The organism is Actinomycetota bacterium (assembly GCA_019347675.1).
In the GTDB taxonomy this organism is placed as follows: Bacteria; Actinomycetota; Nitriliruptoria; order Nitriliruptorales; family JAHWKO01; genus JAHWKW01.
The window spans coordinates 115,344-171,552 of the sequence record JAHWKW010000001.1 but is presented as its reverse complement, the minus strand read 5'-3'; the positions used below and the strand labels follow the sequence as shown (position 1 = coordinate 171,552).

Annotated in this window: 62 protein-coding genes and 2 pseudogenes (2 of these 64 only partly in view); 36 read left to right on the top strand and 28 right to left on the bottom strand. The window is 70.6% G+C overall.

Annotated features, from left to right (window positions below):
* Together KY462_00840 and KY462_00835 are read right to left on the bottom strand one after the other, a co-directional pair.
* Window positions 1-370: the 5' portion of a hydrogenase assembly protein HupF gene (locus tag KY462_00840; GenBank protein MBW3576291.1), read on the bottom strand. The gene continues 362 nt to the left of window position 1, outside the view; only the first 370 of its 732 coding nucleotides appear in the window; the start codon lies at window positions 368-370; the stop codon falls past the left edge of the window.
* A complete protein-coding gene (locus KY462_00835) occupies window positions 367-738 on the bottom strand; it encodes a HypC/HybG/HupF family hydrogenase formation chaperone (protein ID MBW3576290.1) in 372 nt (123 codons plus the stop codon). Before KY462_00835 ends, KY462_00840 begins: the two co-directional genes overlap by 4 nt.
* A 538-nt stretch (window positions 739-1,276) precedes the next feature.
* On the opposite strand from KY462_00835, the gene KY462_00830 reads away from it, so the two are divergent.
* From KY462_00830 to KY462_00805, 6 genes are all read left to right on the top strand, one after another.
* On the top strand, window positions 1,277-1,705 hold the full coding sequence (locus KY462_00830; protein ID MBW3576289.1) for a heavy metal-responsive transcriptional regulator: 429 nt from the start codon (window positions 1,277-1,279) through the stop codon (window positions 1,703-1,705).
* Entirely contained in the window at window positions 1,702-1,893 is a 192-nt protein-coding gene (locus KY462_00825) for a hypothetical protein (GenBank protein MBW3576288.1), read from the top strand. The genes KY462_00830 and KY462_00825 overlap by 4 nt, the downstream gene beginning before the upstream one ends.
* A gap of 189 nt (window positions 1,894-2,082) precedes the next feature.
* Window positions 2,083-3,738: an ABC transporter substrate-binding protein gene (locus tag KY462_00820; GenBank protein MBW3576287.1), complete on the top strand. Its 1,656-nt coding sequence runs from the start codon at window positions 2,083-2,085 to the stop codon at window positions 3,736-3,738.
* A 6-nt stretch (window positions 3,739-3,744) separates the two neighbouring features.
* The gene (locus KY462_00815; GenBank protein ID MBW3576286.1) at window positions 3,745-4,707 is read left to right on the top strand and encodes an ABC transporter permease; all 963 of its coding nucleotides are present in this window, start codon (window positions 3,745-3,747) and stop codon (window positions 4,705-4,707) included.
* A 28-nt stretch (window positions 4,708-4,735) separates the two neighbouring features.
* Window positions 4,736-5,572 carry an ABC transporter permease gene (locus KY462_00810; protein MBW3576285.1) on the top strand — a complete coding sequence of 279 codons (837 nt, stop codon included), beginning with the start codon at window positions 4,736-4,738 and terminating at the stop codon, window positions 5,570-5,572.
* Window positions 5,573-5,874: 302 nt separating this feature from the next.
* The gene (locus KY462_00805) at window positions 5,875-6,297 is read left to right on the top strand and encodes a hypothetical protein (GenBank protein ID MBW3576284.1); all 423 of its coding nucleotides are present in this window, start codon (window positions 5,875-5,877) and stop codon (window positions 6,295-6,297) included.
* 29 nt (window positions 6,298-6,326) lie between these two features.
* Here the strand turns inward: KY462_00805 and KY462_00800 are convergent, their stop codons facing one another.
* Complete coding sequence (locus tag KY462_00800; protein MBW3576283.1) at window positions 6,327-6,902, bottom strand: hypothetical protein; 576 nt, start codon at window positions 6,900-6,902, stop codon at window positions 6,327-6,329.
* The gene (locus KY462_00795; protein MBW3576282.1) at window positions 6,902-8,824 is read right to left on the bottom strand and encodes an ABC transporter ATP-binding protein/permease; all 1,923 of its coding nucleotides are present in this window, start codon (window positions 8,822-8,824) and stop codon (window positions 6,902-6,904) included. The genes KY462_00800 and KY462_00795 overlap by 1 nt, the downstream gene beginning before the upstream one ends.
* 74 nt (window positions 8,825-8,898) lie before the next feature.
* Between KY462_00795 and KY462_00790 the strand changes: the two genes are divergently transcribed.
* From KY462_00790 to KY462_00780, 3 genes are read left to right on the top strand one after another with little or no spacing between them, the layout of a single operon-like run.
* Complete coding sequence (locus KY462_00790) at window positions 8,899-9,663, top strand: hypothetical protein (GenBank protein ID MBW3576281.1); 765 nt, start codon at window positions 8,899-8,901, stop codon at window positions 9,661-9,663.
* Window positions 9,660-9,977 (top strand): AAA family ATPase, encoded by a 318-nt coding sequence (locus tag KY462_00785; GenBank protein ID MBW3576280.1) that lies wholly within the window; start codon window positions 9,660-9,662, stop codon window positions 9,975-9,977. The genes KY462_00790 and KY462_00785 overlap by 4 nt, the downstream gene beginning before the upstream one ends.
* Before the next feature lie 21 nt (window positions 9,978-9,998).
* Window positions 9,999-10,415: a hypothetical protein gene (locus KY462_00780; protein MBW3576279.1), complete on the top strand. Its 417-nt coding sequence runs from the start codon at window positions 9,999-10,001 to the stop codon at window positions 10,413-10,415.
* 28 nt (window positions 10,416-10,443) lie between these two features.
* Here KY462_00780 and KY462_00775 read toward each other — a convergent pair whose 3' ends face one another.
* From KY462_00775 to KY462_00760, 4 genes are read right to left on the bottom strand one after another with little or no spacing between them, the layout of a single operon-like run.
* A complete protein-coding gene (locus KY462_00775; protein MBW3576278.1) occupies window positions 10,444-11,523 on the bottom strand; it encodes an ABC transporter ATP-binding protein in 1,080 nt (359 codons plus the stop codon).
* Complete coding sequence (locus tag KY462_00770) at window positions 11,520-13,139, bottom strand: iron ABC transporter permease (protein MBW3576277.1); 1,620 nt, start codon at window positions 13,137-13,139, stop codon at window positions 11,520-11,522. Before KY462_00770 ends, KY462_00775 begins: the two co-directional genes overlap by 4 nt.
* Window positions 13,132-14,169 (bottom strand): extracellular solute-binding protein, encoded by a 1,038-nt coding sequence (locus KY462_00765; protein ID MBW3576276.1) that lies wholly within the window; start codon window positions 14,167-14,169, stop codon window positions 13,132-13,134. Before KY462_00765 ends, KY462_00770 begins: the two co-directional genes overlap by 8 nt.
* Window positions 14,159-14,956, bottom strand: coding sequence for a hypothetical protein (locus KY462_00760; protein MBW3576275.1), 798 nt, complete (start codon window positions 14,954-14,956; stop codon window positions 14,159-14,161). The genes KY462_00765 and KY462_00760 overlap by 11 nt, the downstream gene beginning before the upstream one ends.
* 110 nt (window positions 14,957-15,066) lie before the next feature.
* On the opposite strand from KY462_00760, the gene KY462_00755 reads away from it, so the two are divergent.
* On the top strand, window positions 15,067-15,354 hold the full coding sequence (locus tag KY462_00755; protein ID MBW3576274.1) for a muconolactone Delta-isomerase family protein: 288 nt from the start codon (window positions 15,067-15,069) through the stop codon (window positions 15,352-15,354).
* Window positions 15,355-15,366: 12 nt separating this feature from the next.
* Complete coding sequence (locus tag KY462_00750; protein ID MBW3576273.1) at window positions 15,367-16,533, top strand: MarP family serine protease; 1,167 nt, start codon at window positions 15,367-15,369, stop codon at window positions 16,531-16,533.
* Here the strand turns inward: KY462_00750 and KY462_00745 are convergent.
* The 8 genes from KY462_00745 to KY462_00710 form a co-directional block, all read right to left on the bottom strand.
* Window positions 16,503-17,432: a class I SAM-dependent methyltransferase gene (locus KY462_00745; protein MBW3576272.1), complete on the bottom strand. Its 930-nt coding sequence runs from the start codon at window positions 17,430-17,432 to the stop codon at window positions 16,503-16,505. The genes KY462_00750 and KY462_00745 overlap by 31 nt on opposite strands.
* Window positions 17,433-17,434: 2 nt before the next feature.
* The gene (locus KY462_00740) at window positions 17,435-18,340 is read right to left on the bottom strand and encodes an ABC transporter permease subunit (protein ID MBW3576271.1); all 906 of its coding nucleotides are present in this window, start codon (window positions 18,338-18,340) and stop codon (window positions 17,435-17,437) included.
* Complete coding sequence (locus KY462_00735) at window positions 18,327-19,283, bottom strand: ABC transporter permease (protein ID MBW3576270.1); 957 nt, start codon at window positions 19,281-19,283, stop codon at window positions 18,327-18,329. Before KY462_00735 ends, KY462_00740 begins: the two co-directional genes overlap by 14 nt.
* Window positions 19,284-19,302: 19 nt before the next feature.
* Window positions 19,303-20,904 (bottom strand): hypothetical protein, encoded by a 1,602-nt coding sequence (locus KY462_00730; GenBank protein ID MBW3576269.1) that lies wholly within the window; start codon window positions 20,902-20,904, stop codon window positions 19,303-19,305.
* A gap of 145 nt (window positions 20,905-21,049) precedes the next feature.
* Window positions 21,050-21,580 (bottom strand): hydrogenase maturation protease, encoded by a 531-nt coding sequence (locus KY462_00725; protein ID MBW3576268.1) that lies wholly within the window; start codon window positions 21,578-21,580, stop codon window positions 21,050-21,052.
* 9 nt (window positions 21,581-21,589) lie between these two features.
* Entirely contained in the window at window positions 21,590-21,865 is a 276-nt protein-coding gene (locus tag KY462_00720; protein ID MBW3576267.1) for a HypC/HybG/HupF family hydrogenase formation chaperone, read from the bottom strand.
* Window positions 21,866-21,945: 80 nt separating this feature from the next.
* A complete protein-coding gene (locus KY462_00715; GenBank protein ID MBW3576266.1) occupies window positions 21,946-22,818 on the bottom strand; it encodes a hypothetical protein in 873 nt (290 codons plus the stop codon).
* 69 nt (window positions 22,819-22,887) lie between these two features.
* The gene (locus tag KY462_00710; GenBank protein ID MBW3576265.1) at window positions 22,888-23,652 is read right to left on the bottom strand and encodes an AAA family ATPase; all 765 of its coding nucleotides are present in this window, start codon (window positions 23,650-23,652) and stop codon (window positions 22,888-22,890) included.
* 138 nt (window positions 23,653-23,790) lie between these two features.
* Between KY462_00710 and KY462_00705 the strand changes: the two genes are divergently transcribed.
* Entirely contained in the window at window positions 23,791-25,386 is a 1,596-nt protein-coding gene (locus KY462_00705; GenBank protein MBW3576264.1) for an AAA family ATPase, read from the top strand.
* 126 nt (window positions 25,387-25,512) lie between these two features.
* A complete protein-coding gene (locus tag KY462_00700; protein MBW3576263.1) occupies window positions 25,513-26,208 on the top strand; it encodes a hypothetical protein in 696 nt (231 codons plus the stop codon).
* Window positions 26,209-26,229: 21 nt separating this feature from the next.
* Here KY462_00700 and KY462_00695 read toward each other — a convergent pair whose 3' ends face one another.
* Both KY462_00695 and KY462_00690 read right to left on the bottom strand, forming a co-directional pair.
* The gene (locus KY462_00695) at window positions 26,230-26,658 is read right to left on the bottom strand and encodes a ribulose bisphosphate carboxylase small subunit (GenBank protein MBW3576262.1); all 429 of its coding nucleotides are present in this window, start codon (window positions 26,656-26,658) and stop codon (window positions 26,230-26,232) included.
* 100 nt (window positions 26,659-26,758) lie between these two features.
* The gene (locus tag KY462_00690) at window positions 26,759-28,198 is read right to left on the bottom strand and encodes a ribulose-bisphosphate carboxylase large subunit (GenBank protein MBW3576261.1); all 1,440 of its coding nucleotides are present in this window, start codon (window positions 28,196-28,198) and stop codon (window positions 26,759-26,761) included.
* A gap of 194 nt (window positions 28,199-28,392) precedes the next feature.
* Between KY462_00690 and KY462_00685 the strand changes: the two genes are divergently transcribed.
* Window positions 28,393-29,301 (top strand): LysR family transcriptional regulator, encoded by a 909-nt coding sequence (locus KY462_00685; protein ID MBW3576260.1) that lies wholly within the window; start codon window positions 28,393-28,395, stop codon window positions 29,299-29,301.
* A gap of 13 nt (window positions 29,302-29,314) precedes the next feature.
* Here KY462_00685 and KY462_00680 read toward each other — a convergent pair.
* Window positions 29,315-29,962, bottom strand: a pseudogene (locus KY462_00680) (CBS domain-containing protein).
* Window positions 29,963-30,047: 85 nt separating this feature from the next.
* Window positions 30,048-31,391: an SLBB domain-containing protein gene (locus tag KY462_00675; GenBank protein ID MBW3576259.1), complete on the bottom strand. Its 1,344-nt coding sequence runs from the start codon at window positions 31,389-31,391 to the stop codon at window positions 30,048-30,050.
* A gap of 282 nt (window positions 31,392-31,673) precedes the next feature.
* On the opposite strand from KY462_00675, the gene KY462_00670 reads away from it, so the two are divergent.
* Window positions 31,674-32,774 carry a fructose-bisphosphate aldolase class I gene (locus tag KY462_00670; GenBank protein MBW3576258.1) on the top strand — a complete coding sequence of 367 codons (1,101 nt, stop codon included), beginning with the start codon at window positions 31,674-31,676 and terminating at the stop codon, window positions 32,772-32,774.
* Here the strand turns inward: KY462_00670 and KY462_00665 are convergent.
* Window positions 32,771-33,991 (bottom strand): GAF domain-containing sensor histidine kinase, encoded by a 1,221-nt coding sequence (locus KY462_00665; protein ID MBW3576257.1) that lies wholly within the window; start codon window positions 33,989-33,991, stop codon window positions 32,771-32,773. The two genes, KY462_00670 and KY462_00665, sit on opposite strands and share 4 nt — an antisense overlap.
* A 2-nt stretch (window positions 33,992-33,993) precedes the next feature.
* Window positions 33,994-34,650: a response regulator transcription factor gene (locus KY462_00660; protein ID MBW3576256.1), complete on the bottom strand. Its 657-nt coding sequence runs from the start codon at window positions 34,648-34,650 to the stop codon at window positions 33,994-33,996.
* A 152-nt stretch (window positions 34,651-34,802) separates the two neighbouring features.
* On the opposite strand from KY462_00660, the gene rpe reads away from it, so the two are divergent.
* The 10 genes from rpe to KY462_00610 all read left to right on the top strand — a co-directional run bounded on the left by rpe (window position 34,803) and on the right by KY462_00610 (window position 44,726).
* Entirely contained in the window at window positions 34,803-35,678 is an 876-nt protein-coding gene (gene rpe / locus KY462_00655; protein MBW3576255.1) for a ribulose-phosphate 3-epimerase, read from the top strand.
* Window positions 35,675-37,744, top strand: a complete 2,070-nt coding sequence (tkt, locus tag KY462_00650) for a transketolase (protein MBW3576254.1) — start codon at window positions 35,675-35,677, stop codon at window positions 37,742-37,744. Before rpe ends, tkt begins: the two co-directional genes overlap by 4 nt.
* On the top strand, window positions 37,741-38,718 hold the full coding sequence (glpX, locus tag KY462_00645) for a class II fructose-bisphosphatase (GenBank protein ID MBW3576253.1): 978 nt from the start codon (window positions 37,741-37,743) through the stop codon (window positions 38,716-38,718). Before tkt ends, glpX begins: the two co-directional genes overlap by 4 nt.
* A 34-nt stretch (window positions 38,719-38,752) precedes the next feature.
* Entirely contained in the window at window positions 38,753-39,697 is a 945-nt protein-coding gene (locus KY462_00640; GenBank protein MBW3576252.1) for a phosphoribulokinase, read from the top strand.
* A gap of 103 nt (window positions 39,698-39,800) precedes the next feature.
* A complete protein-coding gene (locus KY462_00635; protein ID MBW3576251.1) occupies window positions 39,801-40,334 on the top strand; it encodes a NifU family protein in 534 nt (177 codons plus the stop codon).
* A 3-nt stretch (window positions 40,335-40,337) separates the two neighbouring features.
* A complete protein-coding gene (locus KY462_00630; GenBank protein MBW3576250.1) occupies window positions 40,338-41,576 on the top strand; it encodes a tetratricopeptide repeat protein in 1,239 nt (412 codons plus the stop codon).
* A gap of 3 nt (window positions 41,577-41,579) precedes the next feature.
* Complete coding sequence (locus KY462_00625) at window positions 41,580-42,296, top strand: hypothetical protein (GenBank protein ID MBW3576249.1); 717 nt, start codon at window positions 41,580-41,582, stop codon at window positions 42,294-42,296.
* Between the two features lie 356 nt (window positions 42,297-42,652).
* On the top strand, window positions 42,653-43,321 hold the full coding sequence (locus KY462_00620) for a hypothetical protein (protein MBW3576248.1): 669 nt from the start codon (window positions 42,653-42,655) through the stop codon (window positions 43,319-43,321).
* Window positions 43,322-43,332: 11 nt separating this feature from the next.
* A complete protein-coding gene (locus KY462_00615; GenBank protein ID MBW3576247.1) occupies window positions 43,333-44,001 on the top strand; it encodes a hypothetical protein in 669 nt (222 codons plus the stop codon).
* A 14-nt stretch (window positions 44,002-44,015) separates the two neighbouring features.
* Window positions 44,016-44,726 carry a hypothetical protein gene (locus KY462_00610; protein MBW3576246.1) on the top strand — a complete coding sequence of 237 codons (711 nt, stop codon included), beginning with the start codon at window positions 44,016-44,018 and terminating at the stop codon, window positions 44,724-44,726.
* A gap of 148 nt (window positions 44,727-44,874) precedes the next feature.
* Here the strand turns inward: KY462_00610 and KY462_00605 are convergent, their stop codons facing one another.
* Window positions 44,875-45,468, bottom strand: coding sequence for a hypothetical protein (locus KY462_00605; GenBank protein ID MBW3576245.1), 594 nt, complete (start codon window positions 45,466-45,468; stop codon window positions 44,875-44,877).
* 81 nt (window positions 45,469-45,549) lie between these two features.
* Complete coding sequence (locus KY462_00600) at window positions 45,550-46,098, bottom strand: DUF2510 domain-containing protein (protein ID MBW3576244.1); 549 nt, start codon at window positions 46,096-46,098, stop codon at window positions 45,550-45,552.
* Between the two features lie 225 nt (window positions 46,099-46,323).
* Between KY462_00600 and KY462_00595 the strand changes: the two genes are divergently transcribed.
* From KY462_00595 to KY462_00565, 7 genes and pseudogenes are all read left to right on the top strand, one after another.
* Window positions 46,324-46,647 carry a hypothetical protein gene (locus tag KY462_00595; protein MBW3576243.1) on the top strand — a complete coding sequence of 108 codons (324 nt, stop codon included), beginning with the start codon at window positions 46,324-46,326 and terminating at the stop codon, window positions 46,645-46,647.
* Between the two features lie 3 nt (window positions 46,648-46,650).
* A complete protein-coding gene (locus KY462_00590) occupies window positions 46,651-46,932 on the top strand; it encodes a hypothetical protein (GenBank protein ID MBW3576242.1) in 282 nt (93 codons plus the stop codon).
* Between the two features lie 34 nt (window positions 46,933-46,966).
* Window positions 46,967-47,227: a hypothetical protein gene (locus KY462_00585; protein ID MBW3576241.1), complete on the top strand. Its 261-nt coding sequence runs from the start codon at window positions 46,967-46,969 to the stop codon at window positions 47,225-47,227.
* A 34-nt stretch (window positions 47,228-47,261) separates the two neighbouring features.
* Window positions 47,262-47,510, top strand: coding sequence for a hypothetical protein (locus KY462_00580; protein MBW3576240.1), 249 nt, complete (start codon window positions 47,262-47,264; stop codon window positions 47,508-47,510).
* Window positions 47,511-47,525: 15 nt separating this feature from the next.
* The gene (locus tag KY462_00575; protein MBW3576239.1) at window positions 47,526-47,840 is read left to right on the top strand and encodes a hypothetical protein; all 315 of its coding nucleotides are present in this window, start codon (window positions 47,526-47,528) and stop codon (window positions 47,838-47,840) included.
* 125 nt (window positions 47,841-47,965) lie between these two features.
* Window positions 47,966-48,118: pseudogene (locus KY462_00570) on the top strand (DUF1059 domain-containing protein).
* A gap of 254 nt (window positions 48,119-48,372) precedes the next feature.
* Complete coding sequence (locus tag KY462_00565) at window positions 48,373-48,918, top strand: serine protease (GenBank protein ID MBW3576238.1); 546 nt, start codon at window positions 48,373-48,375, stop codon at window positions 48,916-48,918.
* Window positions 48,919-48,983: 65 nt separating this feature from the next.
* Here KY462_00565 and KY462_00560 read toward each other — a convergent pair whose 3' ends face one another.
* The 4 genes from KY462_00560 to KY462_00545 all read right to left on the bottom strand — a co-directional run bounded on the left by KY462_00560 (window position 48,984) and on the right by KY462_00545 (window position 53,826).
* Window positions 48,984-49,748: a hypothetical protein gene (locus tag KY462_00560; protein ID MBW3576237.1), complete on the bottom strand. Its 765-nt coding sequence runs from the start codon at window positions 49,746-49,748 to the stop codon at window positions 48,984-48,986.
* 37 nt (window positions 49,749-49,785) lie between these two features.
* Entirely contained in the window at window positions 49,786-50,424 is a 639-nt protein-coding gene (locus tag KY462_00555; protein ID MBW3576236.1) for a hypothetical protein, read from the bottom strand.
* A gap of 192 nt (window positions 50,425-50,616) precedes the next feature.
* Window positions 50,617-52,521, bottom strand: coding sequence for a nickel-dependent hydrogenase large subunit (locus tag KY462_00550; GenBank protein ID MBW3576235.1), 1,905 nt, complete (start codon window positions 52,519-52,521; stop codon window positions 50,617-50,619).
* A 42-nt stretch (window positions 52,522-52,563) separates the two neighbouring features.
* Window positions 52,564-53,826 (bottom strand): hydrogenase expression protein HypE, encoded by a 1,263-nt coding sequence (locus tag KY462_00545; GenBank protein ID MBW3576234.1) that lies wholly within the window; start codon window positions 53,824-53,826, stop codon window positions 52,564-52,566.
* Between the two features lie 382 nt (window positions 53,827-54,208).
* Here KY462_00545 and KY462_00540 point away from each other — a divergent pair, with 382 nt between their 5' ends.
* From KY462_00540 to KY462_00525, 4 genes are all read left to right on the top strand, one after another.
* Entirely contained in the window at window positions 54,209-54,637 is a 429-nt protein-coding gene (locus tag KY462_00540; protein MBW3576233.1) for a hypothetical protein, read from the top strand.
* Window positions 54,637-55,005 carry a PadR family transcriptional regulator gene (locus KY462_00535; GenBank protein ID MBW3576232.1) on the top strand — a complete coding sequence of 123 codons (369 nt, stop codon included), beginning with the start codon at window positions 54,637-54,639 and terminating at the stop codon, window positions 55,003-55,005. The genes KY462_00540 and KY462_00535 overlap by 1 nt, the downstream gene beginning before the upstream one ends.
* A complete protein-coding gene (locus KY462_00530) occupies window positions 55,002-55,772 on the top strand; it encodes a P-loop NTPase (protein ID MBW3576231.1) in 771 nt (256 codons plus the stop codon). The genes KY462_00535 and KY462_00530 overlap by 4 nt, the downstream gene beginning before the upstream one ends.
* A gap of 85 nt (window positions 55,773-55,857) precedes the next feature.
* Window positions 55,858-56,209, top strand: the 5' portion of a protein-coding gene (locus tag KY462_00525) for an aldehyde dehydrogenase family protein (GenBank protein MBW3576230.1). Its footprint extends 1,175 nt past the window's final position; only the first 352 of its 1,527 coding nucleotides appear in the window; it begins with the start codon at window positions 55,858-55,860; the stop codon falls past the right edge of the window.

The window sequence follows — 56,209 nt, the reverse complement described above, 5'->3', positions numbered from 1 at the left end:
GAGGTCGTTTCCCGGTCCCGATCCACACCGTGGTGGCGCCCCACGCGTCCGCGCGCCGCATCGCTTCGCGGACCGCCGGGTCGTGTGCGCTGCTGACGGCCAGGACGAGGTCGCCCGGGCGCGTCGAGACCCGCAGCGCACCGACCAGGTCGTCGTGGGCGGGGACCATCAGGGCCGGTAGCGCGCGCTTGCCCACGATGACGGGGTGAACGAACTCCACCGCGACGTGCCGGGCGTGGTGCGGCCAGGTCGGTGAGCAGCACCACATCGTCGCGCCCGCCGCGAAGGCACGCGCCATGGCGAGCGAGGCGGCAGCGAGGTCGGCCGCGAGCTCACCGAACTCGCTGCGGACCGGCTGCTGGACGGTCATACCGGATCGGTCTCCAACGGTCCGGGGAGATCCACAGCGAAGGGATCGATCTCGCCGTCAGCGCTGAAGTCAGAGATCTCCTGCTCGTAGGCGTCACCGAGCGCCTTCAGCGCCCGCAACGTCTCGTTGGCCTCCGCCTCGTCGATCCTGGACATGGCGAAGCCGACGTGGATCAGGACCCAGTCGCCGACGAAGACGGCGTCCTCCCCGGTGATGTCACCGATCACGATCGCGTCTTCGCCGTTGTCACCGCCGACGCCGAGCAGTGCGACGGAGATCTCCCGCCGTACCCCGTCGACGTCCACGATGGCGCGCTGCTGCTCGGCGTCGGCGATCTCGACGATCTGCCCGGGGATCCCGAGGCACATGCACGTCCCCCTCGGCTGCGACGGCCGTGCGCTCCCGCACGGCCCGACTCTGATGATAGTGCCGCCCGGGTATCTGTCGAACGCAGCTAGCGGATGTTGCACCCGGGTCGCACGGGCGCGGGTCGTCGTCACCGCGACGCAACATCGACGCGCCGGCGGGTGCAGTCGATCCGCACATAGGTGCACAACACACCTATTGCACGTGTCGGGCAGAACGTGCATGGTATGGAGTCAGTCGGGCGTTGACGGGTGCGCTCGGGGCGGCCATCGCGCTGACCATCGGGGATCAGCGCGGCTGGTCGGCATCCGATCGCCCGACGACCGCCGGCCGGTCCTCCAAGCCGCGGCGCGAGCCCTCGCCGAGCGGGAGCCATCCCGTCCGGCGGCGTCGCGCGGCGGAGGACCGGCCGGCTTCTCACATCCCGGCTTCTCACATCCCGGCTTCTCACATCCCGGCTTCCCACATCGACGTCGATCGACGAAGGGGAAGTCGCGCGCGCTAGCATTGGAGTCAACTTCAAGGTTTACACTCGTTCCCGTGACCGACCACATGACGATCTCGGACTTCGCGGCCCGCGCTGGAACGACGGCCGACACGGTGCGCTACTACGAACGCATCGGGTTGCTGCCGGAGTCACGCCGCAGCGACAGCGGCTACCGGCTGTTCGGCGAGCACGACGTCGAGCGGCTGCGCTTCGTCAAGCGCGCTCAGAGCTTCGGACTGCACCTCGAGGAGATCGCGGCGCTGGTGCGGGCCCGTGACCGGGGGCTGTGCCCGTGCGGTCATGCCCGCGAGCTGCTCACCGACCGGTTGGCCGAGATCGAGGAGCAGCTGGAGTCGCTGAGCCGCCTCCGCGACGAGATCCACACCATGCTCGACGAGGGGGCCGTGGCCGGTGACGGCTGCTGGCCGTGCGGATCGTCCCTGCTCCAGATCCAGAAACTTCCGAGGGAGGTGAATCCATGACGACCCAGACCGAAGCGACCTGCACCTGCGGGTGCGGGGTCACCACCAACGTGACCGACGCGGCTGAGGGCTGCGCGTGCGGCTGCGCGTGCTGTTCCCCACCGGAGTCGAAGGACGAGGAGGTCGCCGAGCTGCACCGGCTGCGCGAGGCGATCGAGACCCGGCTCGACGAGCTCGGTGCCAGCTGATCGAACGGCTGGAGATCCTTGGAGGGCCGCTGCCGCACGGGTAGCGGCCCTCGTCACGTCCCGACACCGGCGACGTGGTCGGGGGGTGCGCGCGTCGCGGCCCGCGTCGCCGCACTATATGCGTTGCGCACTTACCGGCTGGTCGCGCTGGTTCTAACGTCCCGCCCCGATCCAGCCGGGAGGGCGCCGGTGCGCAAGCTCGTCACGATCGCTGTCTGCGCCGCGTTGGGCCTCGTGGCCTGTGACCAGGGTCAACAGCGGCGCCCGCCCCCGGGCGCGGGACCCACCGGCCCGGGGACGACCGCGACCGCCGAACCGGTCCGGGGCGGGACGCTGGTGGTGGGGATCTCGTCCGACCCCGGCCACCTCAACCCGGCGATCACGACCAGCGGGGCGACCCACACCGCCTCCGAGCTGCTCTACAACGGCCTCCTGGCCCTGGACGAGGAGGGCGAACCGCGCCCGGAGCTGGCGACCGACTGGGACGTCGAGGACAACGGGGCGCTGTACCGCTTCCACCTCCGCGACGACGTCACCTGGCACGACGGCGAACCGTTCACCTCTGCGGACGTCAAGTTCTCGTTCGAGGAGGTTCTGCTGAACTTCCACGCCCGGACGAGAGCGTCGCTGTCGGGGGTGCTGGACACCATCGAGACGCCCGACGACCACACCGTGGAGTTCCGGTTCACCCAGCCCTACGCCCCGCTGCTCCTCCAGCTCGACGTGACCGAGGCTCCGATCGTCGCCGAGCACATCTACGCCGGGACCGACCCCCAGGAGAACCCGGCCAACACCGACCCGGTGGGCACCGGACCGTTCCGCTTCGGGTCCTACACAGAAGGGTCGGAGATCCGCCTGGAGCGCAACGACGACTACTTCGAGCGCGACCTGCCGTTCCTCGACGCGGTCGTGATGCGGGTCATCCCCGAGCGGGCCACCGAACTGCTGGCGCTGGAGCGCGGAGAGGTCGACTGGATCTGGAACGTGCCCGGCCCCGACCTCGAAAGGGTCCGTAACAGCCCCGACATCGACACGGCGCAGACCGCGTCGAACCCGGGCGGATCGAACTGCATCATGACGATGAGCTTCAACCTCGACCGCCCCGTCCTCGGCGACGTGCGCGTCCGACGGGCCATCGCTCACGCGCTGGACCGCCAACGCTTCCTCGACCAGATCGAGTTCGGACAGGGCCACGTCGCCGAGGCCCCGATCTCGCGCGGCATCCCGTGGGCGCACGCGGACGGGGTCGACATCCCCGAGTTCGACCGCGACGAGGCCGCCCGACTCCTCGACGAGGTCGGGTGGCGCCAGCAGGACGGCGGTCCCCGCGTGGCTCAAGGGATCAACGGCATCGAGGACGGCACGCCGTTGCGCATCGACTTCCTGGCCTTCCCGACCTTCGCCAGGTACGGCGAGCTGGTTCGAGAGCAGCTGGGGGCGGTCGGGATCGACGTGCAGTTGCGGCCGCTGGAGCCGCCGGTGTTCGCCGACACCGTGTTCGCGCAGGACGACTTCGACACGAACGTGATCTCCTACTGCAACGGCCCCGACCCCGAGATCGGCGTGCGGCGGATGTACGACTCGTCACAGATCGGCGACGTCCCGTTCACCAACGCCGCCCAGTACCGCAACGCCGAGGTCGACCGCCTCTTCGAGGAGGCGGTGCGTGCGATCGACCGTGACGAACGGTCGGACCTGTACCGCCAGATCCAGGAGATCGTGGTCCAGGACGTGCCGTACATGTGGTTGGTGGACAGCAGATCCACCCGCGCGTGGCGCGCCGACTGTGGTGGTTTCCGGCCGTGGACGGGACACTTCGCCAAGGCGGCGTTCTGTCGGGAGTAGACCAGGATGGACCCGCGGTACCTGCTGCGGCGACTGGGGCAGGTACCGGTGACCGTGGCGGCGATCGTCGTCATGACGTTCGTCCTGATCCACCTGGCGCCCGGCGATCCGATCCTGGCGCTGGCCGGGCAGTACGGCGACACGGCGTACTACGCCGAGATGCGGGCCAAGTTCGGTCTCGATCGACCTTTGCCGGTGCAGCTGGTGACGTACCTGGGCAACGTGGCCCGCGGGGACCTGGGCACCTCCTTCACGACGGGGCGGCCGGCAGCATCGATCGTGGCCGAGCGGCTCCCGGCAACCATACTGCTGTCCGCGACCGCGCTGATTGTGTCCAGCATGGTCGGGGTGGCGATGGGGACGGTGGCTGGGCGACGGCCGGGCCGTCCGGCCGACGTCACGCTGCGGGTCGGCGCGATCTGCGGGTACGCGACCCCGTCGTTCTGGCTCGCTCAACTGGCACTGATCTCGCTTGCGTTCGGCGCCGACCTGTTCCCCATCCAGGGGATGACCGACGCCCGCCGGTCGCTGACGGGCATCGGGAGCCTCCTCGACGTCGTGCATCACTTGGCGTTGCCCGCCCTGGTGCTGGCCGCATCCGAGGTCGCGCTCACCACCCGGTTGGCCCGGACAGGCCTGATCGAGGCGGGCCGTGGCGAGTACATCCGCGCCGCCCGCGCCAGGGGACTGTCCGAGCGCCGCGTGACGCGCCACGCCCTGCGGACGGCGCTGCTGCCGCTGATCACCGTGCTGGGAGGACGGGTCGGGATGTTCTTCGCGGGGGCCGTCCTGGTCGAGATCGTGTTCGCGTGGCCGGGTCTGGGCCGCCTGCTGTTGGGCTCCGCCCAGACCCGTGATTACCCGGTGCTGCTGGGGATCTTCCTGGTCGTGTCGCTCGGGGTGGTGGTGGTCAACCTCGTGACCGACCTGCTCTACGGCTGGCTGGACCCGAGGATCCGCTACCAGTGACGCGACCGTGACCGACGGACCCGCGACGGTGGTCGCGCTCGGTCCTGTGCGCCTGCGACGGCTGGTTCGCAGCCCTGGCGGGGCGGTCGGTGCGGGCCTGACCGCCACGGTCGTCGTCGTGGCCGCCGCCGCCGGCTGGCTCGCCCCGGGGGATCCGTTCGCGTCGGTCGCCCCGGCCCTGCAACCGCCTTCCGCCGCGCACCTGCTGGGCACCGACGACCTCGGTCGGGACCTGTTCACGGCCGTGGTGCACGGCCTGCGCACCTCACTCCTCGTCGCGATCGCGGTCGCGCTGGTCGCCGGCGTGGTCGGGGTGACGGTGGGCGGGGTGACCGGGTACGTCGGCGGGCTCGTCGACGATGCGCTGATGCGCGTCACCGAGTTGGTGCAGGTGGTGCCCCGCTTCTTCCTCGCCGTGGTGGTGATCGCGCTGTGGGGCCCGGGGATGGACCACCTGATCCTGCTGCTGGGTCTGACGTCGTGGACGTGGACCGCACGGATCGTCCGCGCGGAGACCTACACGCTGCGCGAACGCGAGTTCGTCGACGCCGCCCGGTCGCTGGGGGGTTCACACCGACGGATCGTGCTCCGCCACGTGCTCCCCAACGCGCTGCCGCCCACCGTCGTGATGCTGTCGGTGGTGGCGTCCAGCGCCATCCTGATCGAAGCGGGCCTCGGTTTTGTTGGGCTCGGTGATCCGCAGGTCGTCAGCCTCGGTTCGCTGGCAAGTGACGCACAGCGGTTTCTGCGCACTGCCTGGTGGATGGCGCTCTTCCCGGGTGTGGCGATCGTGATCACGATCGTCGGGATCAACCTGCTCGGTGACGAACTCAACGATCTTCTGGACCCGCGCCTTGGCCGGTGAAAAGCGGTGGGGCCTCACACCGACCGAGCGCTACCCTCCTCGTAGGAGGTGTGCGTATGTTCGACTTCTTCAAGCGAATTCTCGGTGGCGGCCAGTCGCGTGAGGACCTTGAACGCGAGGCCCAGAACGAGATCCGGCGCGCCACTGAACAGGCCCACGCAGAACGGGGGTACCGGCCGTCCACAGGGTGGCAGGGCCCGCCGGGGATGGGCGGCCGGACGCCGAGCCAGCAGTCCCAGCGCGAGTCGGGCGAGACCTGGTCCGCCCCTGGCCGACAGGGTCGGAGCGGGCGGGGACCGGACGTGAGCTCCCGGGTCGGCGACGACCTGCAGCGAGCCAGCGACCAACTCCGCGCCGACGAGGCGCGGAACAGGCCGTCGACCGGGTGGCAGGGAACGCCGTCGTCGGGTGACCGGCGGAGCCCTGCTCGCGAGGCCCCCTCGACGGCCGGCGGTGGGACCGAGCCAGCAGCCGAGGAAGCGCCCAGCCGCCAGCAGCCCCGTGGGCGTCAACGCGCCGACACGGCAGGGGTCCGTGGCGGCAACGGCGGGCCGCTGGACGAGAAGCTGCGGCAGGTCAGCGGCGTCGGCCACGCCAAGCAGAAGGCGCTGATCGAGCACTTCGGGTCGGTGGAGGCTATCCGCGACGCCAGCGTCGACGAGCTGACCGAGGTACCGGGCGTCGGTCGCCGCGTCGCCGAGCTGATCCACGAGACCCTGCGCTAAGCGTCGGATCGCCCGGGTCGCTGGCGCGGTTACGGCGACGCGCCCGGGCCGGGTTCGACGCCCAGCAGCCGCGCCATGCGCCAACGCTCGTCCGGACCACGCTGTAGCCGCACGACCCGGACGAACGGCGGTCCGGCGGGGCGCTCGTCGATCACCGCGTCGTTCTCGACGAGCTGGCGGGCCCCCAGGCGGAGCGTCACCGCGAGCACGACCTGGTCGGGAGCGGGCTGGTCGCGGACCTCGACGTCGATCACCTCGTCGCCGTCCCAGACGTACCGGCGATCACGCGCGCGCATCTCCTCCAGCCGGTCGCGGAGTACCGCGTTGCAGAAGCAGTCCTCGGTGTAGATCTCGTCGACCAGTTCGGGGCTGGGCTGGGAGTACAGGAACGCTTCGAAGGAGCTGATCTCGCGCCAGATCGCCGCGAAGTCCTCGCCGGTGGTCTGAGGGGTGGGCGTGGCGGTCGGGGCGGCAAGAGGCGCTTGACGGGGGCCGGCCACCGTCCGGCCGGTCGTGGTCAGTCCCGCAGCCCACGCGCCCACGGCCAGGGCCAGCACCACGGCCGCAGCGATGCCAACACGCAACGGCGTCAGGATCTCGGGCATCATCTGTCCTCCACGGTCGAGTGGCTGGTCACCAGCGGGGCGTGGTTGGCCCCGCCCGTGGCCGGGCGCCCAAGCGAACCTGCTCGGAACTGGCTCCTGTACAGCTCCGCGTACACACCGCCGGCAGCCATGAGCTCCTGGTGGGTGCCGCGCTCGGCGATGTGACCGGCTTGCAGGACCAGGAGGACGTCCGCAGCGACCACCGTCGACAACCGGTGGGCGATCACCAGGCTGGAACGGCCAGCCAGCGCCTCCGCGAGCGCGCGCTGCACCAGCCGTTCCGACTCGGAATCGAGGTGAGCCGTCGCTTCGTCGAGGATGACCACCGCCGGGTCCTGCAGCAACAGGCGGGCGATCGCCAGGCGCTGTTTCTCGCCTCCGGAGAAGCGGTACCCCCGCTGACCGACCACGGTGTCGTACCCGTCGGGCAGCGCGGCCACCTGATCGTGGATCTGCGCTGCGCGCGCCGCATCGATCAGCTCCTGCTCCGTGGCGTCGGGCTTGGCGTACAGCAGGTTGCTGCGGACGGTGTCGTGGAACAGGTGCGGATCCTGGGCCACCACACCCACGGCCGCGGCGAGGCTGTCGCGGGTCACTTCGCGGACGTCGTGGCCGTCGATGCGCACCACCCCGTCGGTGACGTCGTAGAGGCGGGCCAGGAGCATCGCGGTGGTGGTCTTTCCCACACCCGACGGTCCGACCAGCGCGACCGTGTGGCCGGGATCGATCGTGAACGACACGTCACACAAGACCCACCGGCGGTCGCCGTCGCTCTCGATGTGGGCCCCCGCCAGGGACGGCAGCGTCACCTCCGCAGCGGCCGGATAGCGGAACCACACCCGGTCGAACTCGACGTGGCCACGCGGTTGGGGCAGCGCGACAGCGCCGGGCCGCTCGACGATCGCCGCCGGGAAGTCGAGCACCTCGAACACCCGCTGGAACGACACCAACGCCGTGGCCAGGTCCACGCGGGCGTTGGCCAGCATCGTCAGCGGGGTGTACAGCTGCGTGAGGTAGGCGCTGAACGCCACGATCGTGCCCAGCGACAGGGACCCTGCGATCACCGCTCGACCACCGACCCAGTAGACCAGGCCGGTGCCCACGGCGGCGACCAGCGCAAACCCGACGTGGAACATGCGGCTGTACACCGCCGTCTCGACGCCGAGATCACGGACCCGGCGGGCGCGACCGGCGAACCCGGCGACCTCGCGGTGGGGTCGCCCGAGAAGCTTGACCAGGAGCGCCCCGCCCACCTGGAAGCGCTCGGTCATGTCGGTCGCCATGGCGGCCTCCGCCTCGAGCTTCTCGCCGAGGAGCCGGTGCAGCTGGCCGCGCATCCGGCGGGTCACGACCACGAACAGCGGGGCGATCGCCAACGCCATCAGCGTCAACCGGACGTCGAGCAGCAGCATGGCGACCACGGTGACCGCCACGCCGAGGACCGTCTGGCCAACCGAGCTGATCGTCTCGGTGAACGCCCGGTGGCCGCCGACCAGGTCGCTGGTCAGGCGGCTGATCAGCGCGCCGGTCTGCGTGCGCGTGAAGAACGCGAACGGCATGCGCTGGACGTGCTCGAACAGCGTCACGCGCAGGTCGAAGATCACCCGCTCGCCCAGGTGCGAGGAGAACCAGCGGGTCGCGATCTGGCTCGTGGCCGCCGCCGCCGCGACCATCAGCACCGCCACCGCCAGGACGGTGAGCAACCCCAGCCGCTGGTCGCCGATGGCGTCATCGATGATGGCGCGGTACAGCAGCGGTGGCACCGCGCCGAGGACCGCGGTGAGCGCGATCGTCGCCAGCAGGCCCGCCAGGTGGCCGCCGTAGGGCCGGGCCAGCCGCCACACGCGCCCGGCAAGTTCGCGCGAGACGCGGGCGGAGGGATCGCTGCCTCTGGGGCCAAGTGCACGCCAGGTCGTGTACATCACCGCGCATCATGGCAGTTACCGACCGGGTGCGCGCGCCGGCGAACGGTGTGGCAGTCGCCACGACAGGTACCGTGCCCGCCATGCGGATCGCGTTCGTCGGGAAGGGCGGGTCGGGCAAGTCGGCCATCGCCGGGACGTTCGCGCGTTTGCTGGCCCGCCGGGGCGATCCGGTGCTGGTCCTGGATTCGGATCCCATGCCGGGCCTGGCACTGTCGCTGGGGATGGACGTCGCGGAGGCGGGCATCCCCGATGAGGCGGTGGTGGAAGGTCCGGAAGGCGGGCCCCGCTACGTCCTGCGCGGCGACCTGTCCCCCGCCGAGGCGGTGGAGCGGTACGCCGCGACCGGCCCCGACGGCGTGCGGCTGTTGCAGCTGGGCAAGCTCCGCGGCCACTCCAGCACCCTGGTCCGCTCGCAGTTCGCGTTCCGCGAGATCGCTGAGCGCCTCAGCGACGGTGACTGGCACCTGATCGGGGACCTGCCCGGCGGCACCCGCCAGCCGTTCTTCGGGTGGGGTGGGTTCGCCCGCACGGTGCTGGTCGTGGTGGAGCCCACCGCCAAGTCGTTGCTGTCAGCGCGGCGCCTGGCGCGCCTGGGGCGCGGCGAGGACGCCCCGCGGGTCGTGGCGGTCGCCAACAAGGTCCGCGGCGACGCCGACGCTGAGCGGATCACCCAGCGCACCGAGCTGGAGGTCATCGCCGCGGTGCCGTGGGACGAAGCCCTCCTCGGCGCCGAGCAGCACGGCCGCGCCCCGGTCGAGGACGTCCCGGACTGCCCCGCGGTGGCGGCGGTAAGGTCGTTGGTGGAGCGGCTGCGGACCCAGGAGGGACCCACGTGAAGATCGCCGTCGTCGGCAAGGGCGGCTCGGGCAAGACGACCACGTCCGCGATCGTGGCGCGCACTCTGGCCCGTGGCGGCCGACCGGTCGTGGCACTGGACTGCGACGCCAACGCCAACCTCGGACTGTCCCTGGGTGTCGGCGAGGACGAGACCGAGCGGCTGGTGTCGCTGCGTCAGGCCGTGGATCAGGGCACCGAGGCGCACGCCACCGAACCCGACGAGATGCTGGCCCGGTTCGGCTCCGACGCCCCGGATGGCGTCCGGCTCACGGTGGTGCACCGCATCGACAACCCGGTCTCCGGCTGCCCCTGATGCGGCCTGAACGCCGAGCAGTTGCTCGGCCAGGTCGAGGCCAACGGCCGCACGGTCGTCGCTGACTTCGAGGCCGGCATCGGAACGCTCAGCCGGATGAGCGCCGGGTACGTCGACACGGTCCTGGTCGTCGTCGAGCCCAACCCCAAATCGATCGAGGTGGGCACCCGCGCCGCGGACCTGGCAGGCGACAAGCAGCTGGGGACCGTGGTGGTGGTCGCGAACCGGGTCCGAGACGACGAGGACCTCGCCCGGATCCGCGATGCCTTCGGTGGCCGCCACCAGCTGGTCGTGGTCCCCGACGACCCGGTGATCATCACCGCCGACCGTGAGGGTGTGGCACCGATCGACCTCGACCCGCACGCCCCGGCCGTGCGGGCCCTGGCCGGCCTCGCCGAGACGCTGGCCGGTGGCAACCACGCGGTCAGCGGCGCGTGAGGCCAGCCGCCGACAGGCGCCGACCGGGCTACCGCACGCTCGAGCGCAGGACCCACACACGGTCGAGGCGCCAGCCCACCCGCTCGCCGGCGCGTGCCACCGGCGGGCCAGGCAGCCTCACCGTGACGTCCCCGGCGGCGGTCTCCACGCGGTAGTCGGTGTAGGCGCCGCGGTACCACGCCCGGCGGACCACCCCGGGCAGTGGCCCGCCCAGCGTGGTCCACTCGGGTCGGACCAACGCGCGGAGCGCCCCGTCGGTGACCCCGTCGGTGGCCCCGTCGACGGCGACGTCGACCTCGACGTCACCGAGGCGGACGCGCGCTGCATCGTCGCGGCCGACCGTGTCGACCTGCAGGACCGCCGCCGGGCCGGTGAGCTCCGCGGCCCACAGGTCGACCGGCTGCTCGTACACCTGCTGCGGCGTGCCGATCTGCACCAGCCGCCCGTCGCGCAACAGCGCCACCCGGTCGGCGACCGCCAGCGCCTCCGCCGCGTCGTGGGTGGCGTACAGCGCCGCCGCTTCGGCCTCCTGGCGGCGTTCGGCCACCTCCTCCTGCAAGGCTGCCCGCAGCGGCGTGTCGAGGTGTGCCGTCGGCTCGTCGAACAGGTACAGCCCCGCATCGCAGGCCAGCGCCCGTGCCAGCCCGACGCGCTGCTGCTGTCCACCGGACAGCTCGGCGGGGTGGCGGTCGGCCAGCGCCGCGATCGCCAGGCGGTCGAGGAGTGCGCGGGCCTGCCGCTCGGCGTCGGCGGGGGCGACCCCGCGGCGCCGCAGCGGGTAGGCGACGGTCTCCAGAGCGGTCAGGTGCGGCCACAAGGCGTAGTGCTGGAACACCACCCCGACGCGGCGGCGTTCGGGCGGTCGGTGCCGACCGGGTCCGGCGACCTCTTCACCAGCGATACGCAGGCTCCCCGCGGTCGGGGCGACGAACCCTGCGACCGCGTACAGCAGGGTGGTCTTGCCCGAGCCGGACGGTCCGAGCAGCGCGATCGCCTCGCCTCGGCCGACCGTGAGGTCGAGTTCGTCCAGGACCCGGGTGTCGCCGTAGGACACCACCACACCGCGGCACTCGAGTGCCGCGGCTTGATCCGGTGCCGCCCCGCTCACGTCCGGGGCCGCAGCAGCACGAACAGTGGCGCGGACCCGACCAGCACCAGCGCGGTCAGGAGCACCGCCAGCGCCGAGGTCACCGTCACGTCACCGAGCTGCAGGGTGTTCAACACCACCACCGCCAGCGTCTCGCTCCCGGGTCCGTACAGCAACGCCGACATGGTCAGCTCGTGCACGGCAGTGACGAAGACCAGCAGCCACGCCCCGGCAAGCGCCGGTCGCAACAGCGGTGCGGTGACCGTGCGCAGGCTGGTCAGCGGTCCCGCCCCGCTGGCGCGGGCGGCGCGGGGCAGGTCAGGGGGAAGGCCCTCCACCGCGCCGGCGATCGTGCGGTGACCCAGCGCCCACAGCTTGGCCACGTAGGCCACGAGGATCAGCAGGAGGGTGTCGCGCAGCCAGCGGCCGTAGGCCAACAGCACCGCGACGGCGAGCGCGGAGCCGGGCACGGCGAACGTCAGGATCGCCGCGGTCCCCAACGCCCGGCCAGCACGGCGACGGTGCAGTGACGCGAGCAGCCCACCCAGCAGCACCGCCGCGGTGGCGGTCGCCACCGCCAGCACCATGCTGTTGCGCAGCGCTCTCACCGCCGTGACCGACAGGGCCTGGGAGAAGTTCGCCAGCGTCCAGTTCCCCGGAACCGGCGCGAGCCCGGCACCCCGCGTGACCGCCGTGAGGACCAGGGCGCCCAGCGGCACAACGGCGGTGACCGCCAGGAACGCGCCGAGCGCGACCGCCGCTCCCCGGGGGCGGCGCGTGGTGGGGCCCGCACCGCCCGCCGGGGCGCCGGTGCGGGTCACCGGGCCGCGGACGCCGGTCGCCGCGTCGGCTGTGCCGACCGTCGCCAACGCGAGCACCGCCAGGGTCGTGGACAGCACCACGACCCGGGTGAACGCTGCCGGGTCGGCGGCGAACGCCAGGTCGCGGTAGATGCGGGTGGTGAGCGTGACGAACCCGGCCGGCAGGCCCAGGACGGCGGGGATCCCGAAGGCGTTGACCGCCGTGACGAAGACCAGTGCCGCGGCCGCGACCAGGGCGGGGCGCAGCAGCGGGAGCGTGACCGTGCGGAACGTCACCAACCGCGACGCTCCGGCGACGCGGGCGGCGCGCTCCAGGTCCGGTTCGGCGCGTGAGGTCAGCGCCCCGGCCACCACCAGGTACGCCAGCGGTAACGCGTGCACGGCGATCACGGCGACCACCCCGACGGGGCCGATCAGCCCCGGTAGGGCGACACCGAGCAGGTCGTCGATGAGACCCGACGGGCCGTAGGCCCGCGCCCAGCTCTCGGCCGAGACGAAGGGCGGCACCAGGAACGTCAGCAGGACCCCCACCCTGAGCGCCCGTCGGCCCGGAGCGGCGGTGCGCTCGGTGACCAGCGCTGCCGCCATCCCACCGGCGACCGCCAGGGGCGTGACCGCCACGGCCGTCCACACGGTGTTGAACGCGGCCCGCCCCGACCCGGGACGGGCGAAGGTCGCGCGGAGCGCGGAGGAACCCTGCCCCACGGCGGTCGCGACCAACTCGACGACCGGCACGACGCTGATCAGCGCGAGCAGAACCGCCGCCACGATCACCCCGGCCGGGCCCCACCCCAGCCGGCGTGCGACGTCACCCACCGAAGATGGTCCGGTACTGCTCCAGCAGTTGATCCTGACGGTCGAACGCCTCCTGCCAGTCGGGGGTGACCGTCGGGCCGCCACGGTCCCAGGCGACGTCGTCGCGGACCGGCTGCCAGCCGGTGCCGGCGATCGCCTGCTGGGCGTCGCGGGTGAGCGTGAAGTTCGCGAACGATTCCGCAGCGGCGGCGTTGGTGGTGGCGGCCACCACCGCGATCGGGCTGTACATCGCGATGGCTCCGGGCTCGGGGAAGACCACCTCGACCGGCGAGCCCTTCTCGACCGCGGTGAAGGCGGTCTTGTCCAGGCTCATCCCCGCGGAGTACCGGCCCTCGGCCACGCCGGTGACGACGTCGCCGGGAGCCTGGACCTGCACCGCACCGCGCTCCTTCAACGCCCGGTAGAAGTCGAAGCCGAAGTCCTCGGCGAGTGCGAAGTACCCGAGCGCCCCGAACGCCGACCCCGCGAAGCCCGGATCGGGGATCGCGACCGGCTGTGGGAGGTCACGCTCGGCCAGGTCCCGCCACGCCGCCGGGGCCAGGTCCAGATCGGGCTGGTGCACCAGGACCATGTTGAGGATCCGGGTCCCGAAGAAGGTCTCCTGTCTGAACCGCTCGGGGACCGCACCGAGCTCGCCCGGTGTCCACGACCGCAGCAGCCCCTGAGAGGCGTACTGCTGCATCGACAGCGGATCGGTCAGCCACAGAACGTCCGCGCGGATCCCTCCCTGACGTTGTTCCGCCGCGATCCGCCCGGCGAGCTCGCCGGTCGGGGCGCGGAGAACCTCGATCTCCGCGTCGCCGTGGGTCGAGCGCCAGGCGTCGACGACGGCCGCCACGGTGTCCTCGGTCACCGACGTGTACAGCCGGATGGTGCCGGACGGCTCGGCAGGGCCGGTCGCCGGTCCCGGTGTGGCCGGGCTGCCGGCCGGCTCGGTGGCGCAGGCCACCGCGAACACCGCGATGACGGCGACGACCCAGCGCAGGACGCGTGTCCCACTGCCCGACACCGTGCGTGGCTCAGCGTCCACCGGCCATCACCATGCCCGGTCCGCTGTGCGCGACCCGCCGGTTGGTGATCTCCAGCTGCCGCGTGGTGTAGCGGCGCAGGTTGGTGAGCTGACGCTGGTCGAGCCGGTCGCAGACCCAGTCCCAGTGCATCGATACCCAGTCGCCCGGCTGCAGATCCTCGACGAATCCCAGCCCGTCGACCGCGCGTGCGACGGTCTCCGGTTCCGGTTCGCCCAGCGACAGCTCGGACCCGTCCCACTGGAGCAGCCGGGCCCGGACGAGGACCTGGTCACCGAGGCTGGTCACGACCCGTCCCCAACGGATGCGGCAGCGGTCCAGCTGGTGCAGCGGATGGTCGGAGCGGCCGGACTCCAACAACCCGACCCACGGGTAGACGCCGAAGACGTGGAACGAGTGGTGAGCGACCGCCCCGGCCGGGATCGCCTCGGCGAGGTGATCCCAGCGTCGGCCCGCGACCCGCCGGAAACGCTCCCACACCGCCTTCCCGAAGTCCGTGGCGGCGACGCGGTCGAGGAGGCCGTTGCCGATCCAGTACGCCTCCACGACCCGCCGGTCGAACGGATCGTCGATGCCCGCCGCCCCGGCGATCAGCCGCAGGTACGGCCACGGACCCGTGAACGCCCGTGCCAGCTGCACCAGCCCCGGGTCGCTGACCTGCGCGGCGCCGTAGTCGAGGAGTGCGCCATGGTCCTCCGGACCGCAGTAGCCGAGCTGGTTGGGCGGGTAGGCGTACCGCGCGAACAGGACCGGACCGGCCGGTGGGGACACGTGACGTGATGGCTGCATGGCTCCTCCTTGGCGACACGGTACGGGCCACTGGGCCGACATCCCACACCGCACTGGTCCCGCGGCCCACCAACGGGTTAGGTTCGTGCGGTCGACGTCGAAGGGTGGGGATGAAGTTCCTGGTGATGTGGCGCATCGAGATCGCCCGGCTCTCGACGGAGGTGATCAGGGCGGTGTTGCGCATGCCCGACTACGCCGAACCGCTGCAGCAGCAGGGCAAGGTGGTGGCCCGCTACCACATCGTCGGCTCACACGGCGGGGCATGGATCTACGACGTGGACTCCAACGAGGAGCTCGAGCGGCTGCTGGCCCAGTCCCCCGTCTACAACTTCGCCCGCTACGAGGTGCACCCGCTGGCCGACATGGCGGCCCCCCCGGTGGCCGAGCCGCAAGCCTGATCCGCCCCGTCGGTGAACCTGCTCGACGTCATCATCATCATCGCGCTGGCCTCGGCAGCGTTCCAAGGCGCGCTGGCGGGCGCGGCCGTGCAAGTCGGGTTCTTCACCGGGTTCCTGAGCGGCATGGGAGCCGGGGCGATCATCGCACCGGCCGTCACCCCCTTGTTCCGCGGGTACGTGGGCCAGCTCCTGGTGACCCTGTTGCTGGTGTTCGGCGTCGCGACGGCCCTGGCGGTGGTCGGCGTCCACGTTGCCCTGCACCTGCGCGGCCAGCTGCGAGAGGCGGGGGCGGGTCCCGCCGACCGTGCCGTCGGCGGCGGCGTCGCCGCGCTCGCCCTCCTGGTGATCATGTGGGTGTTCACGTCGGCGTTGGCGGCGGCGCCCGCGGCGGTGATCACCGGCCAGATCCACGGCTCGGCCGTGCTGAACGTGGTCGACGGCGTGTTGCCGCCGGCCCCGGCGGTGTTCGCCCAGCTGGGGCGGACCTTCGACGTGCCCGGCGCTCCGTCGCTGTTCACCGGGCTGGAGCCCGAACCAGCAGAGCCGGTCGATCTCCCGTCGGACGCGGAGGTCGCCGCCGCCACCGACGCGGGACGGCGAGCCACGGTGAAGGTGTTCGGCCGGGGCTGTCCGGTCGAGCAGCAGGGGTCGGGCTTCGTGGCCGGCCCGGAGCTGGTGGTCACCAACGCCCACGTCGTCACGGGCGCCAGCGAGGTCGTCATCGAGGGCATCGACGGTCGCGACGCGGCGGTGACGGTGGCGTTCGACGCCGACCTCGACATCGCCGTGCTGCACGTCGACGGGCTGGCCACCGTTCCGCTGGAGCTGGAGGCGGAGCCGGCCGAGCGGGGCGCGACCGGGGCGGTCCTGGGCTTCCCGCTCGGGACGTTCCGCTCCGAGCCGGCTGCGGTGCTCAGGCGCTTCACCGCCGTGGGCCGCGACCTGTACGGCAGCGGCCGGGTGCGGCGTGACGTGTACCAGCTGCTGGCGCACATGCCCGAGGGCGGGTCGGGCGGGCCGCTGCTCACATCCGATGGCCGGGTGATCGGGGTGGCGTTCTCCCGGTCGCTGCGTGATCCTCAGGTGGGGTACGCGCTGACCTCCGTGCCGGTACGCGAGATGGTCCTCGAGGCGTCCGGATCGACCCCTCAGACGTCGACGGGGCGTTGCTTGGCCTGACCCGATTCCCAGCTGATGACCGCTCCCGGCAGGGTCTTCAGCGGCGGGCGCAGCCGGTCACCGTCGCGGACCAGCCACGCCGACAGCACCCGCTGCAGTTCCCGGCGCAACGTGGGCGTGTCGTTCAGCAGCAGCTGCTCGTGGTGGTCGTCGACCGCCTCCGCGACGCTGGTGTACCGCCGCCCGACCGGGACCTCGACCACCTCGACGTGCGGGTCGATCCCGAGCTCGCGGAGGATCGCGACCGCGTCGAGCCAGGTCGGGGCGGGGGCGCGGGGCCGGCCGTGGAAATGACGCCACAGGTGGTCGTGCACCAGGTCGGGGCTGGCGGCGCTGAGGTAGACGAAGACGCGCCGGCGGGCCGCCGCGTCCAGCTTGTCGATGAACGCTGCCACGTCGGCGACGACCGGCAGCACGTAGGAGCACACCACCACATCGCCGACGATCCCCGCGACCTCCTCCCAGCGGCCGTGGCAGGTCTCGACGTTCGACAGCCCGCGGCGGTCGGCCTCGCCGCGCAGCAGCTGGAGCATGCGGGGGCTCTGGTCGACCGCGACCACGCGCGCCACCACCGGCGCCAGCTCCAACGCGAACCGCCCCGTTCCGGCGCCCACGTCGACCACGGTGGTGCGACGCCCGCAGCGGCGACGCACCCGCCGCAGGAACGGATCACGCTCGGCGCTGCCCGCCACACGGTCGGCGTACCGAGCGGCGCGGCGGTCCCAGAACGCGGGCCCGACGTCGCCTCCGGCGGGCCGCAGGCGACCCATCTCCTCCAGTCGCGCCTCGACGAGCCGCCGCCAGCGGTCAGCCGCCGACCCGGCGGTCCGTCGCTCGTCACCGCCGGGTGCGGACACCACCGGGTGTCCCGCTTGCTCGTCGCCACCCGCCGGATGCACGCTCAGGTCTCCAGCCGGGTGTCCAGGACATCGCGTAGGCCGTCACCGAGCAGGTTGAAGCCGAGCACGACCAGGGAGATCGCCAGCCCGGGGTAGACCATCAACAGGGGGGCGCTCTGCAGGAACGGGCGCCCCTCGTTGAGCATGGCGCCCCATTCCGGCGTGGGTGGCTGCACCCCGAGGCCGAGGAAACTCAACCCCGAGATCGCCAGGATGAGCGTGCCCATCTCGAGGCTGGCCAGGACCGCAACCGGCGGGACCACGTTGGGCAGGAGGTGGCGGACCACCAGGTGACGGTCGGTGGCGCCCAGCGCTCGGGCTGCGACGACGAACTCCCGCTCACGCAGCGCCAGGACCATGCCCCGCACGATGCGGGCGTAGTCGACCCACCAGATCACCACCAGGCCGATGATGACGTTCCGGATCCCCGGGCCGAGGGTCCCCACAACGGCCAGAGCGAGGATCAAGCTGGGGAAGGCCAGCAGCACGTCGACCACACGCATGACGATGCTGCCGACGGCGCCGCCGTAGTACCCCGCCAGCGTCCCGATCCCCACCCCGATCGTCATCACCATGCACGTCGCCAGCGCAGCGGTTCCCAGCGACCAGCGCGACCCGAACAACATCCGACTGAGTAAGTCACGGCCGAGGTGATCGGTGCCCAGCGGATGGGCACCGCTGGGGCCGGACAGCCGGCTGGCAGCGTCGACCACGTTGGGGTCGTGGGAGGCCAGCAGCGGGGCCGCGACCGCCCCGACAGCGAACACCCCGATGATGACGAGCCCGGTGAGCGCGAGCCGGTCGCGCGCCAGCCGCGGCAGCACGCGTGGCTGCGCGGCGTGACGCTCGGACGGCAGGTCGCCGCCCAGGCGCTGCTCGCCGGCGGTCTGGACCTCAAGCGGCGACACCGGGCCCCCGGTCGGCCAGCCGGACGCGCGGGTCCAAGCGCACGTAGAGCGCGTCCACCGCCAGGTTGACGAAGACGAACACCGTCCCGATGAACAGCACGAAACCCTGAACCGTGGGGTAGTCGCGGTCGTGGATCGCGTCGACGACGTGCTTGCCGAGGCCCGGCCACGCGAAGACGGTCTCGACGATGACCGCACCCCCCAGCAGGTAGCCGAAGCGCAGGCCGGCCAGCGTCACGACCGGGATCAGCGCGTTCTTCAGCGCGTGACGGAACAGGACGACACGGCGTGGCACGCCCATCGCCCGGGCTGTGCGGACGTACTCCTCGCTCAAGACCTCCAGGACGCTGGCCCGTGTCAACCGGGCTATCCCGGCGGCTGCGCCCAGGGCCAGGGTCACCGACGGCAGCATCAGGTGACGCCAGCTCCCGCGACCGGCGACGGGCAACAACCCCAGGCCCACTGACAGCCACAGGATCAGCAGGTACGCCAGCCAGAAGCTGGGCACCGACGCGCCGACCAGCGCCCCCAACCGCGATACGTGATCGACCGGCGTGTTGCGCCGGGAGGCGGCCACCACCCCGAGCGGGATCGACAGCGCCAGGGCCAGCACCAGCGCGGGCACCGCGACCTGCAGCGTCACCACGAACCTTCGCGCCAGCTCGCTGAGAACGGGCTGCCCGGTGCGGTACGAGGTCCCCAGGTCGCCGGTCGCGGCGTGGCCGACGTAGCGGGCGAAGCGCACCGGCAGGGGGTCGGTCAGTCCCAGCTCCTCGCGTAGCGCCTCGACCTCCGCCTGCGACGGGGCTTCGGCGCTGCGCTGTTCGAGGATGATGCGCGCAGGGTCGCCCGGGGTGATCGCGTTCAGGGCGAACGCGATCAGCGTGATGCCGAGCCACACAGGGACCAGGGACGCGACGCGGCGGGCCGTGTACCCGATCATCGGCGCCCCGCTGCGCTCCTCACTCCGACAGCCAGACCGTGGCCCAGCTCTGGTTGATGCCCGACGGATGCGGCTCGAAGCCCTGCACCTTCTCGCTGACCGCGTAGATGCGGAAGGTACCTGCCAGCGGGACCGTCCCGACCTCCTCGTCGACCAGAAGCTGCATCGCTTCGGCCGCGATCCGCTTGACCTCCTCGCGGTCGGGTTCGCTCAGCGCCTGGTCGATCAACGCGTCGTAGGCCGGGCCGATCGAGACGTACTGGGCGTTGCGGACCTTCGACTTGGAGTACCACCGCAGCGCCAGCAGGAACGCCGGGTTGGAGTCGTTCTGGTTGGGCGCTTCGATGTCGAGGTCGTACTGCCCGGTGTCGATCCGCTCCTGGTAGGCAGCCTTGTCCAGCTGCTCGATGTCGGCCTGGATGCCGACCTCCGCCAGCTGCGCCTGGACGTACTGCGCGACGTCAGCCGACACCCGTGACGAGTCGTAGATCATCGTCAGCGCCAGCGGCTGGCCGGCCTTGGAACGCACCTGGCCACCGCCTGGCTGCGTCCACCCGGCCTCGTCCAGCACGCGCCTGGCGCGCTCAGGGTCGTGCGCGACCCCCTCGATGCGGTCGGCGCGCTCACCGAGGACGGACGGCGGGTTCACGGTCGACACGACCTCGGCATTGCCGTCCAACACGCCGTTGACCAGACCCTCGCGGTCGATGGCGTGCGCGATCGCGCGTCGCACCGCCGGGTCGGCGGTGATCTTCTCGCTCCCGTCTGAGCCGCGCTGAGCGATGTACAGCACGATGACCTGCCCCGGCGGGGCGGTGACGACCTTCACCCCGGACTGCTGGCGGAGAGACGAGACCTGGGCACGGTCGACGTCAGCGATCGCGTCCACCTCCTGCGACTGCAGCGCCAACACCCGGGTCGCCGCGTCAGGGATGAACCGGAACGTGATGCGCTCCAGCTGCGCCGGCTCACCCCAGTAGTCGTCGTTGCGCTCGACTGTCAGATGGTCGTTCTCGACGTACTCCACGAAGCGGAACGGGCCGGTGCACACCGGCTCGACGGTCGGGTCGGTGCCCGACGGCATGACCGAGTACGTCGGGTGCGTCATCTGGTCGATCAGCCGGACGTTCTGCTGGGTCGGGGTGATCTCGAGCTGCATGTCGCCTGTCGCGGTGGCTGATCCCGCATCGAGGAAGCTGTAGTTGGTCTCCGGCTCCTCGGTCGTCAGGTCGATGGAGTACTCGGCATCCTCTGCGGTCAGCTCGCTGCCGTCGTGGAACGTGACGCCCTCGCGGAGGGTGAACCGGTAGGTGTTCTCGCCGACGTACTCCCAGTCGGTGGCCAACAGCGGAGCCACCTGGAAGTCCTCGGTGAGTTGGACCGGCGGCTCGCAGATGTTGGCGTTCAGCGGGTACATCCCCAGCCGCTTCTTGTTCAGCTCGAGCTGGAACTGGTCAGCGCCGTAGGCGACCACCAGCTCCTGCCGGGCAGCCGGGGTGGGTTGCTCGCCGTTACCGCCTGGGGTGGCGCCGGGCGTGGCGCCCCCGCCGCCGTCCTGACCGCCGCACGCCACCGCGATCAGGGCCGCCACCACCAGACCGGACAGCCCGGGACGGCGCATGGAAAGACCTCCATGTCCTGACACGCGGCGGGTCGCCGAGCCCGGCAGGCCACGGACCGAGACGTGTCGATGAGCGGCGGACCCTAGAGGCGGCCTCGACGGCCAGGTAAGTGCGCCCAACACCTACCCCGTGAGCCGTCGCTGGTTACCAGGGGATGCCGAATTCGCCGACGACCCGGCGGATCTCGGCGATGGCAGGTTCGACCGCGGCGTCGAGGATCGGGGTCAGTCCCTCACCGAGCATCTCGGGGTCGGCGACCTGGCATCCCACGAGAACGACCTCGGCGGGGAGGATTTCCAGTGCCCGGGCCAGCATCAGGGCCCGGTCGGGAGTCGCGTAGTGCATGTCCGCGAGGTTGTCGCGCCGCTCGTCGGGGGACATCGCGCCGACGTCGACGATGTCGGGTTGCATGACCAGGACGGTGCCCGGCGGGCGCCCGAGGTCGACGGCGTCGACCACGACGAGCGCGTCGAGGGCGTCCATCAGCGCCTGCACCAGATGGATGCCGCCGATCCCGACCTCCATCACGGTGACGCCGTCGGGGAGCGGCTCAGCGCTCAGACGATCGGCGACGACGTTGCCGAACCCGTCGTCACCGCGCAGCACGTTCCCGAAGCAGGCCACCACCACACGCTTGGGAGACGCGTCGAGGGTGGGGTCCACGGCCGTGGCCACGACGGCCGCCTAGGCCGGCGGGGACAGCGTGGCGGGATCGGGCACATCCTCCTGGTCGAACTGCTCGAGGAAGGCGAGGACGTCGCGCGCCTGCTCCTCGCTGATGCGTGCCAGTGCGAACCCGAGGTGGACGTCCACCCAGTCACCGACCTCGACCGGACGGGGATCGTTGTCCACGAGCACGGCGGTCGACACCCGCTTGCGGGAGCCCGCGATGTCCACCTCGACGATGGAGTTGTCTGCATCGACGATCGCAACGACCTGGCCGGGCATGCCGAGGCACATGGTTTCTCCGCCGTGGCTCGTCGGCGCCTGATGCGCCGGGGCCATTAGGGTACGCGCTGGCGTTGACGCGGCGAAGCTGCTCAGCGTGCGACCCGCTCGGGGGCGGTCGAGGCGCGGCTGCGGGCGCCCCGGTGGCGGCGCAGCTCCCTGCGGAGCCGGCGGCCGTCCCAGTGGCCGAACTCGTTCTCCGGGAGCCACTCGCACGCCCAGTACCCGTCGCCCCAACGCCGGCGCAGGTCGCGCGCCCAGCCACCTTCGATCAGCCGCGCTCCGGCAGACCGGTCGCTCCACACCGCCAGCAGGTACGCCTCACCAGCCCGGCCCACGCCGGCCGCGGCGCCGAGCAACGACGGGCTGCTGCGGAGACGGTCGCGGTGGCGGCGCAGCTCGGCGAGCGCGACCGGCGTGCGCAGTGGCGAGGTCTCGATCCGCACGATCGCTCCGCCCGCGCCTTCGACCTGCTTGCGGTGCTGCTGCACGTGCGGAGCGTCGCGGTACGACGCGACCCCGTCGTCGCCCATCGCGACCCGCAGGTAGGGCATCTTGGCGAACATCTCGTCGACCAGCTCGCGCTCGGCCCGTGTGCCATGCTCGCTGGCCGCATCGCCACCGGTGTGACGGCGCGACATCGTCAGGTCCGACCAGGCGCCGTGTTCGCGCTGGCCGGGGCGCCACCGCATCAACCAGAACGAGCCCAGCCACTTGGAGAACAGCCACATGATGTCGCCGTGCTCCTCGGAACGCATGAACTCCTGCATCAGGTGGCGGCTCCGCCACACGGTGATCGTCCAGAACTCGGTGGGACTGGCCACCACGCTGGCCCAGCGCACCACGCCCTCGGTCCGGCCGAGCTGGCGGCGGATCCGCGTCGAGGCCAGCATCATCTGCGGGAAGAACCGGGCGCTGCGCAGCTTGGAGCGCGTCGTGACCACCAGGACGTCGTCGGCGCCCATCTCTACCCTCCGGTCGCTTGCCACGTCCCCTTCGCGGCCCTCACCGTCTCACCGTCGCCGGCCGGACGTCTAGGCCGTGGCCACCAGTTGCTTCTCCAGGAAGTCGATCACCCGATCGATCTCCACCCGCACCGCTGCCGGGGGACCGGTTGCCACACCGGCGCCCGCTCGGTCGGCTCGAGCCACCTCGTCGGCGAAGGGGATCACCCCGGCCAGCGGCACGCCGAACTCGCCGGCGGTCGCGCGGAAGAACTCCGCGTCGTCGGCGGCCCGGGCCTTGTTGCCCAAGCCGTAGACGCGGGGGATGCCCAGCTCCTCCGCCAGCGTCATGGTGCGGGCGGCGGTGATCACCGACTTGCGGCTGGGCTCCATCACCACCAGCAGGACGTCCGCGTACGCCAGCGTCCCACCGGAGCGGCTGAGGTGCTCCAGGCCGGCCTCCATGTCGATGATCGTGACGTCGGCCTGCTCGTCGATCGCCTCGCTCAGCAGGCTGCGGACGGTGGCGTGACTCCCGCACGTGCACCCGGCGCCGGCCTGATCGACGCGCATGGCCGTGAGCAGCGTCACCCCGCTGGGAGTCGCGCGCCCGTACTCGCCGATCAGCGACTCCGCTGTCGCGTCAGCCGAGCCTTGACCGACCACGACCGACCGGGGCAAGGCGGGGATGGATTCGGTGTCCTGAAGCGACAGCCCGAGCGAGATCCCCAGGTTCGGGTTGGAGTCCGTGTCGATCGCCACGACGCGCGACCCGCGTTCCCGGTAGGCCTGCGCGAACAGCGCGGACACCGTGGTCTTGCCGACTCCTCCCTTACCGACGATGCCCACCTTCATGCGCACTCTCCCGGTCGTGGACGTCGCTCGTCGTCGGACGTCGCTCGCCGTCCAGTATGGACCGGTTCCACCGCGGACGCGAGCGCGGGCGGGGCGCCCATTGAACGCAGGGTCGTGCGCCGCTAGCGTGCTTTGATCGTGGATCTGCTCCTGCGCCCCGAGTTCCTGCTCACCGCCGCGGTGCTCGTCGTCGGGGCGCTGTTAGCCCTGTTCCTCAACGGGGCGATGCCCGGAACGCGCCGGGCACGCCGTCGTGCGGCGGGCTCCAGCGCGGGAGGATCCGGCGGACCCGGCGACGATGACGGGGAGTGGTCGCGCGTCCCGGCCCGCGCCGGTCAGCCAGCCGGCGAGTTGGCGGAGGTGGTCGCGGACCGCCCCGGGGTCACGTTCGCGGACGTGGCCGGCCTGGACGACGCGATCGCGGAGTTGGCCGAGGTGCGTGAGTTCCTGGCCGACCCGGCACGGTTCCGGGCGGTCGGCGCCGAGCTCCCCAAGGGCATTCTGCTGTGCGGCCCGTCGGGCAACGGCAAGACGCTGCTGGCGCGCGCCCTGGCCGGCGAGACAGGGGTGCCTTTCCATTACGTGTCGGCGGCCAGCTTCGTGGAGCAGTACGTGGGCATCGGCGCCGCCCGTATCCGCAAGCTGTTCCGCCAGGCGCAGCGCGACGCGCCCGCGATCGTGTTCATCGACGAGCTCGACGCGGTCGGTCGGCGGCGCAGCGGGGGGATGTCGGGCGACCGCGAGTTCGACCACACCCTGAACCAACTGCTGGTGGAGCTTGACGGCTTCGAGGCGGCCGCCGGGGTGCTGATCGTCGGAGCCACCAACCGCCCGGAGCTGCTCGACCCCGCCCTGGTGCGACCGGGACGGTTCGACCGGCGCATCCTGATCGACCGTCCCGACGTGGCGGGGCGCGAGTCGATCCTGCGGTTGCACGCGTCACGGCGGCCGGTGTCACGGCAGGTCGACTGGCGGGACGTGGCACGCCAGACCGCTGGGCTCAGCGGCGCCGAACTGACGCGGATCGTCAACGAGGCGGCGCTGCTGGCCGCTCGCCGTCACCGCACCCGCATCGCCGCCGACGACGTGCACGAGGCGATCAACCGGCTGGTGACGGGACTGCGCAACAACCGGGTGATGGGACCAGACGAGAAGCGCCTGGTGGCGTACCACGAGGCGGGTCACGCACTGCTCGCCCTGTTGCTGCGCGGGGTGCGACCGCCCCCGCGGGTGTCGATCGTGACCCGTTCGGGGGCGACGACACGGTCGCCGTGGTCGCTCGGCAACGACCGTGAGGTCCTCACCAAACGCGAGTTGATGAGCCAGCTGATCGTGCTGCTCGGCGGGCGGGCGGCCGAGGTCAACACGTTCGGGGAGCCGAGCTCGCGGGCTGAGGACGATCTCGACGACGCGGCGCAGCTGGCCCGTCGGATGGTGGAACGATGGGCGATGACCGGCAAGTTCGAGCTGGCCGCGGACGCAGGAGACCACGACACCGACGCCACCGGCACCAGCCGCCCGGACCCCGGCGTGCGCAAGCTGTTGGCGCGCGCCGAGCAGGCGGCGCGGACCATCCTCGGCGACCACGCCGCGCTCTTGGCGACCGTCGCCGAGACGCTGGTCGAACGCGAGACCATGGCGATCACCGCCGTCGCCGAGCTGACCGGGCTGTGGTCGTGGAAGGACGATCAACCGGTCGAGGCTGAGCCGCCGCGGCGAGGTCGCGTCTCTTAACGCACCGGCTGCCACCCTCGGGGTGCGCGCGGGCGATCAGGGCCGCGGTTCCGCCGCCGTCCACGCCGCCACGCGAGCATGGCGGTACGTTGCCGTCGCTGGCCGACGAACACGGGGTGTGGTGAGATGATCGTCGAGGCGCTGATCGGGACCGCCACCCTGTTCGTGGCCGCCGTCGGAGTGTCTTTCCGGGCCGGTCGGCTGCGTTGGCTGGGCACGTGGTACTTCGCGCAGGACGCCCCGCTGGTCGTCCGTCACCTCGGCTTCGTGCCGGTCCCTGTCGCGCTGTACGGGCTGCTGACGGCGGCTCTGATCGCGGCCATGACCGTCCCGGGTCCGTGGCCGCTCCTGATCGTTCTGATCGCGGTGTTCGGCGCGGTGGCGCTGCTGTTCGCCGGTGTGTGGGTCGCTGCCAACCCGCCCGAGTGGCTCAAACCCCACTGGCTGCGTGAGGCGGAGCGTTCGCGGCGGATGCGCTCCCTGGGCGATCAGCTCGCGGCGGAGCTCGTCTCCGCCCGCGGGAAGCGCCCCGGTCGGGGGCCGACGCCGCGCCGCTTCACGGCGGCGGTCGCCGGGTGGGGACGCCGCGTGGTCGGTCACGGCCACAACGGCCACGGACGCCGCCGTGCCCTGCGCAGGTCACCGGGGCCGCGGCCGGCCCCGCGTCAGGACGCTGGCATCGCCGAACCGGCCCCGCGTCAGGACGCTGACATCGCCCAACCGGTCACGGGCGACGTCGCCGGGTCGTCGCTCAGCGGGAACGGCGAACGCCGCCCGGCCGAGGATGCCGACCGGGCGGCGCGGGATGCCGGCTGGGGTTAGCCGACCCTGTTTGTCAGTCGGTCACTTGCTGCCGTCGTAGCGCTGGCCAGCGGGCTTCTCGGTCGCGTACGGGTTGACCTTGTAGCTCAGGACCCGGGCGTTCTTGGACTGGCGCTCGAGCCGGAAGCCGGGCTCGTCGGCGGGGCGCTGCACGATGAAGTGCAGCATGGGGCCCTGGCGGTTCCGGTCCGACCGGTACGCGGTCAGCCCGACGTAGATGTTGGGGTGCTCCTCACGGCACTTGCGCAGCTCTTCGAGGACCTCTGACTCGTCCTCGATGCCGAACATCGGGACGTCCCAGAACTCCCAGTAGTCGTTGCGCGGGTGCGGGTCGTCGGTGTACTCGATCGAGATCCCCCAACCGTTCTGGATGGCGTAGCGGATCTGCGCGGCGATCTCCTCCTCGGTGAAGTCGGGGAGGTAGGAGAACTGTCCCTGCCTCAGCTTCATGCTCATGCGTGAAATCCTTCCTGGTCTGCGGGCCTGGTCTGCGGGCCTGGTGGGACCCGACGCCGGGCAGGTCGCGTGCCCGGCGTCGGGCCGGTCGGGGTCAGCTCGATGATTTGGCCATGTCGGCCGTATCGGTCGACTCGTACTCGAACGTCACGTCACCCCAGGTGTCCAGCGCCGCCTGCAGCTCCGGGCTGTGCTTCTTGGCGGTCTCCTTGAGGATGTCGAGGCCGTCCTTCATCAGGTCACGCCCTTCGTTGCGCGCCTTGATCATCGCCTCGATGCCGACGCGGTTGGCCATCGCGCCGGCCGCGATCCCCTGCGGGTGACCCAGGGTTCCGCCGCCGAACTGCAGGACGGTGTCCTCACCGAGGTGGTACAGCAGCTCGTGCATCTGCCCCGCGTGGATCCCGCCGGACGCCACCGGGAAGATCCCCGGCATCCCGACCCAGTCCTGGGTGAAGTAGATGCCACGGCCAAGGTCACGCTCCTGGTAGCCCTCACGGCAGGTGTCGTAGTAGCCGTAGGTCAGGTTCGCGTCGCCTTCGAGCTTGCCGACCACGGTCCCGGCGTGGATGTGGTCGATGCCGATCATCCGCATCCACTTGGCGATGACGCGGAAGTTCACGCCGTGGTTCTTCTGGCGCGTGTAGGTCGAGTGCCCCGCCCGGTGCTGGTGCAGGATGAGGTTGTTCTCACGAGCCCAGTACGCCAGCGACTGGATCGCCGTGTACCCGACCGTGAGGTCGACCATGATGATCGGCGAGCCCAGCTCCTTGGCGAACTCGGCGCGCTTGAGCATCTCCTCCGTCGAGGCCGCGGTCACGTTCATGTAGTGACCCTTGGCTTCGCCGGTCACCTCCGAGGCCTTGTTCACCGCCTCGATCACGTTCATGTAGCGGTCCTGCCAGCGCATGAACGGCTGGGAGTTGATGTTCTCGTCGTCCTTGGTGAAGTCCAGTCCACCGCGCAGCGCCTCGTAGACCACCCGGCCGTAGTTGCGGGCCGACAACCCCAGCTTGGGCTTCATCGTCCCGCCCATCAGCGGGCGCCCCCACTTGCGCAGGTAGTCGCGCTCCACCTGGATGCCGTGCGCCGGACCCTGGAAGGTCTTGAGGTAGGTCGGCGGGATGAGCATGTCCTCCAGCCGCAGGGCCTTGAGCGCCTTGAAGCCGAAGACGTTGCCGATGATCGACGACGTCAGGTTGGCGATCGACCCCTCTTCGAACAGGTCCAGCCCGTACGCGACGTACGCGATGAACTGGTTCTCCTCGCCGGGGACCTCCTGGATGTCGTAGCAACGCGCCCGGTATTTCTCGTACGGCGTCAGCCGGTCGGTCCACACCACCGTCCACGTCGCGGTCGACGATTCTCCCGCCACGGCACCGGCGGCCTCCTCCCATGGGACCCCCTCCTGCGGGGACACCCGGAAGGCGCACAGGATGTCGGTGTCGCGCGGTTCGTAGTCGGGTTCGTAATAGCCCATGTCCACGTACGGCAGGACTCCTGCTTCCCACCGTTCTCCGTTGCCACCACCCATAAGTCGTCTGTCTCCTCGTGTGATCGGTGCTGTCCCGTACGTTTTCCAGTGTAGGCAGCCCGTATGGGGGCGGACCCATACGAACGTACTCGCCAATGGCCGGGGTACCCCCGGTCGGACGTATAGAAATCTGGCAATACACATAACCATCGATTTATCATTTGCTCGTTTCCGACGTGCGAACGGTTCGCCACGTGACGCTCACACAGCTCCGCGCCTTCGTGGCGGTGGCCGACGCCGGGTCGGTCCGCGCGGCAGCGGAGCGCCTGGTGGTGACCCAGCCGGCCGTGTCGGCTGCGGTCGGCGCGCTACAACGGTCGCTGGGGTCGGACCTGGTGGAGCCGCACGGCCGAGGGTTGCGCCTGACCGAGGCCGGCCAGGTGTTCGCCGGGTACGCCCGGCGGGTGCTGGGTCTGCTGGAGGAGGCCGAGACCGCTGCCAGCGGAGGGGCGGATCCCACGCGCGGCAACCTCCGCATCGCTGCGGTTACGACCGCCAGCGAACACGTCCTGCCACGATCGCTGGCGTCGTTCCTCGACGACTACCCCCACGTGGGGTTGCGACTGGAGGTCGGCAACCGGGAGCAGGTCTGGTCCTTGCTGCTGCAGCACGAGGTCGACATCGCCCTGGCCGGACGACCGCCCGCCGACGCGGACGTGAGGACCCGGGCCGTCCGTCCCAACGAGCTGGTGGTGGTGGCCGCACCTGGCCGGGCCCCGACCGGCCGGGTGTCGCTGGCCCAGCTGGAGTCGAAGACGTGGCTCCTGCGGGAGGCCGGCTCGGGGACCCGTGCGGCCCTCCAGCGCTCGATGGACGCGGCGGGGATCGACCCGCCCGTCCTGACGCTCGGCTCCAACGGCGCGGTCGTCGCGGCCGCGACCGCCGGCCTGGGCTTCGGCCTGGTCTCTCGCGACGCCGTCGACCGCGAGGTGGCCTCGGGTGAGCTCCGCGTCGTCGACGTCGAGGGCACCCCGATCGAGCGTCCGTGGCACGCCGTCACCCACCTGGACACCACCCCGACGGCAGAGCTGTTCGTCGCGCACCTCACCGACCGCGCACGGCCGCACCCACCACCACGCTTCGACGCGTCCCCGGGCCGGTGACGGCCCGCTCGCGTCAGCGATCCCAGCGACGCCAACCGGGAGCCGGCTGCACAGCCCGCTGGACATCGGGGAGCTCGTCAACCACCGCGGCCCGGAGCAACTGGCGGTCTTCGTCCGCCAGCGTCGCGAGCGCCGTGCGATCCGGCGGCAGCGGCAGGTCGAACGACCAGCTGCCGACCAGGACGCCGATCAGCTCGTCGACGTCGAGATCGGCGACCGGTCCGCCGGGCAGTTGCAGGAGCGTGCGTTGCAGGCGCCGACGCTCCCGGAGCGTGAACGTGAGCGGGTCGCGCAGCACCGCCCAGTTCGCGCCCGTCAGCTCCACGCGTTGCCCTGCTAAGAGCACGTCGCGGATCGACAGGACGCCCACCACCTTCGCCCCATCGGTGACCACCAGGTGACGGATGCGGCGATCGTTCATCTCGGCCGCGGCCTCGTACACCTCCCAGTCGGGGGCGACGGTCACCACGCTGTGGGTCATTGCGGCCTCGACGTGGGACGAGTCCAGATCGGTGTCTGCCGCGATGCACCGCAGCAGGTCGCGCTCGGTCACGATCCCGACCAGCGCCCCGTCGTCCAGGACCACCAGCGAGCCGACACCGTGCTCGTCCATGGTCCTGGCGGCCTCCCTCAGCGTGGCGCCCGGGCCGGTCGCGATCACCGGACCGTGCGCGAGGTCGCCGACCTTCACGGTGCGTGTCGGCGATGGCGCCACCCCCGGGTCCGTGGTGATCTGCGTGCCGTGCTCAACCACCGACCGGCTCCACGTCGTATGCGTGTGGGCCGGCGAGGACGAACTGGCCCGCCTGCTCGTCGAAGTCCTTCAGGTCGGGGAACGGGAGCCGCCGCGGCTGCGGGCAGCCGCGTCCGAGGTGGGCGACGAACTCCTCGCGGAACCGCTCGACGGCGCTGCGGACCAGGAGCGACTCGCCATCCGGCAGGCCACAGCGGCTCCCGCCGGTGACGCTGCGACACCGTTCAACGACGGTGTCGAGGTCGGCTTCGGCCCCCGTGCCACGTTCGATGCGTTCGAGGCACGCGGTGATCTTCCGCGCTCCCTCCTTGCAGGCCGGGCACTGCCCGCACGACTCGACGAACAGGAAGCGCGAGAACGCTGCCGTTGCCCCGACCACGCACGCCGAGTCGTCGTAGACGACGAAACCGCCCGAGCCGAGCCCGGAGCCCGCTGCCTGCATCGCGTCGAAGTCGAGCGCGGTGTCCAGCTGGTCGGCGGTCATGACGGCGTTGGAAGCCCCGGGAAAGACCGCCTTGATGCGACGACCTGGCGACGGACCTCCTGCGAAGTCGTGGATCAAGGTCCCCAACGGCGTCCCGAGCGCAACCTCGTAGACCCCCGGCCGCTGCACATCCCCCGAGAGGGTGAACAGCATGGTCCCCGGCGAGCCGTCCGTCCCGACCGACCGGAACCGCTCCGCCCCGTCGCGGATGATCGGGACCACGTGCGCCAGCGTCTCGACGTTGTTGACCACCGTGGGGTTGGGTGCCATGGCAGCGGCGAACAACCCCACCTGGTAGGGAGGCAGGATCCGGGGAAGTGGCAGCCGGCCCTCGATCACCTCCAGCATCGCCTTCTCCTCCCCGAACAGGTAGTCGTCGGGGCCGGCGACCACCTCGATCGGCGTCTCGCCGAGGAGGCCGTCCGAGCGCATCTCGGCCGCTGCGCGCCCCAGGCGCGCCAGTTCCCGCACGAACGTGGCCTTGACGGCCACGTAGGCGCGGCTGGCACCGATCGCGTCGGCCGCGATCGCGAGCCCCTCGAGGACCTGGTACGGGTTGCGCCGCAACAGCCAGCGGTCCTTGAAGGTCCCCGGTTCGCCTTCCGCGGCGTTGCACACCACGTACTTGGTTCCGGCGGGGCTGTCTCGCACCGCCCGCCACTTCACCCCGGTGGGAAACCCCGCACCCCCGCGGCCTCGCAGCCCCGAGCGGACGAGCTCGTCGACGACCGCATCTCCTCCGCGCGCGCGGGCGGCGGCGAGCGCGCGGCCACCGCCCGACGCGCGGTAGTCCTCGAGCGTCGCCGCCGCCGCGTCGAGGAAAGTGACGTGCGTGGCGTTCCGGTCGGGCACGACCCACCTCCAGCAGTCGCATCGACCGTACGCCGCGGTGGCCGGCCCGCCATCCCCCGATGGGGGGGGAACTGGTTGGGACCGATCCTCCCCGGTGTGGCCGTCGAGGCCACGTCGGTGTGATGGTTACGACGCCTGCGGCACTGAACCAGTTGGTCCCGTACGTCCGCCCAGCCGCGCCCGGTGGGCCGGGCGCCCGGGCGCCACCCACTTTCGGGGGAGGCCAAGGGACCGTCGAAGCGCCAGTATGGACGTGAGCCGCCCGCGAACCAGGAGACACCCATGGCCCAAGTCAAGGATCTGGAAGCGCTCGAGCGCACGCTGCGCAGCCTGGACAGCGCCACTCCCGACCGTGAGGTCCGCCCCATCGAACTCGACGGGACCGCCCAGAGTCTCGTGGCGGACGGCAAGGGCATCCTCGCCGCCGACGAGAGCAACAGCACCGCGTCAGGCCGGCTCGAGGCGGTCAATGTGGAGCCGAGCGAGGAGACGCGCCGCAAGTACCGGCAGATTCTGTTCACGGCTCCGGGGCTCGAGGACGGCATCAGCGGGGTGATCCTCTACGACGAGACGATCCGCCAGTCGACCGACGACGGCCGTCCGTTCCCGCAGGTGCTCCAGGACAAGGGCATCATCCCCGGGATCAAGCTCGACGCCAGCACGGCACCGCTGCCGTTGCACCCGGGCGAGAAGGTCACCGCCGGGATCGACGGCCTGCGCGAACGCCTCGCCGAGTACGCGGAATTCGGTGCGCGCTTCGGGAAGTGGCGTGCGGTGTACACCATCGGTGACGGCACGCCGTCCCAGGCGTGCATCCGCGCCAACGCGCACGCGATGGCCCGGTACGCGGCGGTGTGCCAGGAGTTCGGCGTCGTCCCGATCGTCGAGCCCGAGGTGCTGATGGACGGTGACCATCCGATGGCCCGCGACGAGGACGTGACGGTGGCCGTGCTGCGGGCGCTGTTCGACGAGCTGATCGGTCAGGACGTGCGCCTCGAGGGCACTCTGCTGAAGACCAACATGGTCCTGCCCGGCGAGGACTCCTCCGAGCAGCCCACTCCCGAGGAGGTCGCCGAGGCGACCGTGCGGGCGATGAACCGCTCGGTGCCCGCTGCGCTCCCCGGGATCGTGTTCCTGTCGGGCGGTCAGGGCGCGGTGGACGCAACCGCCCGCCTGAACGCGATGAACAGCGGCGGTCCGCACGCGTGGAAGCTCAGCTTCTCGTACGCGCGGGCGATCCAGGGTCCGGCGCTTGAGACCTGGGGCGGTGACGACTCCAAGATCGAACAAGCCCAGCGGATCCTGGCCCACCGGGCACGGTGCAACGGTGCGGCAACGACCGGGAGCTACAAGCCCGACATGGAGGACGAGCTCGCCGCCTAGCTCCGCGCGCGCGCGAGGTTGCCGGGGTCGACGGTCACGCGGATCGTCGACCCCGCTCCCGGGACCGACAGGACCCGCAGCCGCCCACCGACCAGGTCGGCGCGTTCACGCATCCCCGACAGCCCGTAGGTCACCCGGTCCTCGGTGGGCACGGGGCGCGGATCGAACCCCTTGCCGTCATCGCTGATCTCCAGCGTCACGCGGCCATCGCGACACGCCAGCCGCACCCGCACGCGGCTGGCGTCCGCGTGCTTGGCGACGTTCTGCATCGCTTCCTGCGCGATGCGGTACAGGGCCGTCTCGACGTGATCGGGGAGCTGGCAGTAGCCGGCGACGTCGAGCTCGACCGTCACGGCGGGCAGGGTCCGGGCCAGGCCCTCCAGCCCTGCGGCGAGACCGAGATCGTCGAGGACCGACGGTCGCAAGCCCGCGATCGCGATGCGGGTCTCGTCGAGCGCCTCGGCAGCCAAGGTCCGGGCCGCATCGATCTGTTGCGCAGCGAAGCCCGGGTCGGTGTCGGTGGCCCCCGCCGCAGCGGACAGGTGGAACGACAGGCCGACGATGCGTTGGCTGATGCCGTCGTGGATCTCGCCCGCCAGGCGCCGGCGTTCCTTCTCCTGAGCCTCGACCAGCCGCTCGGCGAACCGTTCCAGGGCTCGCTCGCGTAGCGCCAGCCGCTGGTGCAGGCGGGCGTTCTCGACCGCGCCGGCCATCAGGCTGGCGATCGAGCGGAGCAACCGGACATCGCCGGAGCCGAACTCGCGCCTCTCGCGGGTATGGACGTTGAGGACCCCGACCAGCCGGCCGGGAGCGCTGACCATCGGCACGGACGCGAGCGAGGTGTAGTCCTGGCCGCGGAGCTCGGGGATGTACCGGTACCGCGGGTCCGAACGCTTGTCCTCGACGAGGACGACCGGCTCCTCGTTCGCGGCCACCCATCCGGCCACGCCCTCGCCCACGTCGAGCTCGATGGTCCCCGCGAGGCGGTCGAACGGAGGCGTGGCGCCGGCGAGCACGAGCCGGCCGCGCGACGCGTCGAGCAGGTGCACGAAGCAGACGTCGGTGGCGGTCGCATCGGTGATGATCGCCGCCACGCCGTGGACGAGATCCTCGAGGTCGAGCCCGGCCGTGATCGTGTCGATGATTCGACCCAGCAGTGTCCGCTCGCGCTCGGGATCCTCGAGACCCAGCCCGCCGCGGTCGCTGTGCGCACCCATGGTCAGTGGAACAGTCCCTCGCGGAGCGCGACCGCGACCGCCTGCGCCCGGTCGGACACGTCGAGCTTCTGGTAGATGGAGCGGGTGTGGCTCTTGACGGTCTCCTCGCTGATGACGAGCTCACCGGCGACGGCCTTGTTGGAGTGGCCGGCGACCAGCAGGGCCAACACCTCGCTCTCGCGCTGGGTGAGGCCCAGGTGCGCACCCGGCCAGAACTCCCCGCTGTGCAGGCGCGCCGCCGACGCGGCCACACGCCCCGCCAGCGTCGGGTCCACCACCGTGACACCCTCCATGGCCTGCTGCAGGTGGCGCACCAGCTCGTCACCGTCGACGCGTTTCAGCAAGAAGCCAGACGCTCCCGCCCGCAGCGCCTGGAACAGGTACTGCTCGTCGTCGTACACGGTCAGGAACACCACCCGGCAGTCGGGCACGAGGTCGCGGATGGTGACGCACAGGTCGAGGCCGCTGTCGCCCTTCAAGCGGACGTCGAGGAGGACCACGTCGGGCCCGGCCGCGTGGACCGCGGCGAGCGCTTCGTCGCGGGTCTGCGCTTCACCGGCGACCTCGACGACGTCGGAATGGCGGCTCAGCATCGCCTTGAGACCGTCGATGACCATCTGGTGGTCATCGACCAGGACCACCCGGATGGGTCTTGGCATGGTCAGCCGATCGTACGTCGCGGGGTGGGGCGCCGCCGGCGACGGCAACCGGCGACGGTCACCGTACTGCGGCGTCCAACCGGTTCCCGAACGACCGGGGTCAGCGCGTGCACCGGGAGGGACCCAAGCCCGAAGGTGACCTGTGGGCACCGATGGAATCCCCCCTTCGACCCCGCCCGAGGGGGAGGTCGAGCCACAGCCGGCGTCCTAGGGTGTCGGTGAACGCCGAGCCGAGGCCGAGCAGGAAGACGTCGACGGCACGGTCTGAACACCGGCCCCGACGCGAGGCCACGCGAGCGGGCGAGAGGAGATGCGCCGTGACGGGTACGGCGGAGCAGGATCCGCAACCAACGGACCGTGGCGCACAGATCGTCCCATCGGTCCTGCCTGCCGACTTCTCCCGGCTCGGCGAGGACGTCCGCCTGCTCGAGAAGGCGGGCGCGGACCGGATCCAATGGGACGTGATGGACGGTCACTTCGTCCCCAACCTGACGTTCGGTCCTGACATCATCGCGGGCACCCGCGACCAGGTGAGCCTCGGCTTCGAGGCGCACCTGATGGTGGCCAACCCCGACCGCCTGCTGGACCGCTACGTCGAGGCAGGGTGCGAGCTGATCATCGTCCACGCCGAGACGACCCCCCACCTGCACCGCACTCTGGGTGCGATCGCAGAGCTGGGCGCACGGACGGGTGTGGCGCTCAACCCGGCGACGCCGCTGACGGCGGTCGAGCACGTGCTCGACCTGATGGACCTCCTCCTGGTGATGACGGTCAACCCCGGCTTCGGTGGCCAGGACTACATCGCGACGATGGAACCCAAGATCGCCGCGGCACGGGCACTGATCGACCGCTCCGGCCACGACATCGAAGTCGAGGTCGACGGTGGTGTCAGTCCCGACACCATCGCGGGAGCCGCCCGCGCGGGCGCGAACATATTCTGTGCCGGAAGCGCCGTCTTCGGCCACGAGGGCGGACCCGAGGCGGCCATCCCACGGCTGCGCTCTATCGCGGAGGGAGCACGTCAATGAGCACCAGCACGGCTGCCACCACCGAACCAGACCTCGCTCCGGCCTCAGACGACCTCGAGGGCCGGATCATCGTGTCGCTGCGTCTGCTCGCCGCCGATGCGGTCGAGAAGGCCGGATCCGGTCACGCGGGCCTGCCGATGGGGATGGCGCCCGCAGCGTGGGTGCTGTGGTCGCGCTTCCTGCGGTTCGACCCCACCCGACCCGACTGGCCCGACCGCGATCGCTTTGTGCTGTCCGCCGGTCACGGCTCGATGCTGCTGTACGGGCTGCTGCACATGTTCGGCTACGACCTCACGCTCGACGACATCCGCGAGTTCCGCCAGTGGGGTTCGCGGACTCCCGGCCACCCCGAGCTCGGACACACGCCGGGCGTGGAGACCACGACCGGCCCCCTGGGTCAGGGCATCTGCAACGCCATGGGCAAGGCGCTGGCCGAACGGATGCTGGCCGCCCGCTACAACCCCGACGACGGTCCCCCGATCGTCGACCACCGCACCTACGTGATCGCCTCGGACGGCGATGTGATGGAGGGCGCAAGCCACGAGATGGCCTCTCTGGCCGGGCACCTGCGCCTGGGTCGGCTGATCATCCTCTACGACGACAACAAGACCACGATCGACGCATCGACCGACGTGACCTACAGCGACGACGTGCTGACGCGGTTCGCCGCCTACGGCTGGCACACCGAGGACATCGACGACGGCAACGACCGCGACGCCATCGAGCAGGCGCTGCACAACGCGATCGCCGAGGAGACCCGGCCCAGCCTGATCCGTGTCCCGACGCTCGCCGGTTACGGCGCTCCGGACGTGGAGGGCACGCACGATGCGCACGACGGCGCGCTCGGAGACGACCAGCTACGCCGCACGAAGACCCGCTTCGGCTGGCCGCCCGATGAGATGTTCGTGATCCCCGACGACGTCCGTGAGCACTGCGCCAAGCTCGCCGACGAGCGCCGCCGCGAGCACGACGAGTGGGAAAGGCGCTTCGACAAGTGGGCCGACGGTCACCCCGAGCAGGCCAGCGAGTGGCGCCGCGTCCACGCCCGGCGACTCCCCGAGGGCTACGAGGACGTCCTGCCGCAGTTCGACGCCGGCGAGAAGATGGCTTCCCGGGATGGCTCGGGCGCTGCGATGCGGGAGCTGAGCAAGATCCTCCCCGAGCTGGTCGGGGGATCGGGTGACCTGGCCGGCTCCACCCGGGTCGCGAAGGTCGAAGGCGACGAGGTCAAGCCGGGCGACTACCGGGGCCGAAAGATCCACTTCGGGGTCCGCGAGCACGTCATGATCGCGTCGCTGACGGGAATCGGACTCCACGGCGGTTTCCGCCCCTACGGCAGCACGTTCCTGGTGTTCTCCGACTACGCACGTCCCGCGATCCGACTCGCGGCGATGATGGGTGTCCCGGCCGTCTACCTGTTCACCCACGACTCGCTCGGCGTCGGTGAGGACGGGCCCACCCACCAGCCCGTCGAGCACGTCCCGAGCCTGCGCACCATCCCCAACCTCGCCGTGCTCCGCCCCGCCGACGCGAACGAGGCCAGCGAGGCGTGGCGCGTCGCGCTGGAGCGGACCGACGGCCCGACCGCGATCATCCTCAGTCGCCAGGATCTGCCGGTCCTGCCGCCACCTCCACGCGGTACCATCGGACAGGACGGCGCCTGGATCCGGCGCGACTCCGACGGGGAGCCGGACGTCGTCCTCGTCGCCACCGGTTCGGAGGTGTGGAAGGCGCTGGAGGCGGCCGATCTGTTGGCATCCGACGGGACCACAGCGCGGGTCGTGTCGATGCCGTGGCGCGAGCAGTTCCTCGAGCTGGATCCCCAGCGTGCCGCCGAGATCCTGCCACCCGGCATCCCCCGGGTGGTCGTGGAGGCGGCGGTGCCGATGGGTTGGGACGGCATCGCCGGTCCCGACGGACGGGTGATCGGCGTGACGCAGTTCGGGGCCTCCGCTCCGGGCGAGGTCGTGCTGGAGAACTACGGCTTCACCCCGGAAAACATCGCCGACACAGCGCGCGAGACCCTGGCCGCCTCGCGATCCGCCACCGAGGGGACCCGACGATGACCGACGGCACCACCCTCGACATGGACGCCCTCGCGCTGCACCTGCTGCGGTGCACGACAGAGGCTGCGCTGGCCTGCCGCCCGTGGGTGGGACGCGGCGACAGCGACGAGGCCGACGCCGCAGCGGTCAAAGCCATGCGGGCCGCCCTCGACAGCGTCCCCGGACGTGGCACCGTCGTCATCGGCGAGGGCGAGAAGGACGACGCGCCGATGCTGTTCATCGGCGAGGACGTGGGGACCGGCGACGGCCAGCGCTTCGACCTGGCGGTGGACCCGTTGGAGAACACCCGCGCCGCCGCCCGTGCTGCCGACGGGGCGATCGCGGTCGTGGCGGCGGGACCCGAAGGTGACCTGTGGGGCAGCCCCGCCGCGTGGTACATGGACAAGCTCGTCGTCGGTCACGAAGCCGCCGGCACCATCGACATCACCCGGCCGCCGGAGGACAACCTCAAGGCCATCGCCGAGGCGCTCGACAAGCCGGTCGACCGGCTGACCGCGGTGGTCCTGGACAAGCCCCGCCACGAGCAGCTGGTCAAGGAGCTCTACGCCCTGGGCGTGAGCGTGATCCTGATCCCCGACGGCGACGTGGCCGGGGCCTTGCTGGTCCTCCTGCCCGACTCGCGGGCGGACGTCCTGCTGGGCGTCGGCGGGGCGCCCGAGGGGGTGATCACCGCCGCTGCGGTGCGCTTACTGCGGGGCGACATGCAGGCCGCCCTGGCGCCGCAGAAGGACGGCGAACGCGAACGCATCATCGAGGCAGGGCACGAACCCGGCGCGCCGTTGACGCTCGACGACCTGGTCGCCTCGGACCAGTGCTGCTTCGTTGCGACCAGCGTCACCAGCGGCGAGCTGCTCCGTGGCCCGGTGCGCACCGACGGAGGCTGGCGGACGCGCTCGTTCGTGGCCTCGCCCACACACCCGCGACTCGTGGTCGATGCCGTGCACGTCGACGTCGACATCCCCGGTCAGGACTGACCGCTGGACCCGGTGAGAAGATGAGGAGCAAGCGATGCCTGACAAGCTGATACGCATGAGGCGGGCGGGCCCCAACGAAGGTCGGACCCGACCCAGGATGCTCGCCGTCGCCGGCGACAGCGCTTCGGGGAAGACCACGCTCACGCGCGGGCTCGTCCAGGCGCTGGGCCCGGATCGCTGCACGGCGGTCCCGATCGACGACTACCACAAGTACGACCGGCAGGAGCGGAAGGAACTGCCGTTCACCCCGCTGCATCCTGAGTGCAACTACATCGAGGTCATGGAGCAGCACCTGCAGCTGGTCGCCACCGGACAGCCGATCCTGAAGCCGGTGTACGACCACTCGAACGGCAAGCTCGTCCGTCCAGAGCTGGTCGAGCCGGGTGACTACGTGATCGTCGAGGGTCTGCTCCCGTTGCACACCAGGCTGATGCGAGCGTGCTTCGACGTCAGCGTGTACCTCGACCCGCCCGAGGAGATCCGCTACAAGTGGAAGATCGAGCGGGACGTCACCGAGCGCGGATACACCGAGGAGGAGGTGCGAGCCAGCCTCCGCAAACGCGAACCCGAATCCGAGGCGTTCATCCGCCCACAGCGCGAACAGGCCGACATCGTGGTGCAGTTCGGCCCGATCGAGGAGCGCGACGACCCCGAGGAGACGCCGCTGTCCGCGACGTTGCTGCTGCGGCCGACCATCCCGCACCCCAACCTCACCGAGGTGATCGACGACGAGCACCGCCAGGCCGTGCACCTGAAGCTGATGCGCGACAACGATGGACGGCCGGTCGACGCCCTGCACGTCCACGGGTACGCGCCGCGCGAGGAGACCCGGATGATCCAGAAGCTCATCTGGGAGAACCTGGGGCGCGACGACCCACTCCCCGAGTCGCTCGGTGATCTGGGCGGGGGGGAGCACAGCGAACCCCTGGCGATCACCCAGCTGATCCTGCTGCACCACCTGCTGCGCTCTCCGTCCTGACGCGGAAGCGGACCGGCTGGCACCGCGGCCGCGCGGTGCAGATTGCTGCGTGCCGATACCCTCGCAAGCGACGCGGTATCGGCGACCTGGCTGGCGGTGACCCATGGATGACCTCGACGCCCTGCTCACCCACCTCGAGGAACTGCTGGAGTCCCTCCAACAGCTCGACGAGCCGATCCAGGAACAGGTGTTCGACCTGCTCGACGGCATCGACGTCCTGCACCGCATGGCGCTGACCCACCTCGGGGAGGCTCTGAGCGATCAGGTTGATCTCAGCGAGCTGCGGCAGGCTCATCCGGCCATCTCGTGGCTGTTCGATGCCTACGCGGTCGGGGTCGACGAGCGCGCCGCGGCCGAGCAGGCCCTGGAGGAGATCCGCCCCTACATCCACTCCCACGGCGGCGAGGTCGAGATCCTCCAGGTCCAAGACGGCGTTGTCCACGTCCGCATGAGCGGGGCCTGCTCAGGCTGCACCGCCTCGGCGGTGACCCTTCGAGAAGGTGTCGAGACCTCGCTGCGGGAGCACTTCCCCGGGTTCATGCACCTGACGGTCGAGGACGACGAGGCCGAGCCACACGCCCCGCCCGGGCCCACCCTGGTGCAACTGCAGTCGGGACCGCCGCCCGGCTTCGAGTGATCCGTGGCCGCCACCCACGACATCGACCAGCGTCTGGAGCAGCTGCGGTCGGGCTTGCTGCGCTACCGCGCCGATCGCAACCCCGTCGAGCACGCCACCGTGCAGTTCCACTTGGGTGTCACCCTGCTGGAGGCGGAGCGGATCCCCCAGGCTGTGGTGGCGCTGCGGATCGCAGCCGAACTGTTCGACCGCGAAGACCGCCCCGTGGAGCACGCCAAGGCCACCAACATGTTCGGTGTGGGCCTGCGCAGCGACGGCGACTCGGCTGGCGCATCCGAGGCCTTCACGCGGGCCGCGGACCTGTTCGGCGAGCATGGCCTGAACCTCGAGCACGGAGCGGCGCTGTTCAACCTGGGGCTCGTCGAGCGTGACCGCGGTGACCTCGACGCGGCGGCCGATCGGTTCCGTCAGGCCTTCGAGCGCTTCCGCGAGGAGGGACCGCCGGGGCAGGCCTCGGCTGCGGGCCGCGAGCTGGGCGCGACCCTGTTGTCGGCCGGGGAACTCGATGCGGCGCTGGAACCGCTGGACACCGCGATCAAGTCCGCGACCGAAGCTCACGACGCGGCTGCGGCCGGCGCCGCCGCCAACGTCTTGGGGCTGGTGCACCTGGCGGCCGAACGCGGTGAGGATGCGGTGGCGGCCTTCCTCACCGCCGTGGGGACCAACCCTCGATCCTTGCGGGCCGACGCCTACGCCATGGCGAAGGCCAACCTCGCACTGGCGTACGAGCAGGTCGACGACCATCCGCGGGCGCGGCTGGCGGCCCGTCAGGCGCGGGGCACGCCTGCGGCTCCACAACCGGTCGTCGAGCAGGCCGACGCGGTGCTGGGCCGCCTCGGTGACGGCCACGACGACCTGATGATCGTGCTCGACCAGCTCCCGTCGGACGATCGCTCCAGGGAGGCGCGCGAGGAGTTCGTCCGCTGGGCCGACGCGGACCCGGGCGAGCGCCGCGCCGCAACCGGCGCATGGATCGACGGCCAACTGGCCCGGCGTGGGGCCTCGATCGAGCTCGCCTACACCTACCTCGACGTCCTCCTCGAGATGCCCAACCAGGACATGGAGGCCGTCATCCGCAGCACCGTCGAGGCGTTGCAGGACCGCGACACCGAGAACCGCCAACGCTTCCGGTCGCAGATCTCGCGCGCGATGGCCCGGTTCCACATCCCGCAGTGGGACCGGTTGAAGGCGATCTTCAACCGGATCGCCCAAGAGGTGGGCGACGACGGCACCTGGGAGTAGCGCGTGGAGGACCTGTCAGCGCAAGCGCTCGCCGAGGCGCTGGGGGATCGACCGGTCCGTAGCTACCCGGCGCTGCTGTCGACCGAAGCCGACGCGCTGGCCTGGGCACGTTCCGGCGGCCCCGAGGGGGCGGTGGTCGTGGCCGACTACCAGGCTTCGCCGCGCGGCCGCAGCGGGCTGGCCTGGCAGGTCGGCGAACCGGGCCGGGGCCTGGGGTTCTCACTGGTGCTGCGGCCGTCGCTGCCCCCCGAACGCGAAGGCTGGCTGTACACCGTCGCGGTCTCCGGCCTGGCCGACGCTGTCGGCGGCGGCGACGCCGGCGTGATATGGCCCGACGAGGTGGTCGTCGACGGCAAGCGGGCGGGAGCCGTCGGCGTGCAGGTGGGCTTGGGGCCCCAGGACACCGAGTGGGCCGTCGCCACGTTCCTGGCCGTGGACGCCGAACCGCCCCGCGCCCCGCTGCTGGCCGGGATCGTCGGCGCGGTCGAGCGTCGCTACGGCATGCCCGCCGAGGACGTCATCGCCGACTACCGCCAGCGCTGTGTCACGTTGGGCCGGAAGGTCCGCGCTCTACTGCTGCCGATGGGGCCCGCCGGCCCCAAGGTCGAGGGCCTGGCCGTGGACACCTTCGACGACGGGGCGCTGCTGCTCGAGACCGCCAGCGGGGCGCGGGTCGCCGTCCGACCGCAGAACCTGGGCAAGCTCGAAGAGTCTCTTTGACCGTTCGCGCGGGGGTCGGGCGCTTGAGACCGGCCGGCCCCGGTGTCTACTATGTGCGAGCGACACGTATCCGGTCGCGGCGAGCGTTCGACCGGGGCGGGAGAGGTGAGCGTGCACAACCGAGCGGCGTTGGTTGCTCGTGTGACGCGTGTCTCTCCCACCGCGTGTCCCTTCTGGTCTCCCCTCCGTGACGCGACGGCGCCGTTCGGCGCCGTCGGGCTGTCGCGCCAGCTGCGGAACCACGCGGACTCCCCGGTCGTCACGGCGACCGATCGGTACGGGGAAGGAAGCGGCAGCTAGCTCGGCCGGCGCACCACCCGGTGCTCCAACCGGTCGGGACGAGAGAGGGGGGACCCGTGGCTGTCAGGAGCCCATGGGCCGGCGTCACGTCGACGTTGCGGTCCGAACACGGCGCCATCAACGTGGTGAGCGCCATCGTCCTCGTCGTCGTCCTGGTGGCGGCGGGGATCAGCGCAGCGTTGCTCGCCAGGACGATGCGGGCGGCGCAGAGCATCAACGCCAAAGCAGAGAGGATCGCTCGGACCGGTCAGGGCATCAACACGTCGACCGACTCCGTGGTGCAACTGAACCGGACGAACGAGACCGCCGCATCCATCCTTCGAACCGCTGAGCCGCTCTCCGGAAGCCTGGACCAGATCGTGTCCCTGGCTCAGGAGATCAACACCTTGGCGGTCTCGATCAACGACAGCGCCGGGACGATCAACTCGACCGCCGGGACGATCAACTCGACGGCCAGGACGATCAACTCGACCGCTGGCGCGATCGGGAACACCGCGCGCGGCATCAACACCGCGGCGGCAGAGATCCTCGACGTCGCCAAGCGGATCGACAAGGACGTTCAGAACATCAACGAGCGAGCCGACACGACCATCAACCTCGCACGCGCGATCAAGGGCGACACCGCCAACATCCTGGGCGAAGCCCGTGAAGCGCACCAGAACGCGGCCTGCATCGACAACAAGGTCGGGGCAACACCGCCCGACGGCCACTGCGCGGCCGGGTAGGAGGGGACGACATGGCAGGAACAGCAGGCACACTTCGACCCCAACCCCAGCCGCAGCAGATGGGTGCAACGGCCACGCGGTGGATGTGGACGTGGGTCACCATCGGCATCCTCGTCCTGATCGTGGTGGTCGGCTTCCTCCTCGGCATCGTGGGAGCGTTGGAGGCGATCGACTCGAACCTGGCCGAGGCGGACACGGCGGTGACCAGCATCGGGTCCGACGTCGACCCGTTGCCGACCCAGATCGGCAGCATCAACGAGAACCTGACCAACATCGACGTGGCGCTCAAGGACATCCCCGGACAGGCGGAGCAGATCGTCGCCGCGCTGACGTCGATCCGTGACTCGGCCGCATCGATCGATGCGTCGCTGCAGGACACCTCCGGTGACCTGCGGAACACTTCGGGCGTGCTCGTGAACGTGTCGAACACGCTGAAGCCGGTGTCGGCGACGCTGGGGCAGGTCCTGGACCTGGCCCGCCAGATCGAGCAGCAGCTCGAATCGGCGCAGAGCCCGCCGGACGACCTCGGCACCGAGGACATCTGGCAACGGCTGGACATCGCCAACGGCGTCCTGGCGCCAGCCCGGAGCGACACGCAGAACATCCTGGCCGGCCTGCAGGAGGTCAACAAGCACCTGCAGAGCATCTGCGAAGGCCTGATCATCCCGGGCCCGTGCTAGGAGGTGGGACCGAGATGAGGATCCACACCGACGAGTCCGGCCTGGCGGCGACGGTCCTGGTGATCGTCATCGCCTGGGCGCTGGCGGCCGTGCTGATGCTGACGGGCACGCTGCTGTCCGCGCGCCAGATCGATGACCGGGTAGTGACCATCACGAGCGAGGTGTCGGCGATCGACGAGAACACCGACGCCATCCAACTGACCCAACAGACGATCGAGATCTCCGGGAACATCCTCACGGAGGTCCAACCCCTGTCCGGGCAGGCCGGCCAGGTCGTGACCGCAGCCAACGACATCGCCGGGAACCTGGGCTCGATCAACTCCACGGCCGGAGAGATCAACGGCAAGGTCAACCAGATCAACGCGAGCGTGAACTCGATCGGTGCCAGTGTGCGGTCGGTCGGCGCCTCGGTGAACAGCATCCACGGCAACGTCCGCGCCATCCTGGCGACGGTGAACTCCATCGCCTGTGGCTCGAACGGCCCCAACCCGGGGATCACCGATCTGAACCGGATCCGTCAGGTCTGTGGGCGCAACGGCGTCCCGGGCATCAACAACCGTGTCGTTGAGATCCTCGGACTGGTTCGGGGCATCAAGGCTGACACGGACGCGATCCTGCTCGAGGTCGGCCCCGGTCACATCAACCAGGGCCTGAAGACCATCCACGGACACGCCAACTCGATCGACTGCTCACCCGCGGCGCCAGGTGGCCACTGCGGGCAGTAAGCGAGCAGCCAAGCGATCGGAGCCGCCGGACCACCGGCGGCTCCGATCCTTTCTGTTGGGATGCACGCGACGCCGACGCAACAGATTCAGTCCGTCCCATCGATCAACGGCCGTGGCGGTGGCCGCTCTGGGTACGCCCGCACCTGCCCTACTCCTGCGGGGCGGTGACCTCGAGGCTCTCAGCGATCGCGTCGAACGTGGGGGCGAGCTCGGCGAACCGGTCTGCGGGGAGCGCCTGGAACACCAGGCTGATCATGATGTCGCCGCGGAACACGAAGTAGTGCGAGTGGGCACCGCGCTCGCCGCTGTCGTCCTCGAACGTGTAGAGGTAGAAGTGGCCGGGCAGGCCGGCTAGTTCGATCGGTTCCGGTCCGGCGAGCACCTCCACGTCCTCTTCGGCGGTGACGATGTCGTCCGTCAACGTCCGGACCGCGTCGAGGTTCTCGGCGGTGACCTCGAAGCCGAGCTCGCTCCTGCGAACCAGGAACGAGTCACGCCCGTTGAGCGTGGCGACGACCACTACCTGCGGGTCGGGCGACTCGAGCCGTGCCCAGTTCGCCGGGTAGGCGATCGCGATCCCCGTCTGCTCGTCATGGAAGCGCACGAACCCGGTCGGGGCGGCAGCCGGGGTGGTCTCGGTGGGGGCCGCTGCCGGGGCCGTCGGTGTGGGCGTCGGGGAGGCTTCGCCGCCCACCCGCGCCACGACGGCGGCGAGGACGCCGGCGACGACGACGATACTCAAGGGGATCAACCATCTGGGCATGGCCGCGCATGCTAGGCCACCGGCGATCATGTCGCGAAGGCGCCGGCGTGGCGGCAGTCGTCACATCAGAGCGATCACCGCCACGATCGCGATCACCAGGATCAGCACGGCGACCACACCCGTCGCGAGCACTGCACGCGGGTACGGCGAAACCGGGGCCCGACGCCCGCCGGGCCTGGCCTTCGCCGTCCACTGGAAACCGTCGAAGAACCGCTCCCCTTGCGGGTACTCGCCCGACGGGTCGGGGTACCAGCCGGGCGGTTGTGTCGCCGACGATGGCGCCGCAGCCTCTCCGCGTGGGCGTGCGGTCCCGGCCGGGACACCCCGGATGTCGATGGCCTCGGTCCCGGCCACCCGGACGATCTTGGTCCAGCGGCGCCCGTCGAACAGGCGCTCCTGGAAACGGCCTGTCGGGTCGGGGAACCAACGTCCGGCCCCCGGCCCCGCATCCACCTCGCGCTCGATGGCCTCCGAGCCGCCCATCCGGATACGTGCGGTCCAGTTGTGACCGTCGAAGAAGCGTTCCTCGTACCGGCCGCTGGGATCCGGGCCCCACCCGGGAGGACGTTGCGCACCGGGGCCCGGTCGCCAACCCGGCTGCGGTCCCATCATCGACTTCCCCCAGACGGTGCTTCACCTGACCACCATACGACCGCACGCGCCGAGATGCCGTCCGTCACGATGCGAGAAAAATCGTGCCCGCCTCTTTTCTGCGACGCGCTGCCGGAACGACGCACGAGAGTTGGCCAGCTGACGCCAACGACTGGCACGCGGCGCGTCCGCACATGCTAGGGTTACATGTGTGCGACACATACCGGTGTGGGGCCGGGTCGCATGAGCGCTTCGGTCGTCGCTTGGGAGGCACCGATGTCATTGATACTGACGCTGTTGCAGCAGGACGCCCCGGCAGGCCCCCCTCTCGGCGGCTGGTATGTGGGGCTGGCGATCGGGTTCGCAATCGTCTTGGTGGTCGTCGTCGTCGTGGCGTCGATCCTGAACTCGGCGCAGACGATCAACCAGCAGGCCCGAGTGGCGATCGACGCGCTCGACGATGGGTACCGCAACACGCTGGGCATGTGGGATGTCTCGACGGTCGACGAGCACGCCACGCACATCCTGCAAAGTGCGCAGAGCGTTCGCCAAGTTCTGGGGGGATGAGACATGGATCCGAATCTGCTGGCGCTGGTTTCTGAATACGAGACGTTTTGGACAATCTCACTGGGGATCGGTGCGGTCGTCCTCCTGGTCGTGATCGCGCTGCTGACCCTCCTGCTGCGCATCGTGCAGCAGATCGACCGAGGGGTCCGTGAGGTGTGGGAGACCGCGACGCGCTTCGCGTCGAACACGGCCACCACATGGCAGTTGCGCGAGCTGTCCCACACGCTGCAATCGCTCCGCGAAGAGATGCAAGCTCACGAACAACTTCTGGATAGCAGGCTGTGAGCCGCAGCCGACGATACAGGCGAGGGGGGACACCGTGAGTTTCGTGCTGCTGGTCACGCTGACGGTCATCGAGATCGTGCTGCTCGTGCTGGTCCTGGCGATCATGGTGACGATGGTGACGCGCCAGTTGCGCTCGATCGCCGCCAACCTCGCTCGGGTGGCGTTCGGCGTGCGCGCCGTCGAGACGCAGGTCAGCGCGATCGGACCGGGGGTCACGGAGGTCAACCGGCTCCTGCGCGACATCAACGGAACCCTGCCCCGCGTCGCGCAGAGGGCGGAACAGCTGGCGCGCTGACCGGCCGCCGAACGACCGACAGGAGGTAACGACCATGGTGCTGTGGTGGATCGCGAATCTGATCTTCCTGTTCGTGGTGATCCCGGCTGTGCTGATGCTGCTGAGCGCCCTTCTGAGTCCCATCGAGGAGATCCGGATCTACGCCGACGACGCCTTGGACCACGCGCAGAACGTTCTCGCGGCGCTCGACGATGTGGAAGGACTCCTCGACACGCGGAGTCTGGTGAGGGAAACGAGCAACGGCGTGCAGCGGTACGCCGCCGCTCTCGACCACGTGCTGTAGAGAGGGGAATACGACATGCCAGCCGCCGCCATCGGAACCCTCATCGCGACCGCCATCACGGTTGCCGCCTTGGCGATCTATCTGACGCGCGTGGCGATGCACCTCAGGCACGTCGTCAACACCCTCGGCACGATCATCGCGGGACTGCGCGCGATCGTGAACCAGACCGAGCCGTTGCAGCCGGTCATGAGCGACATGGTCCGCGAGATCGAGGGCGCACGCAGGAGCCTCGAGAACCTCCTGGAGCGGAAGGCGCAAGAGGAACCGCCGGAGCCGCCGCGTCGGCGCCGCAAGAAGGCCGCCAAGAAGGCCAGCTCAGCCCGGCGGTAGCGCCCCCGCCACTCGAACCGGACGGGGCGCCCCACACCTGACCCGCACGTCGCCCGCCGCAACCTCGGGCGAGACCGGAGACACCACAGAAGGGAGCCAGCATGGCGTACGAGTTCCGCTGAAGGGACGCCGGTGCCGACTGCAGCGGGCGCTTCAGTGCCGGGACGGAGGAGCAGCTTCAGCGTGAGGTCGAGCAGCACCTGAGGGAAAAGCACGACATCCACACCATGAGCAAGACGCTGAGCAACTACGTCCGTCGCGTCGCCCAGGAGCGCTAGACCGCCGCGTGAGTGTCGGCAGCGGGCCCCGTGCGGGCCCCCGTGCAAAGGCGAACAGGCCAGCGTGTGGCCCCGCAGCTATGCTGCGGGGCCATCCTTACCGGTCGACCGTGATGCCATGAGGAGGGACCACGCGAGGCGGCATCCACACTCGCGTCGCCGGCGCATGGCGGTGGCTGCGACGCCGTGGACGTGCCGTCCCCGCCGAGGCGCCGCCGCCCCACCAACCACCTCCGGCACGTCCCGCCGATCTGATGCCACAGGTGGCACGCGAGTCGACGTTCCGCGTCACCGTGTCACAACGCCAGGACGTCCATGGGGTCGCCACCGCCATCGGTGCGCGGCTGCTGGTCACGGCCCGGCACGTCGTGGACGGAGCCGGCCCACTGGAGGTCTCGACGTGGGACGGGCGCGCGCTCGGCGTCGAGGTCCTGCGCATGGCAGACGCTCACGACCTGGCGGTGCTGCGGACAACACGGCCGCTGCGACACCCGGTCGCGTTCGCCCGCCATCCGCCCCGCACCGGCGAGATCGTCCGGGTGGTCGGGTACCCACTCGGGGGCGAGTTCACCGCCATGAAGGGCATCGTGATCGACCAGCTTCAAGGGCCCGTTCTGGGTGAACCGTCCAACGTGCTGCGCGTGAAGGCGGTCGTGCTCCCAGGCTACTCGGGCGGGCCGGTGCTCAACGCACGCGGTGAGCTCGTCGGTGTGGTCTACGCCGTGGGACGGGACACGAGGTACGCGTTGGCCATCCCGGCCTCCTCGGTGGCGCAGTGGCTGCACAGGACCTCGCCGTAGACGGCGACGGACGGGCAGTGGACGGGGTCAAGGGTCACTGCGGAGGGGGGTCACTGCGGAGCGGGTCAGTGGTACGGAGGCTGTGACTCGAGCGGCTGGATGCGATCGATCTCCTCGATCAGACCCCACCACATGCCCCAGTCCAGCTGGTCCATGCCCTCCCCGGTCTCACCCATCGAGATGCGCAGCTTCAGCCGGTCGCGCTCGGCGAAGGTCCGGCCCCACCGTCCTTCGCGATCCACGATCTCGAGCTCGTCGAGGAGTGCCTCGAGGGCCTCCACGGCAGGCGAGGGTTCCAGCCGGTCGCCTTCGACTTCCAACCGTCCGCGGATCCGGTCGGCGAGCTCCAGGAGGGGGGCTCGCCGCACCTCCGCCCGGACGAGGTCAGCCAACTGAGGCACGGCGGCCCGAGCCTCGGCTGACATCTCCTCGCCCGGCCCCACGAGGACCGGCTCCAACTCGATCGTCACCGTCCGGGGTGGCAGCGCCTCCAGCCCCCAGGCCACTTCCAGGAGCAACCCGACCGTGACGTACCCTGTCCCTGCGTCGCCGATCGCAACCTGCACGTCGGCCGGGTCGATGTCGAGCGAATCGATCCTGCGTCGCTCGACGGTGCCGGGCTCGCGATCGCGCTCCTCGGGACCGACGATCACCAACGTGTACGGATCGAGCTCCTCGAGGCGCTGGGTGACCGCCACCGCCCCGTAGTGGAAGTCCTCGAGGGAGACGTTGTCGCCCAGGTCGTCTCTGGCCAACTCCTCCAGGACGTGACGCCCCACGTCCAGGTCACCCTGGTAGAGCTGGCTGACCGCCCCGACAATGATGCTCACGGGCCCTACCGGCCGGGGATCGGCACCGACGGCCGCATCAGTGGCGGTGGATCCAGGGGTCGCGGATGTTCAGGTACCGGATGTCGGAGATGTGGTCGGCCAGGAACTCGATCATCGAAACGCCGCGCTCACGGGACCGGCCGGTCTCGGGGTCGCGGGCCGCGTCCTCCGACGGGTAGTACACGACCTCGGTGAACTCCCCCCCGTCGTGGATGCCGATCAGCCCACCGAGCAGGTCCAGATCGGTCTCGTAGGCATGGTGGTGCTCGCGCTGCGGTACCTCGCCCAGCAGCCGTTCGATCTGCGCGGCGCGTCCCTGGACGACCTGAACGAACGTCGCCCTGTCGTCGAGAGCCTCACCGTACTGCGAGACGCTGGAGCACTCGTGGAAGGTCGCGTCACCTTGCAGCTGCGCGGACATGTCACGCCACCACAGATCCTGCTCGGGGCGCTGTTGGTTGTTCCGGGCCGCCTCCTCCGAGACGAACTCCACCAACGCGATGAACTGCCCGTCATCGGTGACCCCGGCGATGGACTCCTGCCACCCGATGGCACCAGAGGCCAGGTTCTCGTGCCAACGCTCCCAGACCTGACGGGCCCCGCTCGGGTTGGCGGTTGGCGCCTGGATGATCTGGAGGAAGACGTTCGTCAGGCCCGGGAAGGCGAAGCTGGTCACCGTGGGTCCCCCCTCAACGTTCGTGCTCGGTTCGCGAGGGCCCCGCAGCGAACGGCGGGCACGCTCGACGTCACGTCGGCGGCCACACCAGCCCCCCAGCCCGGCGCCCCGCTGGCTGTTGTGCTGTGCGTGGACCTGCGGGCACCCGGCACGTCCGGGTGCCGCAGGTCCGAAGTACTCACCCGCTGCGTACTACAGGTCCGCGCCGCAAGCGCAGGTGTTCACCTCGCGGGTCACGGTCCCCTGACCCGTGTACACGTGCGTGGTGCACGGCATGCACGGGTCGAAGCTGCGGACCGAACGCATCATGTCGATCGAGGTGAACTTCGACGGGTCCGAGATGTCCTCGAGGATCGGCGTGTTGATGACCGCCTCCTCGTAGGGACCCGGCTGGTCGAAGGCGTCCCGCGGCGAGGCGTTGATCGTCGACGGCGTCGTGATCTGGTAGTTGACGATCTTGCCCTGGTCCATGACCAGGTGGTGCAGCAGCCAGCCACGACCCGCTCCCCAGAAGCCGACGCTGCGGGTCTCCTCCCGGGGGATGTAGTCGTCGAGCTCGTCTGGCTTGACGGCAGCGACGCGCCTCTCGCCCGACTTGAGCAGTCGGTACGCCAGCAGCAGGTTGTTCATCGCCACGAGCTGCGAGAACAGGAAGTGGTACGCGCGGCTGCGGTTGCGCTCCAGCGCGTTCCACACCTCCGGGACGTGCCACTCGACCTCGGTCTCGTGGGTCTCGGCCTTGGGGATGACCATCCGCAGCGAGTGCCCGGTCGCCTCGATGAAGTCGTTCTCGGGCAGCTGCTGCGACAGAGCGGTCATCAGCAGGCGCGAGTACGCCCCGGTCTCCACGACGGTGCGGTCCCAGCGGGGCGCCGTCGACCAGGTGTACTTCCCGCGGAAGTCCTTCGCGCCCGGGCGGGGCAGGGTCCGCTTGTTCCACGGGTGGTGCTCGGTGATCGGGTTGCCCAGCGGGTCGGTCGAGTAGCGCCTGGTGGTGGACGGGTCGTAGTACGCGTGGTCGACGAACTCCTCCCAGCCGATGTTGATGTCGGTCAGGCGGTTGGTCTTCAGCTCGCCGTCGACGACGACACCCGGGGTCGACCAGCGACGCAACCCCCACTCGTTGCAGTTCTGGTAGGTGGCGTCGTACGCGTAGGGGTCGTCCCAGAAGCCCGGCTCGATGTGGTTGGTCGGACGGTACCCGACCCACATGTTGCGCTCGTCGGCCTCCATGAAGAAGGCGTAGATGTCGTCCCACACGGCGATCATCCGCCGCGCGTAGTCGTAGCCCTTCCCCAGCCGCGAGTGGTACTCGTTCAGCGTCTGGAGCGTGAGCGTGGTCGACACGCCGCCGGGCACGATCGTCTGCGGGTGCGGGTACTTGCCGTGCAGCAGCGCGAACGACTCACGGAAGTGCCGCGTGAAGTCCAGACCCTCCCGGTACAGGGCACCCGTCAGCGGGTTCAGGGCATGCATCAGGTCGGCCATCGTCTTGAACCCGTGGGTGTTCGCACCCGGGCACTTCCACTTCTCGGCCTTGGGCCACAGTTCGGGGTTGGTCTGCTTGACGACGGACTCCGAGTAGTCCGGACCGGCCAGCAGGTACAGGTGCAGCGGGTTGTCGTAGCCCATCTCGGCAGTCTCGCCGAGGTTGCGCACGACCGTGCCCAGCGGTGGCGGGGTCAGACCCATCGCCATCTCGATCGCGTAGGCCGCGGCGTGCGCGTGCACGCCTCCGCACACGCCGCACGCCCGCGACGACACGAAGATCGCGTCCCGGGGGTCGCGGCCCATCAGGATCACCTCGTAGCCGCGGAACAGGGTCGCCTGCGAATGCGAATCGAGGTACACACCCTCGTCGAGGTCAGCCACGACGTGGATCGCCAGCGCGCCCGCCACACGCGTGATCGGGTCCATGTTGAGGTCCTTGATGTGCCCGTTGCGGGCCACCAAGCGGCGGATCTGCTCCTGGCGCTCGTCCTCGGATAGTGACAGCTCAGGCCGCGCGATCGTCACCGACTGGGGATCGGGGATCCCGCCCTTCCAGGACGCGTTCCCCGCGGCGTCGAACTCGATGGGGAGGTTCTTGAAGCACATGTTTGCCGCTCTCCTTGGTCGTTTACGGGTGGAGCCCCGCGTTCAGCGCCGGCTGCCGGGCCGCAGCGAGAGGTCCTCCTCCCGCGACGGGTCACGCACCTCGGTCCAGACGGTGTCGGAGCCGCCCTTGCCCCACTCGTCGCCACGCCGCCGACCGGTGTCGGTGCCGCGGCGCAAGCGGTCGTAGAACTTGTGGCCGAGGTCGTTGAAGAACCCTGGCTCGGACTGCGCGCGGGCCCAGCCGCTGGGCACCGCGCCGTGCTCGTCCCACCGCGTCTCACGGTTGAGGTGGTTGTTGGTGTACTTGCGCATCGGGCGGACGAAGCTGCCGACCAGCCGCGAGATGCTCGATGACACCAACGTCCCCGGCGGCTTCTTGTAGAAGGGGGTGAACTTGTCGGGGAAGCCGGGCATGGTGCACCCGATGCACGCCCCACCGGAGTTCATGCAGCCGCCGTAGCCGTTGATGGCGCCGCGGGAGGTGATGTTGCAGTTCACCACCGGCCCCCAGCACCCGATCTCGACCAGGCACTCGGGGTCGCCGAAGTGCTTGGCGTAGGTGCCCTCCTCGTAGTACGCGCCGCGGACGCAGTGGCGGTGCACGGTCTCGCCGAACAGCCACGCCGGCCGACCGATCTCGTCGAACTCGGGGAGAGGACCGTAGCCCTGCAGGAAGTACAGGACGGCCGCGACCGTCTCGGTGAAGTTGTCACCGATCGGGGCGCAGCCGGGGATGTTGACGACCGGGACGCCGTAGGCGCTGCGGTAGTCCTTCCCGAGGAAGTCCATCAGGCTCATCGCCCCGGTGGGGTTGCCCTCCGCCGAGGGGATGCCGCCCCAGGTGGCGCAGGTCCCGATCGCGATCGACGCCGCCGCACCGGGCGCCATCCGGGCGATCCACTCGTCGATCGACACGGTGCGGTGCTCGCCACCGCGACCCCAGGGCTCCTCGCCGGCACCCGACCAGTACCCACCTGTCTCGTAGGCACGGACCTCGTCGCTGATCGAGCCCTCGAGGATGATCACGTACGGGGCGTCGAGCTCCCCCTTGACCGCCAGCTCGTGGGCGTAGAAGTAGTTGGGGCCCGACTCGATCTGGACGACCGGGTGGTGCAGGGCGACCCGGGGGATGCCCGGGTGCGCCCCGAGCAGCAGGCTCTCGACCGACGGTGCGTGGGCGCCGCTGACCGTCACCGTGCACCCGTCACAGCTCATCCCGGCGAACCAGAACGCGTGGACCTTCTCCAGCGGTCCCAGCCGCTTGCCGGTACTGGCCTTGGCGGCGGGCTCGAGCATAAACTCCATGAAGGACCGCGTCGGGTTCCCGAAGTCCCCGATCTCGTGGGAGTCCTCATCGAGCCTGAACCGGCTGGCCGGTCCGGCGTAGTCGAGGAGCTGCTGAGCCGGCGTCCTGCTGGGGACCTGTTTGGCTTCCCGTGGAACTGCCATCTGCGACTCTCTCCCGTCGTGTGTGCGTCCCCCGCCGCGTAACCGCAGTAGCGACGGTGGGCCTATGTGCAGCCTACACCTACCCCTCGCGATGTCCAGCGCGGTCAGGTGTCCCTCCGCCACCCAAGCGGCCGTCTGTAAGCGACTGTAAGCGACGCCCCTGCCGCACCGCCGCGGTGGCGCTACGCTGCCTTCACAACGCGACATCATGTCGACGTTCGATCGCGGGAGAGCCGCCGTGGAGCAGCTACACGTCCCCAAGTCCGAATCGCTGCGAGCCCTGTACTGGCGGAGCGAGATCCTGCAGGTGATGTACTGGCTGCGGGGCGAGGCCGAGTCGGTTCAGGAGGAGAGCGGAGGCAGGGTGGCCGACTTCGGGGATGTGGTCACCGCCGACCTGATCGAGCGGTTCCTCGGCGTGGACGCCGGGATCGGGATCACCTACCTGCAGCGGCTGGTCGACGACGGCTACCTGGAGGTGGTGGGCGACGGGTTCCGCCTGTCGGCCACGGGCCTGAAGGAGGGCGCCGACGAGTTCTCCGCGTCCTTCTCCGACCTGACCCAGCCGGCGCACGGCGACTGCAGCGCCGACTGCTGGTGCCACGCGTCGGTCGAAGAGGCTGAGGCCTGCGCCGCGGAGCGCGCCCAGCACGCGCACCAACACTGATGGCCTCCGACGCCCCCAGCGGACTGCCCCGCAACTTCCTGCGGCCGTGCCTGCTGCTGCTCCTGGCCGAGCAGCCGTCGCACGGCTACGACCTGCTGGAGCAGTTGACGGACCTGGGTCTGGAACAGACCGACCCGGGCGGGCTGTACCGGGCACTGCGAGCCATGGAGCAGGAACGGCTGATCCAGTCGTGGTGGGAGCCGTCGGACTCGGGTCCCGCGCGGCGCACGTACGTCGTGACCGACGACGGCCGCGACTGGCTGCATGCGTGGTCCGGTTCCCTGCGTGAGGTCCGCCGGCTGCTGGGACGCTACCTCGACCGCTACGAGGAACTGTTCGAGGGCGCGAGCGTGGAGGTCATGCCATGAGGATCGCCGTCGCCGGGAAGGGCGGGGCGGGCAAGACCACCATCTCGGCCACCCTGGCCCGCCTGCTGGCACGCTCCGGGGCGCCGGTGGTCGCGATCGACGCCGACAGCAACCCGAACCTGGCCACGGCGCTGGGCGTGGACCGCGAGAGTGAGGGCGAGCCCGCGATCCTGCCGTCCTCGATCGTGTCACGCCGGTTGCAGGGCCCCGCTCTCGTCGAACCGGTCGATGACGTCCTCGACCATCACACGGTCAGGGCACCCGACGGGGTCCGTCTGACGTTGATGGGCATGCCCGCCCACGCCAACGAGGGCTGCCTGTGCTCCGCGCACGCCACCGTCAGCGCCGTGCTCGGTGACCTCGGCGCCAGCCCGCGGATCACCACGATCGTGGACATGGAGGCCTCCCCGGAGCACCTGAGCCGCGGCACCGCCCGCCACGTCGACGTGCTGCTGCTCGTCGCCGAGCCCTACTTCCGGTCCCTGGAGACGGTGCGGCGCATGGCGGCGCTCGCCCAGGAGCTGCCGATCGCGCGGTTGGGGGTGGTGGCCAACAAGGTGCGCTCCCCCGCGGACGCCGAGGCGATCGCGGAGTTCTGTGCGCGCCACGGCTTCGAGCTCGTCGCCCAGCTGCCGTGGAGCGATGCGGTGGTCGACGCCGACCGGGCCGGCGTCCCGCTGATCGAGCACGCCGACGGGGCCGAGGTCGTCCAAGCGCTCGCAGACCTCGCACCGCGCCTGCTCACGGCAGGACAGCCCACCATCTGACCGCCCCCGGACGGACACCCGCGCGATCGGTGCGGTCGGCCCTCGCATGCCATCCTCACAAGCGAGACACCGACAGGAGACACCGATGACGTTCGTCGACCCGCAGCCGTCCGCCATCGGCGCCCCCCAACTGGACCTGCCGGACCTGTTCGAGCCGATCGTGGCGTCGACGACCGATGGGGTGCCGACCTTGCGCATCCTGGTCGGAGGCGAGTGGCAGGCGGCGGACACGGGCGAGGACTTCGAGGTCCGTTCGCCGATCGACGGCACCTTGATCGCCCGCGCGCAACGGGGCGGGAAGGGCGACGTCGAGCGTGCCATCGCGGCGGCCACCGCCGCCAGGACCGGCTTCCTGGAGGTCCCCGCCGCCGAGCGCCTGCGGATCTGCGAGGACGCGGCCCAGGTGATGGCTGGCTCCCGCAGCGCCTTCCAGCACA

Bases quoted from the DNA above. Each gene is read 5' to 3' on its own strand.
- KY462_00835 (MBW3576290.1), bottom strand. From the start codon at position 738: ATGTGCCTCGGGATCCCCGGGCAGATCGTCGAGATCGCCGACGCCGAG.
- KY462_00825 (MBW3576288.1), top strand. From the start codon at position 1,702: ATGACGACCCAGACCGAAGCGACCTGCACCTGCGGGTGCGGGGTCACC.
- KY462_00815 (MBW3576286.1), top strand. From the start codon at position 3,745: ATGGACCCGCGGTACCTGCTGCGGCGACTGGGGCAGGTACCGGTGACC.
- KY462_00800 (MBW3576283.1), bottom strand. From the start codon at position 6,902: ATGCCCGAGATCCTGACGCCGTTGCGTGTTGGCATCGCTGCGGCCGTG.
- KY462_00795 (MBW3576282.1), bottom strand. From the start codon at position 8,824: ATGTACACGACCTGGCGTGCACTTGGCCCCAGAGGCAGCGATCCCTCC.
- KY462_00760 (MBW3576275.1), bottom strand. From the start codon at position 14,956: ATGCAGCCATCACGTCACGTGTCCCCACCGGCCGGTCCGGTCCTGTTC.
- KY462_00755 (MBW3576274.1), top strand. From the start codon at position 15,067: ATGAAGTTCCTGGTGATGTGGCGCATCGAGATCGCCCGGCTCTCGACG.
- KY462_00735 (MBW3576270.1), bottom strand. From the start codon at position 19,283: ATGATCGGGTACACGGCCCGCCGCGTCGCGTCCCTGGTCCCTGTGTGG.
- KY462_00730 (MBW3576269.1), bottom strand. From the start codon at position 20,904: ATGCGCCGTCCCGGGCTGTCCGGTCTGGTGGTGGCGGCCCTGATCGCG.
- KY462_00720 (MBW3576267.1), bottom strand. From the start codon at position 21,865: ATGTGCCTCGGCATGCCCGGCCAGGTCGTTGCGATCGTCGATGCAGAC.
- KY462_00715 (MBW3576266.1), bottom strand. From the start codon at position 22,818: ATGGGCGCCGACGACGTCCTGGTGGTCACGACGCGCTCCAAGCTGCGC.
- KY462_00710 (MBW3576265.1), bottom strand. From the start codon at position 23,652: ATGAAGGTGGGCATCGTCGGTAAGGGAGGAGTCGGCAAGACCACGGTG.
- KY462_00700 (MBW3576263.1), top strand. From the start codon at position 25,513: ATGATCGTCGAGGCGCTGATCGGGACCGCCACCCTGTTCGTGGCCGCC.
- KY462_00695 (MBW3576262.1), bottom strand. From the start codon at position 26,658: ATGAAGCTGAGGCAGGGACAGTTCTCCTACCTCCCCGACTTCACCGAG.
- KY462_00690 (MBW3576261.1), bottom strand. From the start codon at position 28,198: ATGGGTGGTGGCAACGGAGAACGGTGGGAAGCAGGAGTCCTGCCGTAC.
- KY462_00670 (MBW3576258.1), top strand. From the start codon at position 31,674: ATGGCCCAAGTCAAGGATCTGGAAGCGCTCGAGCGCACGCTGCGCAGC.
- KY462_00665 (MBW3576257.1), bottom strand. From the start codon at position 33,991: ATGGGTGCGCACAGCGACCGCGGCGGGCTGGGTCTCGAGGATCCCGAG.
- KY462_00660 (MBW3576256.1), bottom strand. From the start codon at position 34,650: ATGCCAAGACCCATCCGGGTGGTCCTGGTCGATGACCACCAGATGGTC.
- rpe (MBW3576255.1), top strand. From the start codon at position 34,803: ATGGAATCCCCCCTTCGACCCCGCCCGAGGGGGAGGTCGAGCCACAGC.
- tkt (MBW3576254.1), top strand. From the start codon at position 35,675: ATGAGCACCAGCACGGCTGCCACCACCGAACCAGACCTCGCTCCGGCC.
- glpX (MBW3576253.1), top strand. From the start codon at position 37,741: ATGACCGACGGCACCACCCTCGACATGGACGCCCTCGCGCTGCACCTG.
- KY462_00640 (MBW3576252.1), top strand. From the start codon at position 38,753: ATGCCTGACAAGCTGATACGCATGAGGCGGGCGGGCCCCAACGAAGGT.
- KY462_00635 (MBW3576251.1), top strand. From the start codon at position 39,801: ATGGATGACCTCGACGCCCTGCTCACCCACCTCGAGGAACTGCTGGAG.
- KY462_00615 (MBW3576247.1), top strand. From the start codon at position 43,333: ATGGCAGGAACAGCAGGCACACTTCGACCCCAACCCCAGCCGCAGCAG.
- KY462_00610 (MBW3576246.1), top strand. From the start codon at position 44,016: ATGAGGATCCACACCGACGAGTCCGGCCTGGCGGCGACGGTCCTGGTG.
- KY462_00600 (MBW3576244.1), bottom strand. From the start codon at position 46,098: ATGGGACCGCAGCCGGGTTGGCGACCGGGCCCCGGTGCGCAACGTCCT.
- KY462_00595 (MBW3576243.1), top strand. From the start codon at position 46,324: ATGAGCGCTTCGGTCGTCGCTTGGGAGGCACCGATGTCATTGATACTG.
- KY462_00590 (MBW3576242.1), top strand. From the start codon at position 46,651: ATGGATCCGAATCTGCTGGCGCTGGTTTCTGAATACGAGACGTTTTGG.
- KY462_00580 (MBW3576240.1), top strand. From the start codon at position 47,262: ATGGTGCTGTGGTGGATCGCGAATCTGATCTTCCTGTTCGTGGTGATC.
- KY462_00575 (MBW3576239.1), top strand. From the start codon at position 47,526: ATGCCAGCCGCCGCCATCGGAACCCTCATCGCGACCGCCATCACGGTT.
- KY462_00565 (MBW3576238.1), top strand. From the start codon at position 48,373: ATGCCACAGGTGGCACGCGAGTCGACGTTCCGCGTCACCGTGTCACAA.
- KY462_00550 (MBW3576235.1), bottom strand. From the start codon at position 52,521: ATGTGCTTCAAGAACCTCCCCATCGAGTTCGACGCCGCGGGGAACGCG.
- KY462_00545 (MBW3576234.1), bottom strand. From the start codon at position 53,826: ATGGAGTTTATGCTCGAGCCCGCCGCCAAGGCCAGTACCGGCAAGCGG.
- KY462_00535 (MBW3576232.1), top strand. From the start codon at position 54,637: ATGGCCTCCGACGCCCCCAGCGGACTGCCCCGCAACTTCCTGCGGCCG.
- KY462_00530 (MBW3576231.1), top strand. From the start codon at position 55,002: ATGAGGATCGCCGTCGCCGGGAAGGGCGGGGCGGGCAAGACCACCATC.